Genomic DNA, 56,573 nt, shown 5'->3' with positions numbered 1-56,573 from the left:
GGCCCGGACGCTGGAACGTTGCAACGTGAAGGTCGAAATCCTTGGCTTTACTACGCGCGCTTGGAAAGGCGGCCAGGCACGTGAGGCATGGCTGAATGACGGTCGCCCGCAACAGCCGGGGCGTCTGAACGACTTGCGTCACATCATCTATAAAGGTGCGGATGCCCCGTGGCGTCGCGCGCGACCCAATCTGGGGTTGATGATGAAAGAAGGCCTGCTGAAAGAGAACATTGATGGCGAAGCACTGGAATGGGCGCATCGCCGGATGCTTGCACGACGCGAGCAGCGCAAGATCCTGATGGTGATCTCAGACGGTGCGCCTGTTGATGATTCAACTCTCAGCGTTAACCCTGCCAATTATCTGGAAAAACACCTACGCGACGTGATCGGGATGGTCGAAAAACGCAAGATGGTTGAGCTTTTGGCCATCGGCATCGGCCACGATGTAACCCGATACTACGACCGCGCGGTAACGATCACGGATGTCGAACAGCTGGCAGGCGCAATGACTGAGCAACTGGCGGCCTTGTTCGACAGCGACCCTCGGGCACGTGCACGTGTGATGGGGATGAAAAGGGCCAGCTAACGCTGGCCCTGCCTCCGGCAGCAGTATTTTCAAAAGATAAGGGGACTGCCCCCGTTTGCGAGAGGTGCCACATGTTTCAGTCCTTTGCAGTCACTGCGCGTCCGGAACAGGGACCGCCCAGACTGGCCGCTTTGCGATCCCAGATGGCGCAGGATGGGTTGGACGGTTTTCTGATCCCACGCGCAGATGCGCATCAGGGCGAGTATGTGGCCCCACGCGATGAACGTCTGGCATGGCTGACGGGTTTCACCGGGTCGGCCGGTTTCTGTGCAGTGCTGACCGATATTGCAGGCGTTTTCATCGATGGCCGATATCGCACGCAGGTCAAAGTACAGGTTGTGGCGGATTTCACTCCCGTGCCGTGGCCCGAAACCAGCCTGAGCGCTTGGCTCAAAGACCAGTTGCCGAACGGCGGAAAGGTTGGTTTTGATCCTTGGCTGCATGCAGCTGGGCAAATTTCCAGCCTGAAGAAAGAGTTGAACGCGAGCGGCATCGAGCTGGTTCGGTGTGACAATCTGGTGGATCGGGTGTGGCCGGATCAGCCGGATGCCCCGAAGAACCCGGTTAAGACGCATCCGATTGTGTTTGCCGGGGAAACAGCCATAAGCAAAATTGCGCGGATGGCGGAGGATCTAAAGCAGAACGGGTGCGATGCGGCCATCATTACATTGCCGGATTCGATCATGTGGCTGCTTAACATTCGCGGATCAGATATCGGATACAACCCGGTGGCACATGGGTTTGCCATTCTGAAAACCGATGGCCGGGTTGATCTGTTCATGGCAGCGCAAAAGCTAGTCGGGTTGGACGATCATCTTGGCAACCATGTTCAGGTTCACGACCCTCGGTCTTTTTTGGATGCGGCCGCGGATTTGGACGGCGCGGTTCAAGTCGATTTGGGAACCCTGCCGCAGGCAGTTGCGGATGTGCTGGGTGACAGAATGATGGATGCAGGTGATCCCTGTGCCCTGCCCAAAGCTCGCAAGAACCCCGCCGAAATCGCAGGCAGTGCTGAGGCGCATCTTCGTGACGCGGTGGCCGTTATTGAAACCTTGTGCTGGTTGGACGCACAGGCCGCAGGCACAGTGACGGAAACTCGGGTGGTGACGCAGCTTGAGGAAAACCGCCGCCGGGATAACGCGCTACAGGATATCTCGTTCGACACGATTGCGGGCACCGGGCCCAACGGCGCAATCATGCATTACCGGGTGACCGAAGAAACCGACAGCCGACTGGAAAATGGGCACCTGTTGGTTTTGGATAGCGGTGGCCAGTATCTGGATGGCACAACCGACATCACCCGCACCATTGCGATAGGGGAGGTAGGCGATCAGGAAAAAGCCTGCTTTACTCGCGTGCTGAAAGGGATGATCGATATGTCCATGCTGCGCTGGCCCGCCGGGTTGGCCGGACGAGATATCGAATGCATCGCACGCGCCCCCTTATGGGCCGCGGGCCAGGATTTCAATCACGGGGTCGGCCATGGCGTCGGTGCGTATCTGAGCGTCCATGAAGGGCCGCAGCGCTTGTCAAAGGTCAGCCATGTACCGCTGCAGCCGGGCATGATCCTGTCCAACGAGCCCGGATATTATCGCGAAGGCGCGTTCGGCATTCGGATCGAGAACCTTGTTGTGGTTCAAGATGCCCCGCCGCTGCCCACCGCTGACACCGAGCGTGCGATGCTGAACTGGCGGACGCTCACATACGTTCCAATTGACCGGCGGCTGATTGTAGTCGAAATGCTTACGACAGAAGAACGCGCGTGGCTGAACTCATATCACCGCGACGTTGCGGAAAAAGTCCGGCCAAGGCTGGGCGATGACGCTCAACTGTGGTTGGATGCCGCAACTGCGCCGATCTGACACCGGACTGTCACATAAACCGGGCAGAGGAGTGATCCGTACTGAAGACGAGGGAAGAAGCAGAGATGACAGACATAACGATCCGCAAAGCAGCTGGTAAATGGAGCGTTCGTTCCGGGGGCGCCGTTCTCGGAGAGAGCATGAATGCGCTGGAGCTGCTGGAAGGTGATCTGGAGCCGGTGATCTATTTCCCTCGCGCCGATATCGGAATGGCATTTCTGGACCGTACAGAAAAGGTTACGCACTGCCCGCACAAAGGCGATGCGACGCATTTCTCAATCGTCAATAAATCATCGGTGACCGAAAACGCAGCGTGGAGCTATGAGGATCCGGTCGCCGCAATGGCCGAGATCAAGGGTTATGTCGCGTTTTACCGCGTCGATTCCGTTAAGGTCGAACAGATTTAAATCCCTCAGATGGCCTCTCTGACCCGCTCGGTCGCGGCCATGTCGTGACGCACACGCCCATAGGCCTGTGCCATGGATGTCAATGATCTGAGGCGGGCTGCTTCCGTTCGTACGCGACAAAGAAATACCTGGCCGGGCCGCCTTGGCATGGCCAGGTATTCGAACCCATAGCAAGAATTATCGTTTCTTGGCATCGTGACAAAAAAACCTGTGACAATTTTTGGATGAGACTAACCAGAAAAATTCACGAAAACATACAAGCAGATAGTCTTCGTTGGTAGTTCAACAGCGCGCTCGCAACTGACAGGGCTTGATCACGATCCAATCACGGGGCTGTTGCATGCATGTGAGGCATCAAGAGTGCACAATGCCACCAAACACCGTCCAGAGGATGCCATGTCACTTACCCGTCGCAGTTTCGCAGGATCATTGGGGACCGTGCTCTTGTTGCCTGGCGCATTGTCCGCGCAACATGACCCCGTGCTGGATGCTGTGCGTTCCACCTTGTTCAGAAGCAACGCGGAGTTTGAGCAAGGCATGGCCTTTCTCGTGCAACGCGGCAACCCAGATGTGGTGCCTGCTTTGCTGACGGGGATGCGATACGCCAGACGTCGCAGCGGTGACATCGCGCAGGTTATGCAGACGCTGACCGGCGAGAGTATCGGCCAAGACTGGTTTGACTGGATGTTGTGGCAGGAAAAGAACCCGCAAATCGTGCCGCACCCCTCGCTCATCCCGTTCAAACGCGAGGTTCTCCTGGGGATAGATACGAATTTCGATGCCTTCCTGAAGCCAAAGTACTTGCAGCGCGACAAAATGAAGATCCGTCTTGAAGAGATCGCGTGGGGTGGTGTGAACAAGGACGGTATTCCATCGCTGGACAATCCGGCGCTGATCCCCGCCGCGCGCGCAGATTACCTTAAGGACGATGACCTGGTCTTTGGCGTTTCGATCAACGGGGACGAACGGGCTTACCCGCTGTGGATCATGGGCTGGCATGAAATGTTCAATGAGGTGATTGGCGGGGTTCCGGTTGCCTTGGCCTACTGCACACTGTGTGGTTCAGGCATACTGTTTGAAACGCAAGTGCCGGATCGCAGCAAACCGCTTATCTTCGGCTCATCCGGGTTTCTGTACAGATCCAACAAACTGATGTTCGATCGTCAGACGCATTCCCTGTGGAACCAATACACCGGCAAGCCTGTTGTTGGCGCGCTTGTCGGCAGCGGTATCGAACTGAAACAACGCCCGGTGGTCATCACCACTTGGCAAAGCTGGAAAACATCTCACCCCAAGACGAAGGTCCTTTCAATGAACACCGGTCACCGGCGGAATTATGGATCGGGTGTCGTGTATCGGGAGTATTTCGCTTCTTCCGAATTGATGTTCCCGGCGCTGGTCGATCAGTCCAGCCACAGGCAGAAAGACTATGTTTTCGCCATCCGTCAATTTGGTGCGGCGCGAGCATGGCCGCTGGATGCGTTCGGCAGGAGCCGGGTAATCAATGACGCCATCGCCAACCGGCCGCTGGTGCTTATCGGAAACGACGAGAAGCGCGCAGTGCGGGCCTATGAACGCGCATCCCACAAGTTCGCTGCGTCGGGCAGCGATTTGGTGGATGAAACGGGTCAAAAGTGGACCATGACCGAAGAGGCGCTGATTGGACCAGGAGGCGCGGAATTGCCCCGGGTCGCAGGCCATATTTCGTACTGGTTTGCTTGGGACAACTACCTTGGCGATACCGCAACAGTGTATAAACGCTAAGAGTGCTCTTCAGCCGCAGTGGCAGCCAAGGCGCGGTTATACGCCTTCAGTGCATCGACGTGGTAAAGCGCTCCGACCGGGTTTTCACTGCCGTCTTCTTCGACAATCACCACCGGAATACAGGGGATGTCATCCCTGTCGAAATAGGGCATCGCGGCCTCTAGCGTGGCGCTGGCCTGAACACACAGCCCTTGTTCGATCAATTCGACCGCATGTTCTTTCGTGATCGAACGCGAGTCGCCCAAGGGGCGCATGACCGCCCCGGTTCGCAGCATTGCCAGCAGATAGGCTTGCGGCCCGGCGGCCAGATGCACGTTACGACGTTCCAGTTGGGTCAAGAAGAAGGATCGATCCACAAGACGCGAGGCCAGCGCTGTCGACATCGACACCGAAACCATCACAGCCAGGCCGATTTGCCAGTCTCCGGTCAGTTCAAAGACAATCATCGTGGTCGAAATCGGTGCGCCCAGAACCGCGGCAGCAACGGCCCCCATTCCGGCAAAGGCATAAAGCGTATGGGTGCCAGACACATCTGGCAGTAGCCCGGTTGCGATCAGGCCGAAGGCCAGCCCGGTCAACGCCCCAATCATCAGCGATGGGGAGAACACCCCGCCGCCCATACGCCCGCCCATGGTGATCGCCACGGCAACCGTCTTGATCACGGCAAACAGGATGGCAAAACTCAGGGTCAGGTCACCAGCCAAGGCTCGGATTGTCGTCTCATACCCAACGCCGATGATATGCGGGAACCAGATCGCCAGCAGCCCCAACATCGCGCCTGAAACAGCTGGGCGCAGCCAGCCAGGCAAGGCAAGCCGGTTCTGGATATGGTTGCCGATATCTTCGGCAAAAAAGATCGACCGCATCAGCAGAAGCGAAACCAGCCCGCAGATTAGGCCAAGTAGCAGAAAGGCGGGCAGTTCCACGTAGAATTGCAGGGAACCGGGCGTATCCAGAACAAACTCGGTCACGTCGCCATATTCCAGCCGGTTGATTACCGTCCCCGCAACCGAAGCGATCACGATGGGCGCAAACGCATGCACTGCAAAGTGGCGCAGTACGACCTCAAGCGCGAACAGTGCACCTGCGATCGGTGAGTTAAAGCTGGCCGAGACGGCGGCGGCGACAGCGCATCCCAACAGGTCGCGCCCGGTGATGCCATCAGCATGGATGCGGTTACTGACCCAGGTTGAGATCACACCAGCCATGTGCACGACCGGCCCCTCTCGGCCCGTGGACCCGCCTGTACTGAGCGTGACAAGCGAGGCAAAGAACGACGCGATACCCGCCTTGCTTTCCACGCGACCATCCGTCACCGCGGCCCCTTCGATGACGTCAGCAACGGATCGCACGCGTCCGTCGTCGGTGAACTTGTTCAGGATCACGCCCACGATTAGCCCGCCGATGATGGGAATGATCAGGATCAGAAACCAAGGCAGCTTTTCCGCATGGCTGTGCAGCAGCAAAATGTCATCCGTATCATAGACATAAGCCTGCAGCGACCGGATCGCCTTGCGAAACCCCAATGCCATGAAACCTGCCGCAATCCCGATCGCCAGCGCGATGAACCAGAATTGAATCTGGCTGGGCCCACGCCGTCGCATCACCCGCCAAGCGTCCTTGATCGCGGCCAAAGCCTGATTGAGCTGGTTGCGCAGAACAGTGCGGGTTGATTGGGTCATTGGCCCTCGGGGATCACGTCTTTCCCCTTAGTAAGCCACGGAGCGCCCTTATAAAAGTGGGATCGCGACGGATTGAACACGCGAAAGCGGCAGAATTGCCTCAGGCCTGCAAAAGGGCCCGGGCGGCAGCGCGGGCTTCGTCCGTGATCGTGTCACCTGCGACCATACGGGCAATTTCATCCACGCGGTCGGGTTCGGCCAGCGGAACAACGGTAGAAAGGGTCTGCCCGTCGGTGACGTGTTTTTGCACCCGCCAGTGATGCGCCGCGCGGGCCGCCACCTGCGGTGAGTGCGTCACAACCAGCACCTGCCCGCCCTGCGCCAGCGACGCCAGACGCCGCCCGACCGCATCGGCAGTTGCACCACCAACGCCCCGGTCGATCTCATCAAAAATCATCGTGCGCGTGCTGTCATCCCCGGTCAGGCAGACCTTGAGCGCCAGAAGAAACCGACTGAGTTCGCCGCCCGAGGCGATTTTGTTCAGCGGACCAGAAGGTGCGCCGGGGTTGGTGGCAACTGTGAAAGCTACTGCGTCAATTCCATCGGGACCGGGATCCGCGGCTGTAACTTCGGTTTGGAACACAGCGCGCTCCATCTTCAACGGGGCGAGTTCGGTCATCACGGCGGCATCCAGCTGTCCGGCTGCCTTCTGTCGCGCCGCACTAAGCTTGGCCGCTGCGCCGTCATATGCGGTCTGAGCGGCGTCTACCGCTGCCCGCTGATCGGCCAGATCTGCGTCGCCAGCGTCAAGCCGGCTCAAACGATCACGCAAAGTTTCGGCAAAGGTTCCCAGTTCATCAGGTACAACATCATGTTTACGAGCCAGTGCGCGGATGGCGAACAGGCGTTCTTCGGCCTGTTCCAATTCCGCCGGATTGAAATCCAATTTCTGCAGACAAGCCTCGACACCGTCCTGCGCCTCACCCAATTCGATCAGGGCGCGCCCCAGGGCCGCGATTGGTGCCTCCAATTGGCCGCCGGCATTGTCCGAGACGCCTTCGAGCCAACGCACAGCGTCCGCCATTGCGCTTTCAGCCCCGTCCCCGCCAAGCAGAGAGAAAGCCCGAGCGACATCATCCCGGATACGCTCAGCCGCTTGCATCATGCGACGGCGGGCATCGAGCTCGGCGTCCTCGCCGGGTTGCGGGTCCAGCTGATCAAGCTCGGATACCGAATGCCTCAGGAATTCCTCTTCCGCGCGCATCGCTGCAAGGGTCGATTCCGTTTGAGCAAGAGCTTTGCGCGCACGTGACATCTCGGACCAGGCCGACCGCACCTTTGCCAGTTGGGGTTCTGCGCCGGCGTAATCATCCAGCATTGCCCGGTGACCGCGCGGGTTCAACAGGCCGCGATCATCGTGTTGACCATGCAGTTCGATCAGGGTCTCGGACAATGCGCGCAGTACCTCGCCCGAACAACGGCGATCATTGACCCACGCGGTTTTGCGCCCCTCGGCCGTATTCACCCGCCGCAGGATCAGTTCCTCTCCCCCGGGCAGGCCCGCCTCGGCCAGAATTGCATGTGCAGGATGGTCTTCGTCTAATTCGAACTCTGCCACGACTTCACCCTGGGCGGCACCCTGACGGACCAGTTCAGCCCGGCCACGCCAGCCCAGAACAAACCCTAGCGAATCCAGAAGAATCGACTTGCCCGCACCGGTTTCACCAGTCAACGCATTCAGGCCCGGCTGAAACGTCAGTTCCAGCCGGTCGATGATCAGCATGTCACGGATATCGAGGGCGCGCAGCATCGGGTCTTAGCGTCCCACCCCATTGGCCATGGCGATTACAACCACTCACCTTTGACGGTCTGACGGTAGATCGTGCTGAGCCAGTTGTTGCCACGGCTCTTGAGATCCAACCCGCGTGACGTCAGCAACGAATAGCCCGCATCGTACCATTCGGACGATTGATAGTTGTACCCAAGAATGGCCCCTGCCGACTGTGCCTCATCCGCAAGACCCAGTGCCAGATAGGCTTCAATCAAGCGGTACAGAGCTTCGGCGGTATGAGATGTGGTCTGGAAATCTTCAACCACCACACGGAACCGGTTGATGGCTGCGGTATAATGGTCCTGGCGCAGATAATAGCGTCCAATTTCCATCTCTTTGCCAGCCAGATGGTCAAATGCCAGATCGAATTTCAACACCGCAGAGGTCGCGTATTCGCTATCCGGATAGACCTCGATCACTGTGCGCAGCGATTGCAACGCCTGAAAAGTCAGGCCCTGATCGCGCCCGACCTCGTCAATCTGGTCATAATAGCTGAGCGCCAGAAGATATTGGGCATAAGCCGCATCTTCGTCCGTCGGGTAAAAGTCGATGTACCGTTGTGCGGCGCCTCGGCTCTCTTCGTAGTTTTTGTCCGAGTGGTATGAGAACGCCTGCATGATCAGCGCGCGCTTGGCCCAATCGGAATACGGATACAGACGTTCAACTTCTGAAAAATACCACGCCGCATCGTCCGAACGATTCTGCGACAGCTCATATTCGCCGCGCGTGAAAATCTGTTCAGGAGTGAACCCTTCCAGGTTCTGATTGCGGTCTGCGCCTTTTCCAGCGCACGCCGTCAAAACTGCTGTCAGAAGAATCGCGCCTGCGAACCTGACTGCCGCTTTGCTGCCAACCATTCCGCCTATCCTTGTCGTATTACTTGACGGGGTTAAGCCCCGATTTAGGCCAAGGTCTAGCACATAAAATTCCGGTGCAAAACGTCTTATGCGCCCGTTCGCGGAATTGTCGACAGAGTTGATCCAATCAGGCGACTTCGGGGATTTCGTCCCGGACCAGGCCCTGCCCCGGAAGGCGGGCTGCCTGTTCGGGCGTACACAGGACCGGACGGACGGCACCCGGTGTTTCGAACAGCTTGCGCAGCAGAGTATTGGTCATTGCATGCCCGGATTTGTCACCGGTAAAGTGACCAAAGATCGGACCGCCTGCCAAATACAAGTCACCAAGGGCGTCCAGCATCTTGTGACGCACAGCCTCATCCGCGTGGCGGAAACCACCCGGGGTAAGGACTTCATCACCCTGAACAACGACGGCATTTTCCAGCGTACCGCCCAAAGCCAGCCCGTTTTCGCGCATCGCCTCAACATCAGTACGGCGACAGAACGTCCGGCAGTCACACAGCTCACGTGCGAACGAGCCGTTGCGCATATCAAGTGTCTTGGTCTGGCTGCCGATGGCACCGTCTTCGAAGTCGATATGGAAATCGATGATCAGACCATTTGCAGGCGCAATCGATGCGCTGGCACCTTCGCGCGCAGCGGTCACCGGCTTAAGAACCTCATAGGCCAGAACCGGGCTGGCTTGGCGACGCACGCCCTTCGCCATGATACCGCGAACGAAATCAATCGAAGACCCGTCCATGATCGGAACTTCGGGACCATCAATTTCGATCAGCGCGTTATGTATTCCGCAACCGGCCAACGCGGCCATGATGTGCTCAACCGTAGACACAGACACACCTGCGTCGTTGATCAGGCGGGTGCACAACGGGGTGCGCTCGACCACGTCATAGATCGCAGGGACAAGGGCATTGCCCAGCTCAATATCCGTCCGTTTGAACCAGATGCCGTGACCGGCGGCCGCCGGTTTCAGGACCATCGTCGCAGGCTTACCGCTATGCAGTCCGACGCCTGTAAACGTGACCGGAGATTTGAGCGTATGTTGCAAGGTGAACCTCGAAGAGTGGTGTCCGGCCTCGTTTGGCCGTGTTGGACACTCAGTTAAGGAAGGCGGCGTCAAGGCTCAACTCACTCTTTGCAACCGAATGAAACATGTATGTGACAGATCGGCAAATCCCTGCTCACACTTCCTTAAACATCTGTAAAACAAAAGAAAAGGGTCGCCATTTGGCGACCCTCTGCATTCATTTTGTTACCGCGATCAGTTGGCCTGGCGCCGCAAAAAGGCTGGAATTTCGATCCGGTCCTGTTCGGGGTCGACCTCATCCCGTGCAGGTGCCGTAGCGTCAGATTGGCGCATAACGGGCTGCTGACGCGGTGGTTGCGCCGGAGTATCTGCCGCGTGACCGGTCATCCGGTCGATCAATCGGTTAAAGCCAAACCGGGGACGATCATGCGCTTCTTCCTGCGGTACAGGGGTTGGCTGCGGCGTTGCAGGGCGGGCCATCGAAGGGCTCCGCTCGGACGGCGGAACGTTCTGAACGGCGGCCTGCAAGCGCTGCAGCGCCTCGGGCGACGGTGTTCCCGCTGCCGGTTGAGGCTGCGGCGCGACATAGTTTTCGGACGCAGGCTCAACCGGTTCGGGGGTCGGCTCGAATTCGGCAACGCGCGGCTGATAGGCCGGCGGAGGCAGACCATCATCATCCTGCCGGGCGCGCGACTGGAACTGCGGCTGTGCAGGCTCTTCCGGCGCTTCAAACAGCGAGGGTTCGCGGATCATATCTTGTTGCGGCGCGTGCTCAGCGACTTCCGCAGCAACCGGAGCCTCTTCCTGCACCGACTCTTCTGCCGAAACGGTGCGGGTCAGCGGTGCCGACATTGAACGGCGCGCGACGGGGACATCTTCCTGCTTTTCACTGGCATCGATACCGGTCGCTACAACCGATACGCGCATGCCGCCTTCCATCACGGTATCCAGAGTCGAACCAACGATGATGTTCGCCTCGGGGTCCACTTCTTCGCGGATGCGGTTAGCGGCTTCGTCCAGTTCGAACAGGGTCAGGTCGTGCGAGCCGGTGATGTTGATCAGAACGCCCTTGGCACCCTTGAGGCTGATTTCGTCCAGCAGCGGGTTGGCGATCGCCTTCTCGGCGGCCTGAACCGCGCGATCTTCGCCGGTGGCCTCGCCCGTTCCCATCATCGCTTTGCCCATCTCGTCCATCACGGCGCGAACGTCTGCAAAGTCGAGGTTGATCAGGCCCGGACGGACCATCAGATCGGTCACCCCTTTAACGCCCTGATAGAGAACATCGTCCGCCATCGAGAACGCCTCGGTAAAGGTGGTCTTTTCGTTGGCCAGACGGAACAGGTTCTGGTTCGGGATGATAATCAGAGTGTCGACGACCTTTTGCAGCATCTCAACGCCGTCTTCGGCCTGACGCATCCGCTTGGCACCCTCAAACTGGAAGGGCTTGGTTACAACGCCAACGGTCAGAACGCCTAGTTCCCGCGCAGCTTGCGCGATAATCGGGGCCGCACCCGTCCCGGTGCCGCCGCCCATACCGGCGGTGATGAAGCACATATGCGCGCCAGCCAGGTGATCAACGATCTGTTCAATGCTTTCTTCGGCTGCTGCCGCACCCACGGTCGGACGGGCCCCTGCCCCCAGACCTTCGGTGACTTTCACGCCCAGTTGAACCCGTGCCGAGGACTGGCTTTGTTGCAGTGCCTGCGCATCGGTGTTGGCGACCACAAAATCGACGCCGTCCAGCTGTTTCTCAATCATGTTGTTGACAGCGTTGCCGCCTGCACCACCAACGCCAAATACTGTGATCCGAGGCTTCAGTTCGTCGTGCCCGGGCATCGAAAGATTCAATGTCATGCTCTGTCCGCCTGTTTTTTTGTTCCCGCCAAAGCGGTGTTTTTCTTACCTATCCACTAACAATCCTACCGTTTGAAACGGCAAACGTCACGCCAAAAATCACGCAATTCCACAAAATATGGAGGAAATAAGGCGCTGACCGGCAGTATTTCGCAAATACCGCCAGATGTTGCGTAAAGAACTCAATGTAGCACAAAACAGGCGATTTGCGCGCGGCACTCAACCGACGCATCACCAAAGGGACTCATAAACTGTCAAACTGCGGAAAACTGCTCAGGTCCTGCCGCGGGCCTCTGTCGGGCCTTGTGGATATCTTGCGGGATAAACGAGTCAGCTGCAACCCATTTCTTTAGCTGATCGGGGCACTTGGACAATTCAAACCGTCCTCGGTGATGCTGCGCACCTCCTGGATTTCGCTGTCCGCAAAAGTGGCCAGTCGCACCATCAACTTGCCCTTATATTCGAAAGGCCACCAACACACCGCTGGCCCTTCGACGGCATCATCATAGAAAAAACAGATTTGGCCGTTCGGCGTTGTGATATGCCCATAAACGCACCCTCTTCCTTCACGGCGCCAAACCGAAACGGTGGAGCTGAGAAATTCTTCGGTGCCAACAAGGTCGCCGCTGCGAAAGTCATGAAAGTCGACGGTTTTGCCCAGAACCGCATCCAGAAATGCCTCAGGGGTGATCCGGGTTTGCGCCTGAGCGGTCAGCGGTGTCAGGGCCAGCAGCGCTGCGACCCCTAGCTTACCAATTGTCACGGAACCAACGCACGGCCCGCTTGAACGGGCGCGCGGCATAGGTGTCGACAGGGATTTCAAAGTCCCACCATTCGTCCTGCGGGTGCGCTGCAAACAGGCTGAGCCCCACTGCGGACGAGAACCCCGGCCCGGTCGCCGATTGCGGTAGACCATGCACACGCAGCGGCCGGCCAAGGCGGACACGCTGCCCAAGGATGCGGGTCGCCAGGCCGTCCAGACCCATGATCTGACTGCCACCACCGGTCAGGACAATCTGCTGGCTGGGCATATGCTCGAACCCGGCCGCATCCAGACGAACGCGCACTTCTTCAAGGATTTCCTCGACGCGGGGGCGCATGATCCCGATCAGTTCAGCACGGCTGACGGTGCGGCGATCATGTTCCCAGTCGCCAGTATCCCCGCCGATGTCGATCAGGTCCCGATCATCCGCGCCAGTTGCGTGAACACCGCCGTTAAAGGTTTTGATCCGTTCTGCCACCGAGGCCGGAATACCCAACCCCATCGAAATGTCCGAGGTCACATGATCCCCACCCATGCGCACGCAGTCGGCGTAAATCATGTGCTTTTTCATAAAGATCGACACGCTGGTCGTGCCACCACCCATGTCAATACAGGCCGCGCCCAGCTCCTGTTCATCCTCGACCAAGGCGGAAACACCAGACACATAGGCCGAGTTTGCAATTCCGGCCAATTCCAGATCGCAGCGTTTGATGCAGCGCACAATGTTCTGGATCGCGGTCGCGTCGACCGTCAACATGTGCATGTCGACGGCTAGGCTCTGCCCCATTTGGCCGCGCGGGTCGATCAGTCCTGAGCGGTTGTCCAAGGCGAAGTTTACCGGTTGGGCATGCAACACCTCGCGCCCTGCCCCGTAGTCCGGCACGTCACAGGCGTTCAGTACTCGGCCAACTTCGGCCTCCGTCACGACCTGCCCCTCAAGATCGACCTGCGCATCTAACCCGTAAGAGCGCGGGTTCGCACCCGAGAAACTCGCGATCACGTGATCGACCCGGATATCAGCCATCTTTTGCGCCGCCTGCAGGGCGGTTCGGATCGCCCGTTCGGTTTCCTGCATGGCGGTGACTTCGCCAAATTGAACGCCCCGCGACCGTGTGGTCGCAGCACCAATCACACGAAAGCCGGTCTGCCCGGCCATCGACCCGATGGTGTTGTCCTCGCTCAGGCGGCCGGTCCCGTCAAAGCGAAGTACAAGACAGGCAATCTTGGAGCTGCCAACATCGAGAATGGCGACAACACCGCGCTGCATGGCTTGTCTGCGCATCTGCCGCATGGCGCGCTGGGACTGATAAAGATCGGTCATCATGGTCGTTACTGCTCGCTACCCACTGTCACTTTTGTATTCCACCAGTCTTCGCTGGCAGCTTTGGTCATTCTTATTGTCGGACGTTGCCCAAGGCGCATGTCGACTACCGCCACGTCACGTTCCAAAAGGTCCTGCACCTCATTCACGGCCAGAACACGTTCCAACGCGCGTACGGGGCGCTCGGTCGGCAACATGATGCGCTGGCCGCGGTCCATAACCAGGTCCCAGCGACGCTCACCAATCCGGACCAGCCCTCGCACACGGCCGCCCAGGCTGCGGGCGGTTGTCAGCAATTCAAGCGCCTCACCCACGTGACCGTCTGCACCTTTGCCCGCGATCAGAGGTAAATTAGAGTGATCCTTGCGCGACGCGATGCGTTCCACATGCGCGCCGGTCTCATCCAGCAATTCGATCCCGTTCCGCGTACGCCAGACGATGACGGGCTGACGCTCGACTACATCCACCTGCAGAATGCCGCCCAGGCGCACCCGTACCGTGGCGGATTTGACCGGATTCAGCCCGGTAATCGTGTCGCGGATTTGCTCAACATCCAGATCCCATGAGCTGACAGGGAAATCCAGCGGCACGACCTCACGAATATCCTCGGACAGGTTGGTCCCTGCCCCGTCAATGGCCATCAGATTGACCATGAACTCTGGCCGTTGCTGAATCGAGGTTTTGATGTCGATGACATAGGCCACAACCGCATCGCGACGCTCTTGCGAGCCGAAATAGATGCCAATTGCGGCGCAAACGGCAAACACCGGCAGGCCAATCTTAAGGCTGCGCCGAACGCCCCGCGTCAGCATCCAGCGCTGCAGGCGGTAGCTGAGACGAGACGGGGCTGGGTCGAGGCGATCGCCCTTGCCACCAAACATACCACGCAGCCGCAATTTGGGTTCGGCTCCGGTATGTGCGCCGGATTCGAAATCTGCATCGGGACCGGTCATTTGTTTGGGCCGGTGAACCACAGGCGCTCGGGTGGCTCTTAGCGGTCGCACGATGCGTCCTCCACCATCCAGGCGCAAAGCTGCCCGAAACTCATCCCCAGATGTGCGGCCTGTTCAGGCACCAGGGACGTCGGCGTCATGCCGGGCTGAGTGTTGGTCTCGAGAAGGAAAAGCCCATCGGCACCCATACTGTCATCCCAGCGGAAATCCGTACGGCTTACGCCCTTGCATCCCAGCGCAGAATGAGCGCGCAATGCGTAGTCCATGCACAGGTCAAATATCTCGGTCGGTACGTCAGCGGGCAAAACATGCCACGATCCGCCGGGCTTATACTTGGCGTCATAATCGTACCAACCGCCATCGGTCATGATCTCGGTAACCGTTACGGCCTTGTCGTTCATCACCGTTACAGTCAACTCGCGTCCGGCGATGTATTTCTCGACCATCACCTGATCGGGCATTTCATGCGACAGTTGCGGAGGGCCATTAGACCCTTCATGCACGATGTAGATTCCAACGCTGGAGCCTTCGTTGTTGGGCTTGGCCACGTAAGGGGGCTCCATCACATGAACCTTAACTACCTCAACCTTTGGTACGATCACGCTGGCAACAACGGGTAGGCCCTCGGCCTCAAACACCTCTTTGCTGCGCTGCTTGTCCATCGCCAGCGCCGAGGCCAGAACACCAGAGTGCGTATACGGAATGCGCATCCATTCCAGCAGACCCTGAACGCAGCCATCCTCACCCCAGCGGCCATGCAGGGCGTTAAACACAACGTCCGGTTTGATTTCCAAAAGGCGCGCATAGAGGTCAGGACCTGCGTCCAGCTCAACTACTTCAAAGCCTTCTCCCAAAAGGGCGGCCGCGCATTCGCGCCCAGAGCTGAGAGACACCTCGCGTTCCTTCGAGGGTCCACCCATCAATACCGCCACTTTGGGGTTTGTCCTGCTCGACATACCCAACGTGCGCCTCAATGTCCCCGGACCTTATGTGGTGGTCCGCACTGCGTTTATCTCCTTGATCCGTCGCCTTAATTTGCCTGTTATGGTCTGACGGTCAGGGTTTTATTCTGTCAACGGATCACCGACCCGCATGATTTCCCACTCTAGCGTGACGCCGCTTGTTTCGTAAACCTTTTTTCGCACCTCTTCGCCCAGACCTTCGAGGTCCGCGGCAGAGGCATCACCGGTATTGATCAGGAAATTCGAGTGCTTCTCGCTCATCTGTGCGCCGCCGCGCGTCGCGCCGCGCATGCCCGCATCGTCAATGACCTTCCATGCCTTGAGGTCGTGCACATCATCCGCCCGCCCGGTCGAAGAAAACCCTGCCGGGTTGCGGAAGGTTGACCCGGCGCTTCGGTCTTTGGTCGGCTGGGTTTCGTCGCGTTTTTGCAACTGCGCGGACATCCGGGCGTGCAGCTCTTCCGGATCGCCGGATGGACCTTCGAAAGTGGCCGAGGTTAGTACCGCGCCTTCGGGCAGATCGGACTGGCGATAACGAAAATTCAGGTCTTCCGGAGTCAGTTCCACACGCTCTCCCTGCCGGGTGACAATGGTCGCCTTGCGCAGCACGTCTGCCGTGTAGCTGCCATAACACCCTGCGTTCATCCGCACCGCGCCGCCAATTGAGCCCGGGATGGTACGCAAAAAGGTCAGGTCCACACCCTCATCCGCCGCCTTGCGCGCCACATGCGCATCCAACGCGGCTGCTCCGGCGGTAACGGAGTTGCCTTCGACCGAAATGCCGTTGAAACCGCGCCCCAGACGGATCACCATGGCGCGCAAGCCTCCGTCGCGGACGATCAGGTTTGACCCGACGCCCATCGGAAAAACCGGCACATCATCGGGCAAAGCACGTAGAAAGTCCTGAAGGTCTTTTGTATCTGCAGGCTGGAACAAACAATCAGCCGGGCCGCCAACACGAAGCCAGGTGAGGTCAGCCAACAATCGGTCTGCGCTTAGCTTGCCCCGTGCCTCCGGCACTTCCGTGGCTGTGGTCATGTCCGCCATTTTTCAAATACCCATCTGCTGCACCGCCCCACCACAAAAGCGGCTTTGCCATATAGCAAGAGCGCGGCAGTCAACGCCAGTGCCTTGGTGGTAATTTCCCGCACTCCGATACCGACGAAAAGCCACAGGGATACCGACGAAAAGCCACAGGCCGCACAGAAACATCACTATCATCAGTGATTTTGTGAAAGCCCGCGTCCTGACTGCCCAGCCGATCGAAACGCAGGCGATTATCCAGACTATGACCAAGATATCCAAAAAGATAGCAAACAACGCCAATTTTTATCGCACCAAACGCCGTACCCACCGCCCCAGATAAATGATCGGCCACCGTAACACCGACATACCTGCCGCCAGAACGAGCAAACCGATCCAGGGGCCGTTTTGCAGGGTTACGTAGCCCAGGATCGGGATACCTACGGCGATCAGGATATACGCACGTGTCCAATGGTTGTCCTTACTGGGAATCATTGCCAGCACATTCGCGGAAATTCCCCATAGAGCAGCAAGGGCGATTGACCAGTTCATTCCTCGACCTCCTGCCCGGTCCAGCGACGCCAGTAATACCGGATGGGATTGCGGAACATGGATGCAAAGGCCGCAAAGGCCAGCACCGAAAAAAACCAGCCAAAGTCATGGCCTAACCAGACGATCAGCGCAGGTGCAGAAATGAACAGCGCAACGCCCGGCGGAAATTGAAGGCGCATCGGCAGCATAGCCACGACCGTTGAGGCCAAAACCCACAAGCCAGCAAAAAGCACTGAATATACCAACTGCCCCTCCGAGGACGATCATTGCTGCAACTGCAACATCACACTTTAAAGTTGCAATGCTAGAGAGTCCACTCCATCAAACGGCTTGCTTTTGTCGCAGCCTTTCTGGCAGCCCGTTGGCCCAAGTGCTGATCGTACCAGCGCCGAGACAGACGACCATGTCGCCGGGGCGGGCCTGTTCGCGCACAAGGCGCTCCAGATCGTTTTCGTTCAGCAATGCACGCGCGTGGCGGTGGCCGTGACGGATCAGGCCCTGCACCAGATCATCTCTACTGGCTCCTTCGATCGGGTCCTCTCCGGCAGAGAAAACATCGGCGATGGCGACAACGTCCGCGTCATTGAAGCAGGTGCAGAAATCGTCAAACAGATTGGACAGGCGCGAGTACCGGTGCGGTTGGTGCACGGCGATAACGCGCCCGTCGGTTGCCTGACGCGCGGCTTTTAGAACGGCTGCGATTTCTACCGGGTGGTGGCCGTAATCGTCGATGATGGTAACTCCATCGACCTCTCCGACTTTGGTGAAGCGGCGGTTGACGCCACCGAAATTGGCCAGCGCATCGCGGATTTCAGTGGCCTTCATGCCCAGATGGCGGGCAACGGCCACTGCAGACAGCGCGTTCGAGACATTGTGGTCGCCGGGCATCGGCAATGTGCAACCTTCGATCACCTTGTCTTCGTACTGAAGGTGGATGTCGAAATGCGCAATGCCGCCCTTGTAGGTCAGGTTCAAGGCGCGCACATCGGCCTGCGCGTTGAACCCATAGGTCCGGACACGGCGGTCGGTGATACGTCCAACCAACGTCTGCACTTCGGCGTGGTCCGTGCAGCACACAGACAGACCGTAGAATGGCAGGTTTGATACGAACTCGTAGAACCCGTCGCGCAGTTGGTCGAAGTCACCCCAATGCTCCATATGCTCGGGGTCGATATTCGTAACAATGGCAATGGTCGCCGGCAGTCGGTTGAACGAACCGTCGGATTCGTCGGCCTCGACCACCATCCATTCACCCTGCCCCATCCGTGCGTTCGAACCGTAGGCGTGGATGATGCCGCCATTGATGACGGTCGGATCGAAATCGCCGGCCACCATCAGCTCTGCCATCATGGTGGTCGTGGTGGTCTTGCCGTGGGTTCCGGCAATGGCGATGTTGGATTTCAGGCGCATCAGCTCGGCCAGCATGTCGGCGCGACGAACAACCGGCAGGCCTTGCGCTCGGGCGCCGTCCAGCTCGGGGTTGCCAGGCTTGATCGCGGTCGACACCACGACAACGGCCGCGTTTTCAAGGTTTTCGGCACGCTGGCCGACAAATATCTCAGCCCCAAGGCTCGCAAGACGATCAGTGATCTTGGACGCCTTCAGGTCGGACCCCTGCACGCGGTAACCGAGGTTCAGCAAAACCTCGGCAATGCCCGACATCCCAATCCCGCCGATCCCCACAAAGTGAATCGACCCTACGTCTTGCGGCAGTTTGGTTGCGGGATTCATGTGGTCTCCTTCTGCGCCAGTTGTTCGACAAGGGCCGTCAGACGTTCAGTCGCGTCGGGCGCACCGGTCGAGAGGGCGGCATGGGCCATCTTTTGGGCGGCTTCGGGGTTGGTAAGAACGGCGCTGATTTGCTCTGCAAGGGCGGGAACGTCAAGTGCGTTTTCCGGGATCATGATCGCGCCGCCTGCCTGAACCAATCCTCGCGCATTAGCGGTCTGATGGTCGCCTGCTGCGGCGGCAAACGGGATCAGGATCAATGGACGTCCGATGACCGAGATATCCGCCACACTGGATGCGCCGGACCGGCTGATGACAAGTTGTGCATCCGACATGCGACGCGGAACGTCGTCGAAAAAAGGTTTGACCTCGGCCCGGATGCCATGTTCGGCATAGAACGCCGCAACACGTTCCCCGTCTTCGTCGCGGGCCTGATGTGCGACTCGGATATGGCTGCGCAGGTCGTCAGGCAAGGCAGCAATCGCGCCAGGGACAATATCGCTGAGAATGCGCGCGCCCTGACTGCCGCCCATAACCAGAATAGACATAGGATAGTCGCCCGGCGGGATGTAACCTGCGGCCTCGCGCTCAAGCACGGCGGCGCGGACCGGGTTTCCGGTGTGGATTCCATTGGCCCCTTCGGGCAGATCGGTCGGCCAGACACCACAGGCGACGTTGGCAACACGCGTGGCAAACAATTGGTTCACGCGCCCCAGAACCCCATTCTGTTCGTGGATCATGCGCGGAACTTTCAACATCGTCGCAGCCCCCAAAGCCGGGATCGACGGGTATCCGCCAAAGCCCACGACAACGTCCGGTTTGTCCCGCATCATCTGGAATGCCATGCTGCTGACACCGCCGGCAATCCTAGGGCCGACCATTGCCTTAGCCGCCAGTCCGCCACGCGCGAAGGTGGCAGAGGCGACCTCGACAATCTCGACCGTTTGCGGAAAGGCGCCTGTGTAGCGCGCGCCACGCTCATCCGTGGACAGGCGCACGCGCCAGCCTTTACTCAGCATCGCTTCGGCCAACGCCTGCGCCGGGAACATATGGCCCCCGGTGCCGCCAGCCGCAATCAACAGGTAAGGTTTCCCCATTATCCTCTTCCGCGTAGAATATCGCCAAGTTCGCCCTGTGGGCGGCTTCTGGTGAAGGCCAGCAGCATTCCTACAGCGATGCCGCCCGCAATCAGCGACGACCCACCATAGCTGACAAAGGGCAGCGTCATGCCCTTGGCGGGCAGCAGTCGCACAGCCACACCCATGTTGATCATGGCCTGAACGCCAAACATGCAGGCCAGACCGGTCCCGGCCAGACGGATGAACATATCGCGCTCGCGCATCAGCCGCAGAAGCGAGCGTACAACGATCAGTGAATAAAGCGCGATGATGATCAGCACCAGGATCAGCCCGTATTCCTCGGCCGCCACGGCGATGATGAAATCCGTATGGGCATCTGGCAAGGACCACTTCACCTGTCCCTCACCCACGCCGACACCGAACAGACCGCCTTCACGGATGGCGTTCGTGGCATAGCCAAGCTGGGTGGTAGGGTCGACCTCCTGGTTCAGGAAGCCATCAATACGGCGGGCAAAGTGTTCCGAATTCGAATAGGCGAACATACCCCCCAGGACAACGACGCCCGCCATACCAACCAACAGCAGCATCGGCGCACCGGCCACAAAGTACATCACACCCCATCCAAACAGGATCAGGCAGGCCTGACCGAAGTCCGGTTGCAAAACCAGCATCGCCACAATCGCAATACACAGCGCAAATGACCACAACCGACCTGGAGGGCCGTTGATCTGTTGCGACGCAGCCAGTAGCCACGCGGCCACGACGACAAATCCGGGTTTCAGAAATTCCGACGGCTGCAAAGATGCAAAGCCCAGCGAGTACCAGCGCACCGCCCCTTTTCCGAAATCCGTTCCGAAGACAGGCAGAAAGGCCAGCGCCACAAACGAGGCAAGGAACCCTAGTACTGCCAATCGGCGCACCAGTGTCGGCGACATCATCGACGTCAGCAGCATCGCAATCAGCGCCAGTCCGCCGAACAGCGCCTGCCGTTCGACATAGTGGAACGGATCAAACCCGTTGCGCCCTGCCAGCGGTGGTGATGAGGCCAGCCCCAGCAACAATCCGATGACAAACAGGATCAGAACGCAGGACATCGTCCAGCGATCAATCGTCCGCCACCATTTCGGAAGAATCGGTTCTCCGCGCTGGTCCTGGACCGCGCCATACACCATCTCAGTCATGAGATACCGCCACTATCTGCCTCGTTAACGTCCCGTTTTTCGGGATCTGATTGAGAGTCTACAGGCATTTTTGCGTTTGGGCTAGTAGGATGACATGCCGTTCAGCATTTTGGCGCCCAATTCTGAACAGCAGGGTTTTAATGTCGGTCTTCGATGAGGTCACAGGGCATAAACCACCATTCCTTGATGCCAATAACCTCCAAAGCAGCACGTGCTTCCTCGGTACACATGACTTCACGCGTATAAGCATCGCGCCAGATTGGAGTTTCCAATGTGGCACTCAGTTTCACGGCGCGCCTTGCGCCAGAAGAACTGTGGCTGCCCCTATACCGTTCGGCGACATCAGTGCTGGGCAACAAGTCCGAATGTTGCAAATCAAAGGATGGGCGTAGCGGTAAAAGCGTCGCAATGTAAAATGCCCCATCCCAAGGCGGGCAATCGCGCCCTCTGTCCCAGACTTTCTCGTGCTGGACGAAACTGAACAGCCGATCATCAAATGCGGACATCGCATCGACAAAAATTTGATCGACGACCGTGTCAATCCAAGGTTGCGTGTCCGGCGCACCAATCACGTGGCTGTCGTTCAGCGGCTCATCGCTACCAGTACCGATCCAGAAGTCCTTTAGGCGTTCGACAGTTTCGTCTGTCAGAGGGCCCGCTGCTTGCCAAGTGTTTCCCCCGGTTTGGTACTGCAAATCCTCCATCGGAGCCCATTTGTCCCAGTTCCTGTTGCGCTTGTGGATATACGGCCCGTCTTTTTCAGCCATCCAGCCGACCGTACTGTAGGTCGGCCCGTAACCGTGACAAACTATGTAACATTTCATGTGTTTAGCGGTTTCTTTTCCTGTATTTGGCGTGCAAAGCGCAGGACCAAGCATTCGTCATCGTGGCAGTGTTTCCACGGGCATCCTAGGAATTCAACCCGCGCGTTTACTAGGGATGGATTTGCGGTCACTTCGATTTCTCGGATTTAAACCCACCCCTTGCCATCCCGTCCAAACAACGCCATCCACCCGCGCATGACCTATGACACGATCATCCTTGGTGCCGGCGCAGCCGGTATGATGTGCGCCGCCCATTGCGGCGGGCGCGTTCTGGTGATCGACCACGCGAAGGCTCCGGGTGAGAAAATCCGCATCTCCGGCGGTGGGCGCTGCAACTTCACCAACATGCATGCGAGACCGGGAAATTTCCTGTCGCAGAACCCACATTTCTGCAAATCCGCGCTGGCGCGATACACGCAATGGGATTTCATTGATCTGGTCGGCCGACACGGTATCGCGTGGCATGAGAAAACGCTGGGGCAACTGTTCTGCGGCGGATCGTCAAAGCAGATCATTCAGATGTTGCTGGATGAGATCGAGCGTGCCGGGGCCGAATTGTGGATTCGGACCGACGTAAAAGACCTGCGCAAGACCGATGGCGGATTTGCTGTGGACCTCGAACGTGAAGGGCAGCGGCACAACCTGAGCTGCACCAACCTCGTGCTGGCCACTGGCGGCAAGTCGATCCCAAAGATGGGGGCGACCGGGCTGGCCTATGACATTGCACGCCAGTTCGGACTAACGATAACCGAAACGCGGGCCGCACTCGTGCCGTTTACGTTTTCGGATGGTAAATTCAAGGACCTGTCTGGCGTATCCCTACCCGCGCGGCTGTCGAATGACCGGACCAGCTTTGACGAGGCTCTGCTGTTCACCCATCGCGGGCTTAGTGGACCATCGGTTCTGCAATTGTCTTCCTATTGGCGCGAAGGCGAGGCGGTCCGCGTAAACCTGATCCCGGATCTGCCGCTGTTTGATTTGCTGCGGGATCAGCGGCAAAGCGGCGGACGCAAGGCGCTGACCACGGAACTGGCGCGCCACCTGCCCGGGCGTCTGGTCGAGTACCTGAACCATCATATCCCCATGCCAGGCAATCTGGCCGATCAGTCGGATTCCGCGCTGTCGGACCTGATCGCAGCCCTGTCCGACTGGCAGCTTACCCCCTCGGGCACCGAAGGGTATCGTACAGCCGAGGTGACGCTGGGCGGGATCGACACTGATAGCCTGTCGTCAAAAACGATGGAGGCCAGGGATGTCCCCGGCCTCTATGCGATTGGCGAAGCAGTGGATGTCACCGGATGGCTGGGCGGTTACAACTTCCAATGGGCGTGGTCCTCGGGCCACGCCGCAGGAATTGCAATCGCCGGGCAGAGTTAGCCGACGACGTTGTAGCCACGTCCGCGCATGCAGTTGCGCACGATTACTTCTTTGTTCTGGTTTTTGTTGATCACGTCAGCGCCGGCGCCAACAAGCGCACCGGCAACTGCCGCACGGCCCAGATTGTCGCTGCTGTCCTGAACAATCCCGGTTACAGCCGCCGCACCTGCCGCGCCTATCGCTGCGTTTCCTGCTGTAGAGCCATCAACGCTGGCTTGTGATGCCGCAAGTTGTTGGCACTGCTGAAGGTCTACGTTGTAGTTCGGGCCGATCGGGCCGTCGACGATTGGTTGATAATTGGCACCTGTGTTGGTGCAGGCACCGGCAACGAGAATGGCAGGCAGGATCAGAGAAAACTTACGAAATGGCATAGTCATAACCTCGTGTTGAATTTGCAGGCAAGCAAAACCAATAATGATGGCGCGTCAAGCTGATAGCATCGCAGCTTGGCCCAACCGGCGGTCTATTGCAAATGGCTATTCCGGAAGCCTTTGCCTGACTTCCGCTACGAAGTCCTCTCCGCGCTGCTCGAAATTGTCGTATTGGTCGAAACTGGCCGCGGCTGGCGCAAGCAGAACGGTCTCGCCGGGTTGGGCATCCTTCATGGCTTGCTCAACAGCCTCGGACATAGTGGTGCAAACCAGCGCATCGGCCTTAAGTTGCATGGCGAAATTCGCGGCCTCGCGACCAATGACATAAGCTTTGACCACCTGGTCTGCGGCTGCGTTCAGAGCGGCGACACCGCCTTCCTTCTCAAGCCCCCCACAGACCCAGCGGACCTTCCTGAAGGCGCTCAACGCCTTGAGAGCGCTGTCCACATTGGTGGCTTTTGAGTCATTCACATAAGTAACACCACCCACTTCGGCGATGATCTGGCTGCGATGCGGCAGGCCCGGATAGCTGTGCAGCGCGTCTTCGATCACGCGCGGTGCCAGCCCAAGCGCGCGACAGGCGGCATAAGCCGAACAGGCGTTTTGGTGGTTATGCGCGCCGGGAAGGCCCGTGATTGCGCGCAGGTCAATCGAACCTGCTTGCCGTCCCTTGCGGTATTCCGACAAGAACCCTTTACGGGCAAACACCTGCCATCCGGGTCCCGTCAGTTTGCGCGCAACCGACACCCGGATGACCCGATCGTCCGCGCGGCCCTCCGCCAACTGACCAGCCAGAAACGCGCCCTCTTTTTCATCAAGGCCAATCACGGCGCGATCCGGTCCGCCCTCGGCGAACAACCGACGCTTGGCCGCGAAATAGCCCCCCATCCCGCCGTGGCGGTCAAGATGGTCGGGCGACAGGTTGGTGAAAACGGCCACATCCGGCGTCAGGGCGCGGGCCAGTTCTGTTTGATAGCTGGACAACTCCAACACAACCACCGAACCGTCACCGCCCGGATCAATATCCAGCACACCACGCCCGATATTACCCGCTAGCTGTGCCTCGCGCCCGGCTTCGGTCAGGATATGGTGGATCAAAGCCGCGGTGGTCGATTTCCCGTTCGACCCGGTCACCGCGATCACACGCGGCGGAGAGTCATAATTGTTCCACTCAGGCCCTGCAAAGGATCGGAAAAACAGCCCGATGTCGTTATCGACCGGGACACCGGCCTCAAGCGCCGCAGCCACAATTGGATTGGGGTCAGGATAGAGATGAGGAATACCGGGCGAAACGATCAGCGTGGCGATATCGTCAAACGCTCCATGACGGCGCAGATCGGCACAGACGAACCCTTCAGCCTCAGCCACTTCCCGGGCGGCAGGATTGTCATCCCAACACACAGGCTCAGCTTTACCTGCCTGCAGGGCACGCGCCGTGGCCAGCCCCGACCGGCCAAGCCCCAGAACCGCAACCTTCTGCCCTGAAAACCCTTTGACCGGGATCATACTGCCTACCTTTTATTGACTTAAATTTGGCCGCCACACTGCACCGAAGAAATCACCGATGGCAAGGGTGGCAAAAGGCTCGCGCGTCAGTGCGAGCCGGCCCAACAGGTGACAGGTGGACCGCAGGTCCGCCGAGCCTGACGGGAGCGTTACCGGACTTTCAGCGTTGCCAGACCGATCATTGCCAGGATTAGCGAGATGATCCAGAACCGGATCACGATCGTCGGCTCTGCCCAGCCCTTTTTCTCATAGTGGTGATGGATCGGCGCCATCAGGAACACCCGACGTCCAGTACGTTTGAAATACAGCACCTGGATGATCACGCTCAGCGCTTCGACCACGAACAAACCACCCACGATCGCCAAAACCAGTTCGTGTTTGGTGGCTACCGCGATGGCACCCAATGCACCTCCCAGCGCCAGCGATCCGGTGTCGCCCATGAACACCGCAGCTGGTGGCGCGTTGTACCAAAGGAAGCCAAGACCGGCACCGAACAGGGCCGAGGTAAAGACGAAAATCTCACCTGTTCCGGGCACGTAATGGACATCCAGATATTCGGTAAAGTCGACCCGCCCAACGGCATAGGCAATCACTCCCAGCGTCGAAGCCGCGATCATCGCCGGCATGATGGCCAGACCATCCAGACCATCGGTCAGGTTCACAGCGTTGGCCGCTCCTACGATCACGACGATCGAGAAGGGTATGTAGAACATGCCCAGATTGATCAGTGTATCCTTGAAAATGGGCAGCGCCAGCTGGTTCTGCAGGGCCTCGGGATGGTGCAGCGTGGCCCAGGCCGAGGCCAGAACTGCGATGATAACCCCCAGTGCCATACGCATTTTACCCGAAACGCCCTTGGTGTTCTGTTTCGACACCTTCGCATAGTCATCAGCAAACCCGATCGCCGCATAGGCCAGGGTTACAAACAGAACCATCCAGACATAGGGATTGTCCCACCGTGCCCAGATCAATGTCGATGTCATCAGCGCGCCCACGATCAGCAGCCCGCCCATCGTCGGTGTGCCCGCCTTCGAAAAATGCCCTTCGGGCCCATCATCCCGGATCGGCTGGCCCTTGCCCTGCTTTTTGCGCAGCACGTTGATCAGCGGTTTGCCAAAGAGAAAACCGAAAATCAGCGCGGTCAAAAAGGCGCCGCCTGCGCGGAACGTGATATAGCGGAAGAGGTTGAAAAAATCTCCTCCGTCCGACAGGGCGGTCAACCAATAGAGCATTTCAAAACCTTTCTCACACTGAGGTGGCGGGCGCGATCATCAATCAAGCGCGCCCCCTTGCCCCATTTTACGCAAACCGTCAACAATCTGCGCCAATGCCATGCTCAGCGATCCCTTGGCCAACACAGTGTCACCGGCCCGAACAAGCTCGGGCAGTTGAACCGCCATCTCGGAGCTAGTCTCGAACCAGAGCCCGCGTTTATCCGCCGGAAGTGCATCGTACAGCGCCTTCATCAGCGGGCCGACGCAATGCACTTTGTCCACGCGCCGCATAGCCGAAACCTCCGCCATCGCCGCATGCATAGCAGTTTCCTCCGACCCCAACTCCTTCATATCCCCAAGAAAAGCGATACGACGATGCCCTTGCGCCGCGGCCAAAACATCCAGTGCAGCCTCCATCGACGTCGGGTTGGCGTTATAGCTGTCATCCAGCAGTTCGATCCGACCGCCGTCGGTCAACGCGATTTGTTCGCGCACCCCGCGCCCCTTGACCGGCGACCATCCGCCGAGACCTGCAATCGCCTGATCCAGATCGACGCCCAATTCGACACAGGCCGCCAAAGCCCCCAGTGCGTTCATGGCGAAATGCGTGCCCGCTGATTGTACGTCAAACGCAAACGTCCGCCCTGCGACTGTTGCCTTTGCATGAACCGAGTCAGCCTCTTGGGTTACATCGGTCAATGAGTAGTCAGTGCCATTGCGGCCGAAATCTACCGTTTTCGCGCCTAAATCCCGCGCACAATCGCGCAGGATGTACGCATGGTCGATATCTGCGTTCAGGATGGCCGCACCGTCCTCCGTCAGGCCGTCAAAAATTGCGGCCTTTTCATGAGCAATACCGGCCACCGATTCAAACGCTTCGAGGTGTACTGCCGCCACTGTCGTAACCAGCGCCACATGCGGGCGGGCTTGCTGCGCCAGCGGGGAAATCTCTCCGGGGTGGTTCATACCAATTTCGATCACCGCGAATTCTGTATCACGCGGCATCCGCGCCAAGGTCAGCGGCACGCCCCAGTGATTGTTGTAGCTGGCAACGCTGGCATGAGTTTTTCCCTGCGTTTCCAAAATGGTGGCTAGCATATCCTTGCTCGATGTCTTGCCGACGCTCCCGGTCACCCCGAGCACCCGCGCGTCGCAGCGGTCACGACCCGCGCACCCCAGCGCCTCAAGCCCCAACTGCACGTCTTCGACGATCAGCAAGGGCGCATCTTCGGGTACGCCCTCGGGAATACGCGACACCAAGGCTGCCCCAGCGCCTTTTTCCAAAGCCTGTGCCACAAATTCATGCCCGTCCCGCGCGGCTGTGAGTGCGACGAAAAGGTCACCGGGCTGGATGGTGCGCGTGTCGATCGACACACCATTGACCGCCCAATCCGAAGTGACGCGTCCACCGGTTGCCTCGGCGGCCTCGGCTGCAGCCCACAATGTCATGCCACCCTCCCGTCCAGTGCGGCCACACTGATGCTGGCCTGTTCGACATCATCAAATGGCAGAACCTGATCGCCAACGATCTGACCGGTTTCATGCCCTTTGCCCGCAATCAAAAGCGCGTCCCCGGGTTGCAGCGCGTCTATCCCGCGCAAGATGGCCTCGGCCCGATCGCCGACCTCAGTTGCCTCTGGTGCCCCATCCATAACGGCGGTGCGTATGGTGGCCGGATCTTCGCTGCGCGGGTTGTCGTCGGTGACGAAAACCACATCTGCGTGGTTGGCGGCGGCTTGCCCCATCAGCGGGCGCTTGGTCGCGTCGCGATCACCGCCCGCGCCGACAATGGCGATCAGGCGGCCCATCACATGCGGGCGAAGTGCCTTGAGTGCGGTCGCCACTGCGTCAGGTGTATGAGCGTAATCTACAAAAACCGCTGCCCCATTCTCTCGCGTCGCGGCCAGCTGCATGCGTCCACGAACCGTCGTGAGATGCGGCAGGGTTTCGAAAACGTGTTCAGGCTCTTCCCCTGCAGCAATAACCAAACCGCAGGCCAACAAGATATTTTCAGCCTGAAAACCGCCGATCAGATTCAAACGGGTTTGGAATATCTTGCCCTGCCAAGAGAACCGCAGGTCCTGACCTGTTGCGTCAAACCGCTGATTCATCAGGCACAGGTCTGCTTCCCCAAGCCCAACGGTCAAAACCTTCTGCCCCCGGTCTTTGGCAATTCGGAGGACCTGAGCGCCCTTGGGATCGCTCATGTTGACGACAACAGTGCCGTCTTGCGGCAAGACCCGATCAAACAGACCTGCCTTGGCGTTGAAATACGCCTCAAACGTTTCGTGGTAGTCCAGATGGTCCTGAGTGAAGTTCGAAAACCCCGCCGCAGCCAGCTGTACCCCATCCAAGCGGCGCTGTTCCAACCCGTGCGAGGATGCCTCCATCGCAGCATGAGTCACTCCGTTCTCCGCAACCTGATACAGGCAACGATGCAAAGTGATTGGTTCGGGCGTTGTATGGGCTAGTGGTGCGGTCCACGCCCCCTCAACCCCTGTGGTCCCGAGGTTGACCGCGGCGTGACCAAGTTCGGTCCATATCTGGCGAACAAATGTCGCGACCGAGGTTTTGCCATTGGTGCCAGTAACCGCAACGATGGTTTTAGGCTGCGCTCCGAACCACAGCGCAGCGCACCCGGCCAGCGCCTGACGCGGGTCCTCGAGCACGATCAGCGCCGCATCTGATGCGGCCAGTTCCTCGGCTGCGATCTCTGCCCCTTCAGCATCCGTCAGGATGGCTGCGGCCCCCATACGCAAAGCGTATTGAATGAACTCACCGCCATGAACACGTGTACCGGGAAGTGCCGCAAAGAGGAAACCGTCTTTGACTTCGCGGCTGTCGACCGCCAGCCCTGTGATATCAGGATTGGTGCCACCTCGGGCGGTCAGGGCCAGTTGGCTGAGTTTCTTTGTCCTTGCGCCCATGACCCACCTCGTTTGGACAGCCTAATTTGAGGTCAGCGTTATAGCAGCGCCGGCCTCAGGCTCAACCCGAGGACGCAGGCCCAGCAAAGGTGCGATGCGCCCGATCAATTCTGCGGCCACAGGAACCGCTGTCCAGCCTGCCGTACGGCGCTTTTCGCCATAAGCAAGGATGGATGGTTCGTCCAACGTTACGATCAGGACGTATTTTGGGTCATAGGCGGGAAAGAACGTCGCGAAGGTCGCAATCACCTTGTCGTCGTAATAACCACCACGCGGCTTGGGCTTATCTGCGGTGCCGGTCTTACCGGCCACATCATAGCCTGCCACATCGCCAAAACTGGCGGTGCCATCTGTTACCACCCGGCGCAACATGTTCTGCGCCTGGTTTGCCGCGTTATCAGACATCACCCGAGGACCGTATTGTGGCCCATTTTTGCGCAGGATCGTCGGGCTTACATAGTGCCCGCCATTGGCAATCGCCGCGTACCCCGCCGCCAGGTGCATGGGGCTGGTCGACAGACCATGACCGTATGAGATGGTCACCGTGCTCAGTTCGCCCCATTTTTTGGGCTTCAGCGGTTCACCGCCCTTGGCTTCGACGATTTCAAACGGGGTGGGATCGAACATACCAAGCGATTCCAAGAAATTCTGCTGCCGCTGCGCGCCGATCTGCAACGCCAGCCGCCCGGTGCCTCGGTTCGAGCTGTGGACGATCACATCGGCTACGCTGATCTTGCCATAGTTCTTGCCGTTGAACTCGCCAATCGGGAAACGGCCGATTTTCATTGGCCCTGAGGTATCGATGATCGTATTTGAATTCACCAACCCCAGCTGAACCGCCTGCGCAGCGGTGAAAATCTTAAACACAGACCCCAGTTCATAAACGCCCTGAACATAGCGATTGAACAGCGGGCTGTCTGAGGGATCGAACCCCGAGGTCGGCGGGCGTGGGCGATCATTGGGATCGAAGGACGGCAATGAGGCCGCCGAGATCACCTCGCCCGTATGCGCGTTCATAAGAACCGCCGACGCCCCCTTGGCGTTCATGATCTTCATGCCGCCAATCAGCACCTGCTCAACGGCGGCTTGCACTGTCAGGTCCAGCGAGAGCTGCAGCGGCTTAGTCCCATTCGCGGGATCACGCAGGTAGTCGTCGAATTGCTTTTCAACACCGGCCACACCGATCACTTCGGCAGCACTGACACCTTCGCGCCCAAAGCTTGACCCGCCAAGGATATGCGCCGCCAGACGGCCATTCGGGTACAACCGCATCTCACGCGGGCCGAACAGAATGCCCGGGTCACCGATATCGTGCACGGCTTGTTTCTGTTCGGGCGAGATACGTTTTTTGATCCACAGGAATTTGCGATTCCCAGTGAAATCATTGACCAGGCGTTCTTTTTCCAGATCGGGGAAGATCGCGACAAGCTGATCAGCGACAGCAATCGGGTCGATCATCAGCGGCGGCTGCGCATATACCGAATAAGTGTCCAGATTGGTCGCAAGAATGCGCCCTTCCCGGTCTACGATGTTGGCGCGCTGCATCGCGATGGCGGCACCGGGGGCCGAGGCGACAGGCTCCTGCGCTTCAGACGTGGCCAACATGCCCATCCGAACGCCCACGACCGAAAAGGCGCAGAAAAAGAACAGACCCAGCACCAGCAAGCGGCCCTCAGCGCGGGTGCGGCTGCGGTCTTTCATGTCTTCGTGACGCTTGCGGATATTTTCGCGCTCGATGGCTTTGGGATTCTCGCCCCGCGAGCGCGCGTCAAGGATTCGGGCCAGAGGGCGCAGCGGCGTGCGGGTCATGGGATCTGCACCTCACCCAGCGCCTGAATGTTCGTGATGGCCTGCAGCTCGATCGGGTCGACGATCGGCAGGTCAGGATCTTCCGCATAGGCAATCTGATCGGCGCGACCGAACTGCTCGGCCCGCAAGGGCAAAAGGCCCAGCCGTTCAAAGTTTAGATCTGCAAGCTCACGCAACCTATCGGGGCGGTTCAGATAAGCCCATTCGGCGTTCAAAACCGCCAGCTTCACCTGAGCCATACCAATTTCGCGCTGCAGCTTCTGCGTTTCCTTCACCACCTGCTGCGTGCGATAGTTTTCCTGATACGCCCACAGCGCCAGTCCAAACACGGACAGAGCAGTCAACACATACAAAACACTCTTCATTTTGCTCTTCCCCCTAGTTGCGGCATGCCAACGGCGCGGGCATCAATTTCCCCCGACGGCGCATCCGTTCGAATTGCAACACGCAGCTTTGCCGAGCGTGAACGCGGATTTTCCTGCAGCTCCTGATCATCCGGCCCCACGGCCTTACGAGTCTTAAGCGTGAACTGCGGCAGCTCCTGCTCAATCTCGGGCGCATAGCGATTGGCCCGGCCCGTTTTGCCCGCACGGGACTGAAAGAACCGTTTGACCATCCGGTCTTCGATGGAATGGAACGTCACGACTGCCAGTTGCCCGCCCGGCTTCAAAGCGCGCTCAGCAGCCATAAGGCCCTGATACAGCTCTTCATATTCAGCATTCACTGCGATCCGCAGGCCCTGAAAACTGCGCGTTGCAGGGTGGGACTGCCCCGGCTTGGGACGCGGCAAACAGGATTCGATGATCTGAACCAGGCGCAGAGTTGTTGTTATCGGCTCTTCCGCACGCGCTTTGGCGATGGCCTTGGCAATGCGGCGGCTGGCACGCTCTTCGCCATAATGATACAGGATATCAGCCAGTTGTTCCTCGGTTGCAGTATTGACCAAATCTGCCGCGCTTTCGCCCTCCTGACTCATACGCATATCGAGCGGGCCGTCCTTCATGAAAGAAAATCCGCGTTCCGCCAGGTCGAGCTGCATCGACGACACACCCAGATCCAGAACGACACCATCCAGATCCTGTGCGTATTCGTCCATGCGCGAGAATACACCCGGCTGCATCACAAGCCGGTCGCCATAATCTCCGACCCAATCCACCGCCATTTCAAACGCCAACGGATCACGGTCCACGCCGATGACCTTATCTGCGCCGGCGTCCAGCAGGCCCTTTGTATATCCGCCTGCGCCAAACGTTCCATCCAGCCAGACGCCCGACACGGGCGCAACAGCAGCCAGCAATGGACGCAGCAGAACGGGAATATGAGGTTTATCGGAAGGGGTGTTAGCGCCGGCCATGCCGTTACGCATCCCCGGTGCCGTCAAGGAACTCCAAAGGATCAAAGTCCTCGGGCTGTTCGTCCAACCACTCTTCTGCCGCAGCCAATTCTTCGGAATCGTAAGTTTCCGGCTTCCAAATCTGGAACGTGTCACCCGCGGCGATAAAGAATGCCTCACCTTCAAGATTGATCTTGTTGCGCAGCTTGGCCGGCAGCACCAGACGGCCGGTTTCATCCACTGTGGTCGGGAAAGACTGACCGTGGAACATGCGCTGCAACATCTTCCGCTGCATCGACCCGCGCGGCAGCGCATCGATCTTGGCATCGACCTCTTCGATCGCCTGCATAGTATAGCATTCCAAGAATTTGCGTCGGTGGTCGCCGTAGACAATTACAAGCTCAGGAGTGTCGCCGGGCTGCCAGTTCGGGTCAGAGGATTCAAGCACACGGCGAAACGAGGCCGGGATCGACACCCTGCCCTTCGTATCCACCTTGTGGTGGCTTTCACCTCTAAACCTGCGCGCCAAGACGACTGTCCCTTCCGCTTGCGCCCCACTTAAAATTCACTCCCCCAGATGAAAAACGGCGGGTTGATCTGCTGCCACTGATCAACCCGCCGCATTGACCCGCTGTGCGGGATGTCCAGCTGCGCGCGCCACCTGGGGGGATGTCTGCTCGCCCGCGCGCCGGATCTCTTGATTGATGAAAGCGAGATGCCTGTATGAAACCTGTTTTTATTGGTTCGGGGTCGTTTGGCGCCCCATGTGCCTCGTCCTCATCGGATGAACTAGGGATGACATGGGAATTCATGGAAATCAACAGAAAATTTGCCGACCCCATGTTCAGAATCACAGTTTAGCCAACGCAACTGGGAAAGAAAACCACCCCGCAGACACCAATTGTAGGCGATTTATATTATCAGTATACTAAATAGGCCAATTTCGGAGCCACCCCAAATATTCCCATAATTTCCCAGAAAATTCTCCCAGAGGTGATATTTTATGATGAGCATAGCGAAAATGGGCCACTGGGTTAACGAATCATCCCAATTTTTTAACCTCAGCCACATGTGGATTCTGCGCCGCCCCAGCTGACGCCCATGAATTCCCACGATCAGAAATCATCATGTCAGCCGCCGCGCGCCTGGCCCGTCCAATACACAAAGCGCACAAGAATTGACAAACTACGCTCAAAAGACGCGCAGACACGAAAATTCAGAAAACCTTGTTGAGGCCTTCCCTAGGGGAAACACTCACTGAAGGCCTTATTTTATTGGCTCGACCAAACCCACACTGGCAACCGGTTGATATCTATGCATTTGCTGCATAGCAGCATTGACGTTGTCCGGTATTGTGCAATCGCAGCATTTGATTATTTTCAATCTCAAGCAAGCGTCGGACAACACCGGCAACAACGAATACATCGAGTAAAGCAAATGGCTGTAGCAACACAGAACACCGCGCTCAAAGGCGCACCGGCAGTTAGCCTGGCTTCGCTGTTCGAGGCGGCAAAGACCCGGTTCACCCGATATCGCGTCTATCGCCAGACAGTTCACGAACTGTCTGATCTGTCGAACCGCGAACTGGCTGATCTGGGGCTTCACCGCTCAATGATCCGCCGCCTGGCTCAGCAAGCGGCCGAAGAGCACGTCGCGCGTTAAGCGACACAGAAACATCGAGATCAGGTCCTTCCTCCTCCCTTTTGGACCTGTATTTCAGCGGCGACATCTCTCCTCCTCCCTGATGTCGCCGCCCTTTATACCGGCCTTGAACGCCGGGACGTGACACACCGGGTACTCCTCCCTTTCCCGGTGTTGAAAGCACGCGGCGACGTCTCTCCTCCTCCCTGACGTCGCTGCGTCTTCCTCATACCGGGATCAAACCCGGGTTCGGATACATCAGGGCTCTCCTCCTCCCTGCCCTGATGTTGAAAAGAACGGCGGTTCCCTCTCCTCCTCCCTGGGAACCGCCGTTTTTGTTTTTCGCACCGAGATGTAAACTGAAGCCCTGACCAGTATTTCAGGAGCTTCCGATGGCCGCATATTTCATCGCCCAGATTTCCATTCACGACCCAGACGGGTACCAGAAATACCTTGAAGGCTTCATGCCGATCCTTGACCGGCATGGAGGTCGCCTGCTGACGATATCCTCCAAACCCGTGGAATTGGTCGAGGGCGTATGGCCCGAAGACGGAATTGTGTTGATAGAGTTTCCATCTCTTGCCGCGGCCAAGGCGTGGAAAGACGACCCAGACTATATCAAGCTGGCGGAAATCCGGCACAAAACCGCGACGGCAAACATGGTACTGGTTGAAGGGCTATAGCGTTTAGAACGGCACATCATCCTTGGCGGACAGAAAGCGGGAAACCACTTTTTTCAATCCGGCTTTTTCGAAATCGACCTCAACCTTGTCGCCTTCGATGCCGATCACCGCGCCATAGCCGAATTTCTGATGAAACACGCGCTCGCCAAGGGTGAAACTGGCGACCGCAGTCGCGTCAATCACCGTGTTGCGGCTTTCGCGGGGTTGGGACGTTCCATACTGCCCCTGCCGGGCCTGCAATCGCCGCCAACCGGGGGAGTTATAGACATTGGCCGCGGCCGCACGGGTTTCGATACCGGCAGTCGGCTGACCACCCCCATACAGCCCCGGCGGTGTCAGAACTTCGACATGATCTTCAGGCAACTCGTCAATGAACCGCGACGGCATCGCGTTTTGCCATTGACCAAACACCCGACGATTGGCCGCAAAAGAAATCGTACAGATCTCTTCCGCGCGTGTGATGCCAACATAGGCCAATCGCCGTTCTTCCTCGAGCCCCTTGATTCCGGATTCGTCCATCGACCTTTGTGACGGGAACAACCCGTCTTCCCACCCCGGCAGGAACACGGCCGGGTACTCCAGCCCCTTTGCCGCGTGCAGGGTCATGATCGAGACTTTTGCCCCGTCCGATTCCTTCTCGTTATCCATCACCAGGCTGACATGCTCCAAAAACCCTTGCAGATTCTCAAAATTATCCAGTTGGTTGACCAGCTCCTTGAGGTTTTCCAAACGCCCCGGAGCCTCGGGCGTTTTCTCGTTCTGCCAGTGGGCCGTATAACCGGATTCGTCCAGGATGATCTGCGCCAACTCGATATGTGACACCTCTGGCTCACCAAACCGCATCGGAGCTGTGCCGTCATCAATCACAGAATCATCATCGACTTCGATCTTGGGCCCGCGCGTCATCGCGTTCCAACGCGCCAACCCGTCGATCAACTCGCGCAGTGCTTTGCCGCCTTTGCCTTTGATTAGCCCATTATCGACAGCAATCCGGGCGCCATCGACCAGCGACACGCCATTTTCCCGCGCCGTCATCTGAATCGTCTGCTGCGCCTTGTCACCAAGGCCGCGTTTCGGGGTATTCACGATCCGCTCGAAGGCCAGATCGTCGCCGGGGCTGACCACCAGTCGGAAATAACCCATCGCGTCGCGGATCTCCATCCGTTCATAGAATCGCGGGCCGCCTATGACCTTGTAGGGCAGACCGATGGTCAGAAACCGGTCTTCAAACGCGCGCATCTGATGCGAAGCACGGACCAGAATGGCAATCTCATCCAAATTAAAGGGCCGCGCGCCCCGTGTTCCGCCTTGCATCGCGTCGATCTCTTCACCGATCCAGCGGGCCTCTTCCTCGCCATCCCAGTGGCCGATCAGACGAACTTTTTCGCCCTCTTGTGCGTCGGTCCAAAGTTCCTTGCCCAGGCGGTTTTCATTGCCCCGTATGACATTGGACGCAGCGGCCAGGATATGCGGGGTCGAGCGATAGTTCTGTTCCAACCGCACCACGTAAGCGCCGGGAAAGTCCTTTTCGAACCGCAGGATGTTGCCTATTTCGGCCCCGCGCCAGCCATAGATCGATTGGTCATCATCGCCTACGCAGCAAATGTTCTTGTGCGCCCCGGCCAGCAGCCGCAGCCACAGGTATTGGGCGACGTTGGTATCCTGGTATTCGTCCACGAGAATGTAGCGGAACCAGCGTTGGTATTGCTCCAACACATCCTGATGAGTCTGGAAGATCGTGACCATGTGCAACAGTAGGTCGCCAAAATCTACCGCGTTCAGCTCTCGCAGACGAGTTTGGTACTGCGCGTAGATCTCGAGACCTTTGTGGTTATAAGCCCCCGCATCGGCTGCCGGCACTTTGTCGGGCGTCAGGGCGCGGTTCTTCCAGTCATCAATGATGCCGGCCAACATGCGCGCAGGCCAGCGTTTGTCATCAATATTAGCCGCTTGAATCAGCTGTTTGAGCAGCCGCAACTGATCATCCGTATCCAGAATGGTGAAATTCGATTTCAGATCGACCAGTTCCGCGTGCCGGCGCAGCAGCTTGACGCAGATCGAGTGGAATGTGCCCAGCCAAGGCATCCCCTCGGCTGGTTGCCCCAACAAACGGCCCACGCGGTTCTTCATCTCGCGCGCGGCCTTGTTGGTGAAAGTTACCGACAAGATCTCGTTGGGGCGCGCCCGCCCGGTACTAAGCAGATGCGCGATACGCGCGGTCAGTGCCTTGGTTTTGCCCGTACCTGCGCCTGCCAGCATCAGGACAGGCCCATCCAGTCGCTCGACCGCGTCACGTTGCGCCGGGTTCAGCTCGTCCAGATACGGCATAGGGCGCGCGGCCATGGCGCGCGCGGACAGGGATGCGCCCTCGAAGGCGTCCATTTCGTCAAAACTGCTCATCTTTTCAAACTACGCTGGATGTTGGCCGAGGGAAAGGGTTTGTTCACGCCTTGTTCGCATAGATTTTGTTACTCCATTACGATCAATTCTAATCAAGCGACTTGGACTGAGAACGGCTTCGTTAACCATCTGTAAAACACCCGCCGCGATGATCAGTAAATTGCTGTGGGAGCGCGAAGGTATGACTCAGGATAATCGGGGGGCCGTAAATCACCGGCTGAAATGGATCGGTATCAGCATGTTGCTGATTTCTCTGGCAATTGGAAGCGGCTGGGGAATTTACAAATTGCCTGCGCCGCTGGTCGACAGGATGCTAAAGGTCGACATTCTCAAGCAAGCCGAGCTGTGGAAGCGCCGTGTCGTCTTGCATCTGGAGGACCCCGAGACCGCGCTTAAGACCGGCGTGATTGATGCGCATGACGCCGAATTTCTGGCCGCGATGCCCGAAGCTTCTGATGTTTGCCGCTTCAAATTGCTCGACTCGAACGGGCGTGTCATCTGGTCGACTCGTCCGACTGAGGTAGGCAGTGTTGAAAACCGTGATTTCTTTCGCAGCGACGTTGCCAGAGGAATGATTCACTATATTCAGGAAGTTGTTCCACTGTCCGAGATCGACGGGCTTGATCTGCATACCGACAATATCCTGAACGCAACGCAGCACCATGTTGCCGAAGTCTTTATGCCGGTGGCCAAGAATGGGCGTTTCATCGGCGCCATTGAATTCTTTACTGATATCTCCGACTTGCGCACCACGTTCATCTCGCGGCTTAGGATTTCATTGACCATTCTAAGCGGCATCGCCTTGCTTGCGCTTGTTGCCGTGTCCTTTGCCAGCTACAGGGCGAACCGCTTGCAATTGCGGGCGCTGCAAAAACAATCCGCCAAAGAGCGTGATCTGATGGAAGATCAGCTGCGCCTGGCCCGCGAAGTCCGATTGCTGGGCGAATTGAACGAGTGGTTACAATCCAGCCGGTCCTTGGACGAGCCGTTCGATATGGTCTCGCGCTTCATGACCCATATCCTACCCGAGGCTGAGGGCAGCGTTTACGTGTATTCCAACTCGCGCGACGTCCTGGATGGCTCTGCCAGTTGGAATGGCGGGACCCATAAGGCGCACATCCATCCCGAAGGGTGTTGGGGGCTTCGGCGTGGCCGAACCTATGAATACGGCGCGTCCGAGATCGACTTTGCCTGTGAACACGCCGAACCACATGACGGACGGCCCTATTTCTGCTTTCCAATTCTAGCGCATGGGGAGACGGTCGGCCTTCTACACCTCCGCGCCCTTGAGGGGACAGATGAGGCCTTTCATACAAGTAAAAAGCTGGCACAGCTCAGCGCCGAACAGATCAGTATGGCGATTGCCAATGTACGGATGCGCGATCAGTTGCATGACCAGTCCGTCCGGGACCCTTTGACCGGGCTGTTCAACCGGCGGCATATGCTTGAAACCCTGCGTAAATCAATCAACCGCAGTCAGCAAACCGGCGCACCGCTCAGCCTGATTGCCGTGGATGTGGATCATTTTAAGAAGTTCAACGACACTCATGGGCATGATGCCGGTAACATGGTGTTGCGCGCCGTTGGGGCTGCTTTGGAACAGGGCTGCGACCGGGACGAGGTTGCCTGTCGCATTGGTGGCGAAGAATTCATGCTGATCCTACCCGACAATACATCGGACGACGCAATCACCCGCGCCGAACAGTTGCGGCAAGCGGTCGAGGCCGTCTCGGTGCGCTACGGTGAGAAATCCCTGCCCCGTATCACGATCTCGGTTGGGGTTTCGCATTATCCGGCGCATGGCACGATGCCGCAGGATCTGATGCGCGCTGCGGATGATGCGCTGTATGCGGCAAAGGACAAAGGTCGCAATCAAGTGCAGGTCGCCGGCAGCGGAAGTGACTCACAGCAGATTTCCCAGCTCAAAAAGCCGGTAAAAGCCACTGGTGGGAAATCAACGGCTTAAAATCCTTGCCGAATCGCGCCTTAGGTCCGATCAATCCCCATGGACCTTCATAGTCGCTTTCCCGGCATCGCCGATCTGAAACACCGCGCCCAGCGCAGGATTCCTCACTTTGTCTGGGAGTATCTGGACAGCGGAACCGGGGTTGAAGCCACGCTGCGCCGCAATCGCGAGGGATTGGACCGCGTCGGTTTCCTGCCGTCTATCCTGCACGGACCATTGGAATTTGACACTTCGACCGAGTTCCTGGGTCAGACCTACCCATTACCGTTCGGCGTTGCCCCGATCGGTATGGCCGGCCTGATTTGGCCTGACGCCGAAGCTCATCTTGCCCGCGCTGCCGCAAGCGTCGGTCTGCCATTTACCCTATCCAACGTTGCCTGCCAAAGCCCCGAGGACGTCGCGCCGCATCTGGGTGACAACGCATGGTTTCAGCTTTATCCGCCAAAGGACCCGGACATTCGTAAGGATCTTCTGAATCGGGTCCGGGATGCTGGCTTTACGACGCTTGTGATGACCGCAGACGTTCCGGTTGCATCCCGGCGCGAACGGCAGACACGCTCGGGCCTGACCAATCCACCAAGATTGACGCCGCGCCTGCTAGCCCAAATCGCGATGCGGCCGGAATGGGCGCTTGGAATAGCGCGCAGCGGGCCGCCGCGGATGCGGACACTGGACAAGTATACGGACAACTCCAGCAACTTGCCCCCGACGGCCCATGTTGGGTATCTGCTCCGCACGTCTCCGGACATGGACTATGTTCACTGGCTGCGCGATGCCTGGGATGGCCCGCTGCTCGTGAAAGGCGTGCAGCGCCCTGAAGATGCCGAGCCATTGCAGCGGGCTGGCGTCGACGCCATCTGGATATCGAATCACGGCGGACGACAATTCGATGGTGCCCCTGCCGGAATCGACGCCTTGCCTGCAATCCGCGCGGCCACAGACCTGCCCCTGATCTTCGACAGTGGTATCGAAGGTGGTCTGGACATCTTGCGTGCCAAGGCCCTTGGGGCCGATTTTGTGATGCTGGGCCGTGGCTTCATGTATGGGCTGGCCGCCCTCGGCGCCAAAGGCCCTGCCCATGTCATCGACATTTTGCGGCAGGATATGCACGCGAATATGGGTCAAATGGGGGCTGTGTCGCTGAATCACCTGCCCCCAGTCGTGCCGCTTGCCGATGCTGCGGTGCAGCGTTATTAGATAAATAGCGCTAATAGGGGGCGTTTGCGAGCGTTAACATGCCGGTTCTACCCAGAACGACTGATATACGTGCGCGTATTGTCCGCCTATCAACACGGCCAAACAAGTAGGACCGGGACTCGACATGACTGAATTCACCAAGATCCTGATCGCCAACCGAGGCGAGATTGCCATTCGCGTTATGCGCGCCGCCAATGAGATGGGCAAACGCACCGTTGCCGTCTTTGCCGAAGAGGACAAGCTGGGCTTGCATCGGTTCAAAGCGGACGAAGCCTATCGCATTGGCGAAGGGATGGGGCCTGTTGCGGCCTACCTGAGCATCGATGAGATCATCCGCGTCGCTAAAGAATGTGGGGCAGATGCGATCCATCCCGGCTATGGCCTGCTGTCCGAGAACCCGGACTTTGTCGATGCCTGCGTGCAGAACGGCATCACCTTTATTGGCCCGAAGGCGGAAACCATGCGCGCCTTGGGTGACAAGGCCAGCGCGCGCCGCGTGGCCGTCGCGGCGGGTGTGCCTGTGATTCCGGCGACTGAGGTTCTGGGCGATGACATGGATGCGATCCGGGCCGAGGCAAAAGAAATCGGTTATCCCCTGATGCTCAAGGCGTCGTGGGGCGGTGGCGGGCGCGGTATGCGCCCGATCCTATCCGAGGATGAACTGGAAGAGATGGTTCTGGAAGGCCGTCGCGAGGCCGAGGCCGCATTCGGCAATGGCGAGGGTTATCTGGAAAAGATGATCATCCGCGCCCGCCATGTCGAGGTGCAGATCCTGGGCGACAAGCATGGTGAGATCTATCACCTGTATGAACGCGACTGCTCGGTCCAGAGACGGAACCAGAAGGTGGTAGAGCGCGCGCCTGCGCCATATCTGTCCGAAGAGCAGCGAACCGAGATCTGCGAACTGGGTCGCAAGATTTGCGCCCATGTGAATTATGAATGTGCTGGCACTGTTGAATTCCTGATGGATATGGAAACCGGCAAGTTCTACTTCATCGAGGTCAACCCACGTGTTCAGGTGGAACACACCGTCACCGAAGAAGTCACCGGTATCGACATCGTTCAGGCGCAAATCCTGATTGCCGAAGGCAAAACTCTGGCCGAGGCCACCGGCGCAAACAGCCAGTCGGATGTGCACCTGACCGGCCACGCGCTGCAAACCCGGATCACCACCGAGGACCCGCAAAACAACTTCATTCCCGACTACGGTCGTATCACCGCCTATCGCTCGGCCACCGGAATGGGCATCCGTCTGGATGGCGGCACCGCTTATGCGGGGGGTGTGATCACGCGCTATTACGACTCGCTGTTGACCAAAGTGACCGCCAAGGCGCCGACACCCGAGGCTGCGATTGCCCGGATGGACCGCGCTTTGCGTGAATTCCGAATTCGCGGCGTCAGCACCAATATCGACTTTGTCATCAACCTGCTCAAACACCCGACTTTCTTGTCGAATGAATATACGACCAAATTCATCGACACGACGCCGGATCTGTTCTCCTTTAAACGCCGCCGCGACCGGGGCACCAAGGTTCTGACCTACATCGCCGACATCACGGTGAACGGGCATCCCGAGACCAAGGACCGCCCCGAACCTCGCGCTGATCTGAAAGACGCAAAGCCCCCGGCACCGAACTCCGAGCCGCAGATGGGCGCTCGCAACCTGCTGGAACAAAAAGGTCCGCAAGCCGTTGCTGATTGGATGAAGGCGCAGCGCCAGCTTCTGATCACCGACACAACCATGCGTGACGGGCATCAGTCTCTGCTGGCGACCCGGATGCGTTCGATCGACATGATAAAAGTGGCACCGACCTATGCAGCGAACCTGCCCCAGCTCTTCTCGATCGAGTGCTGGGGGGGCGCGACCTTTGACGTGGCCTATCGTTTCTTGCAGGAATGCCCGTGGCAGCGCCTGCGCGACCTGCGCGAGGCGATGCCGAAGCTGATGACCCAGATGCTGCTGCGCGGCGCGAACGGGGTCGGCTACACCAATTACCCTGACAACGTTGTGCAAGAGTTCGTGCGTCAGGCATCGCAGAACATCGACGTGTTCCGTGTGTTCGACTCGTTAAACTGGGTCGAGAATATGCGCGTGGCCATGGACGCCGTGGTTGAGAACGGCAAAATCTGTGAGGGCACCGTCTGTTACACCGGAGATATTCTGGACCCGGACCGCGCCAAGTATGACCTGAAATACTATGTCGGCATGGCGAAAGAACTGCGCGATGCAGGTGCACACGTTCTGGGTCTGAAGGATATGGCGGGGCTTTTGAAACCGGCCTCGGCCAAAATCCTGATCCGTGCGCTGAAGGAAGAGGTCGGCCTGCCAATCCACTTCCACACACACGATACTGCCGGTATCGCCAGCGCCACCATTCTCGCTGCATCCGAGGCGGGCGTGGACGCGGTGGATTGCGCGATGGACAGCTTCTCGGGCAACACTTCGCAGGCGACGCTGGGCACCGTGGTCGAAGCACTGCGCCATACCGAGCGCGACACCGGGTTGGACATCAAGGCCATCCGTGAGATCAGCGATTATTTCGAGGCGGTTCGGGAGCAATATGCGGCCTTTGAATCCAGCCTGCAGGCCCCGGCTTCTGAAGTTTACTTACACGAGATGCCCGGCGGTCAGTTCACCAACCTCAAGGCGCAGGCGCGGTCTCTGGGACTTGAGGAGCGTTGGCACGAAGTGGCTCAGATGTACGCGGACGTAAACCAAATGTTCGGCGACATCGTGAAAGTTACACCTTCGTCGAAAGTGGTCGGTGACATGGCGTTGATGATGGTCAGCCAGAACATGACCCGTGAACAGGTCGAAAACCCGGATACCGATGTGGCCTTCCCCGACTCGGTTGTGGACATGATGCGCGGCAATTTGGGTCAACCTCCGGGCGGGTTCCCCGACACTATCGTCACGAAGGTCCTCAAGGATGAAACACCCAACACAGATCGCCCGGGCAAGGATGTCCCACCGGTTGACCTTGAAGGCACACGCGCCGAGCTGTCCCAACTTTTGGAAGGCAAAGAGGTCGATGACGAGGATCTGAACGGCTATCTGATGTATCCAAAGGTGTTCCTGGACTACATGGGGCGTCACCGGGCTTACGGACCTGTGCGCACTCTTCCCACGCGCACCTTCTTCTACGGCATGGAACCCGGCGAAGAGATCACGGCCGAGATCGACCCCGGCAAAACACTGGAAATCCGCTGTCAGGCCATCGGTGAGACCGATGAAAAGGGCGAGGTCAAAGTGTTCTTTGAACTCAACGGCCAACCGCGCGTGATCCGGGTTCCAAACCGACTGGTGACCTCAACCACGCAGTCCCGTCCTAAAGCCGAGGCAGGCAACCCCAACCACATCGGCGCGCCGATGCCAGGTGTGGTGGCCACCGTCGCCGTGGCTGCGGGTCAGGAGGTCAAGGAAGGCGACATGCTGCTGACCATCGAAGCGATGAAGATGGAAACCGGCATCCACGCCGAGCGCGATGCGACGGTCAAGGCTGTGCATGTTCAGCCGGGCAGCCAGATTGACGCAAAGGACCTACTGGTCGAACTGGAATAAACGACCTAACCTTTTCGGGAACAAGGGCCGTTCGGGGAACCGGGCGGCCCTTTTTTGATCCTGAAAGGAGCAGACCATGCTGTCCATCACCCCAGTCTATGCCGCATTGCTGGCACTTCTCTATGTCGCGCTCAGTGTGCGGGTCATCATGCAGCGCCGCGGCGACAAGATTTCTTACGGCGATGGTGGCAACACCGACATGCTCAAAGTGATGCGCACGCATTCCAACTTTGCCGAATATGCACCGTTTGCCCTGTTGCTGATCGCCATGGTCGAGCTGCAGGGCGCCGGTGGCTGGTTGGTCAATCTGTTGGGCCTTGGCATTCTGGCCGGGCGCGTGCTGCATGCCTATGGGTTCGGCCGCAAACCGCAGATCGTGATTCTGCGCCAGATCGGCATGTTGCTGACCTTCGCCGTGATTGTGGTAGCAGCCATAGCCAGCCTTTTGATGGCGCTGTGAACCGGATGGCGGGGATTACCCCGCCAAAATCTGCGTTTCGATTCGAGGGGATTCCGTAAAAATTGATTCGACATCGCCCATTCGATTCTCGCCTTTGCCAGACACCGCCGTAGCCAGCAAAATCATCGCCGCCAGGGCCGCCATCTTCAGATCCTTAGTATACGTCATTTTCGTCACCTCCACCGTTCTTATTCTTGGATGCTCTGGTTCTTGAACGGTTAAGAGGCGCGTTTCCGTCGCAAAGAATTTTCCTCTTTTTTGTTTTTTCCGCTTGAAGCCCTGCTTGGGAATTAATACACCCCTCCTCACTCAACGGCGCGGGCGTAGCTCAGGGGTAGAGCATAACCTTGCCAAGGTTAGGGTCGGGCGTTCGAATCGCCTCGCCCGCTCCATTGAGAGACCGAATGGTCGAAAATATGTATCTGATGCGGGCGTAGCTCAGGGGTAGAGCATAACCTTGCCAAGGTTAGGGTCGGGCGTTCGAATCGCCTCGCCCGCTCCAGATACAAACCTCTCTAAACATGCTGGTTCTTTGTCTGGTGTTGCGGCATTCTCGAATGGCACGCAATCACAACAGAGGTGCGCTGATGCCAGAATACGCTGTTCGCGCTTTGACTGAAGACGAATTACAAACGGCCGTCGATTGGGCCGGCCAGGAAGGCTGGAACCCAGGGCTACACGACGCGGTCTGCTTTCGCGGTTCCGACCCCGAAGGGTTTAAGGGCGGTTTCCTGGATGGGCAGATGATCGCATCGGCCTCTGCTGTGAATTATGACAATAACTACTCGTTTTTAGGCTTTTATATCGTGCAACCCGAGTATCGCGGATCGGGATATGGGCTGCAGGTTGCCGAGGCGGTCAAGGCGCATTGCCAGCACCGGAACATGGGCATGGACGGTGTCGTCGAACAGCAGGACAATTATCGAAAATTCGGGTTCGAGCTGGCCTATGACAATTACCGCTTCTCGGGCACGGTGGGTAAAATCCTAGGTCAACTGGGCCGGTCCCTTCACGATCAGATCACACCCCTCAGCGCCCTGTCAGATGATCTGAGGTCGTATGATCGGGGCCTGTTCCCTGCCCCGCGCGACACATTCCTTCACGCCTGGCTCGGTGCGCCCAGCCACGTCTCTCGCGTGTTCGAAGAAGATGGTCAGGTCAAGGGCTATGCAACCCTGCGGCGATGTTTGAGCGGGTACAAGGTCGGCCCCCTATTTGCGAACAATCCCGAGATCGCACAAGCCCTTTTAATGTCACTGCTGGCTACACTTCCCGCCGATCAGATGGATGCGGAGGTCTTCATCGACATGCCCAACCCCAACGCGCATGCTATGGCAATGGCGCAACAGTTGGGTTTGACCAAAGTCTTCGAAACAGGTCGCATGTATTCCAGCCACGCACCAAGTATTGATCTGGACCGGATTTACGGCATCACAACATTCGAACTGGGGTAATTTTACCCCACACTCGACATTCCAAAAGCGCATTTACAAAAAGGAAATCTATAGAATGCCCAGCGAAACCCAAAAGCGGTTGCTGCTTGAGATGTTTGAGAATCTGCCGGGCGTGGTTTTCATGCTTTTGTTTCGGGCCACGGATGATATGCGATTGGCCGGGTGGATCGGCACGGTTCTGGCCGCCTCGGTTTGCGTTACCTATGTCAGGAAAACGCTGCGTCCACAGCCCATTTTACTTGGTATCAATCTCTTCATGGTGGCTATCACGCCACTGATCGAATGCCTGATCTTGCTTGGCTATCGCGACACGGCGACGATTTTGACCGGGAACATCGCGACACTCGTTCTTATGAGTGTATTCTTAACGGGTGTCGTTTTGACCTTGTTCAGAACGAACGGGTTCCTGAACTATCAGACCAACGGGACAAAACAGAGAAACACGCACTCGGCCGTTTTGCTTTTTGTTTGCACAATCGGTGTCGTTTGGTCGCGATTTGCCGGAGACAATTATCTGGTCTCGCTTGGCATTCCGCTGATGGTATTGTTCGGTGTGCATCAGTTGCTCCGGGCAGGAATAACTGATCAGCAGGCGCGCAATGGCGCGATTTTGGCATGTGCCGCGCCACAAGGTTCCGTATCCGACGCTTCGGCCTGACTCAGAACGCCTTGAAGGTCATAGTAGTCAGCGAACGCTCGATATTCGGGATCACAAGCAGGTTTTCATTGATGAAATGACCGACATCGTCGGTTTCGGGGATATAGAGCTTGAGCAGCAGGTCATATTCGCCGCTGGTCGAGTAAAGCTCGGAGTGAATCTCGCGCAGCGCGATCTCTTCGGCGACCTTATAGGTGGTGCCGGGTGTGCAGCGGATCTGAATGAAAACGCAGGTGGACATGTTTTGGACCTGTTGATTGAGTTTCCGGCAGGCTGGCATGGCACGTCACCGGGCGCAATCCCCTGCAACAGATTGTAGTGAAAGCAACGCTTGGTCTGGATAAGCCGACCAATCCCCGTCTATAAGCGCGCCTGTAGCAAAAGGAATTCGCCCATGCGCAGCGCAAAGATCAGCCGTCAAACCGCCGAGACCGAGATTTCGGTCGAGGTCAATCTTGACGGAACCGGCACCTATGACAACCAAACCTGTGTTGGGTTCTTCGATCACATGCTGGACCAACTTGCGCGCCATTCGCTGATCGACATGACGATCCGCGCCAAGGGTGATTACCACATCGACGACCACCACACGGTTGAGGATACCGGCATCGCGCTGGGTCAGGCGCTGACGCAGGCGTTGGGCGACAAGAAGGGCATCCGTCGTTACGGCGAGTGCCACCTGCCCATGGATGACGCGCAAGTACGCTGCGCTCTGGACCTGTCCGCGCGCCCGTTTCTGATTTGGAACGTGGACCTGCCGACCCCCAAGATCGGCACGTTCGACACCGAACTGGTGCGCGAGTTCTTTCAGGCACTCAGCACGCATGGCGGCATCACGTTGCACATCGACCAGTTGCACGGGTTCAATAGCCACCACATTGCCGAGGCCGCGTTTAAGGCCGTCGCGCGTGCGTTGCGTTTGGCGGTCGAAACCGACCCGCGCAAGGCGGATGCGATTCCGTCGACCAAGGGCGCGCTGTAAATGCTGACCGCTATTATCGACTACGAAAGCGGCAACCTGCACTCGGCCGAAAAGGCGTTTCAGCGCATGGCGCGCGAGATGGACGCGGGTGAGGTTGTCGTGACCTCGGACGCGGACGTCGTTGCGCAGGCCGACCGGCTGGTTTTGCCCGGTGACGGCGCTTTTCCCGCCTGCGCGACTGAGCTGCGCGGGCACAAAGGCATCTACGACGCGATGGTTGAGGCAGTCGAGCAGAAAGGCCGTCCTTTTCTGGGCATCTGCGTTGGCATGCAACTGATGGCCTCGAAGGGTCACGAATATCGCGAGACCGACGGTCTTGGCTGGATTGCAGGTGATGTGGTGCGGATCGAGCCTTCAGATAGTGCTCTGAAAGTACCGCATATGGGCTGGAACGATCTGGTTCTGGAAAGCGAGCACCCGGTCTTTGCCGGAGTGCAATCAGGCGATCACGCCTATTTCGTGCACTCCTACCACTTCCGGGTCAGCGACCCGGCGCAGCGTTTGGCTTATGTGGAGTATGGGCAGGAGGTCACGGCCGTGATCGGCCGCGACACTATGGTTGGTATGCAGTTTCACCCTGAGAAAAGTCAGGACGTGGGCCTGCGCATGATCGGGAACTTCCTGACCTGGACGCCCTGAGCGGTTACTGAACCCGGGTCCAATCCTGCCCGCGACACACCAGACCGCCCACAGCGCAGCCTTTGACAGTCAGCTTGTTCTGGCTGTCCAGTGTCATTTTCGAGCTGTAGGTCTTGTCCCGGTCTGGGGCCCAGATCTTACCGCCGCCATAGCTTCCGCCGCCATCAGGCACCATATCCCAGATGATCTGCTTGCCGAGGTTTTCATACGCCAGCTGCTCATTACCGTCTTTGTCAAAGGCGGTGTCGATGGTGCCACAAATCGCGCTGCCGCATTCCGAAATCGAAACGTGTAGATACCCACCGGTATCCCCGGGCTGAGTCTTCCAAAGACCGTCAACCGGATCGGCTGCAAAAGCAGCGCTGGCCAATACCGCAAACCCGGCTGCAAGTGTGAATGTTTTCATGATTTCCTCCCTTATTTCTGCTCAGTCTGGCCCGGCTGGGCAATTCCGGCAAGATTGACTTGGCGTCGCGTTGCATCCCCTGCCCCGCATGTGCGATATCCCGCGCGAACAAATCAGATATAGGGCCGCCTGACATGATCCTCTACCCCGCCATCGACCTCAAAGACGGAGAGGCCGTGCGCCTGCTGCGTGGTGAAATGGATAAGGCAACGGTGTTCAACGAAAACCCGGCGGCACAGGCCCGTGCTTTTGTCGAGGCAGGCTGTGAATGGCTGCACCTCGTGGATCTGAACGGCGCTTTCGCGGGTGAGCCGGTCAACGCCGCCCCGGTTGAAGCGATCCTGAGAGAATGCAACGTGCCCGCGCAGTTGGGCGGTGGCATTCGCGACATGTCCACGATCGAGACATGGATCGACAAAGGTCTGGCGCGCGTGATTCTGGGCACCGTGGCGGTCGAAAACCCCAATCTGGTGCGTGAGGCTGCCAAGGAATTTCCTGGCAAAGTTGCTGTTGGCATCGATGCGCGCGACGGCATGGTGGCCACCAAGGGCTGGGCCGAAGAGACCAACGTGAAGGTCACCGATCTGGCCCGCAGTTTCGAGGACGCAGGCGTTGCGGCCATCATCTATACCGACATTAATCGCGACGGGGCGATGCAGGGGCCGAACATCCGGGCTACGGCAGATTTGGCCCGCGCGGTTTCAATCCCGGTCATCGCCTCTGGTGGGGTCAGTTCGCTGGATGATCTGATCGCCCTGCGTGATTGTGGCGTGGCATTGGACGGCGCGATCTCGGGCCGGGCGCTTTATGATGGCGCGATTGACCTTTCCGAGGCCATTCGCGCCTTAAGCTGATCACTCGGCCGCAACCGAAGTCAGCTTGGCAAGCGCACCGCGCATCTTTTCGATGACAGGTGATTTCGCGACTTCGTCGAGCTCATCCATCGTCTCTTTTGGGTCCTCATAGGCCAGCCAGACTTGCCCAGTCTCGTCTTCGTATGCCTGCACTTTGAGCGGCAGGAAAAGCCCGGCGCGCGGATCAATCTGCATCGCGGGTGTACCCAGTGCCGGGTTGCCAAAGATCAGAACCTGATTGGCGGGGATGGTCAGACCGACCTTTTCCGCACCAGCTGCATGATCGACGCGTGCAAAGACGGTCGCGCCCGCATTGCCAACGGCAGCTTCTAGCGCGTCCAACGCCTCTTGCACCGATTTGTTCGTGTTTACCTTGATGATGTCGTCAGCCATGGCGGACATCGCCCCTCCAAAAGTCAAAATTATTGCCAATATCAGATTTCGCATATCGGGTTTCCTTCTGTAAATTTCATCCAAATTGTCTCAGCTTTTCGCGAACTTGCAATCACATCCTCGGCATCGGCGAAGCCTTGCCGCGCACCTGATTTTTACGGTGTCACACACGCTGCGGACCATCCCACACTTGAGAGTAATAACGCCATTTGACATGTGTTTTACCCTGCTCAACCCAAGCTCGCTTTAAATTTGTCAATAGTTCGAAAACGAACTCGAGCAGGAAACTCGACTGTGCCACGGTCCCTTAAGTTGCTTCCTCAGTGCATTGGACTAAAAATTGCCCTTCCTCCTGGGTATGCGCCGGTGCTTCACCCATGGTTTTGTGGTCCTGTGGTCCTGCGGAAGACGCTCCCCATTTCCTCAACAGCGCTGTTAAAGTGGGATCATTACTTACTCTTCTGGTGTTTCCTATGCTGGAAGCCTCCTTCTGCGTAACCAATGCGACCAACAACCTGTGGTCCATCTGGATTGTCATCATTGGTAGAATGATCGCGAAAAGCGGCCTCCTTGCGTTGTGCAATTTTGGCCCGCAAAAAACCCACGCGGTGATTCTCAGCCCCGATCAGTACAGGGTCGATGGCTTTGTCCACAGCAATAAAATGGCAGCCCGTGGTCTCAAATGAGAATGAGCCGTGGACGAACGACAAGGCTAATCTACTGTCCACGCTCAAGTTATCTAAAGATTATGCCCAAATACCTAGCTTACGTTTACTTCCAATCGGCAGACATTCTGCTTCAAAGGGCCAATTGACCCCGCCATTTTCCGCAACGCGCCCCAACGGTACTGGAAAAGGCGGGGTTTTGCCGATACAGGTGCGCCAACAAAGGACGCCGGTATGCTGAAAACCCGTATCATTCCCTGTCTGGATGTCGCCGATGGCCGTGTTGTCAAAGGTGTCAATTTCGTTAGCCTGCGTGACGCGGGCGATCCTGTAGAGTCGGCCAAAGCCTATGACGCAGCAGGCGCGGATGAGATCTGTTTCCTGGACATTCATGCCACCCATGAAAATCGTGGCACCATGTTCGATGTGGTTCAGCGCACGGCAAAACAATGCTTTGTTCCGCTGACGGTCGGCGGAGGTGTCCGCACCAAGGACGACGTGCGTGCGCTGTTGCTGGCAGGCGCCGACAAGGTCAGCTTCAATTCGGCCGCAGTCGCCAATCCGGATGTCATCGCAGAAGCTGCCGATCAGTTCGGCAGCCAGTGTATTGTGTGTGCCATCGACGCAAAAACAACAAGCCCAGGCAAATGGGAGATCTTCACCCACGGTGGCCGCAAGCCGACCGGTATCAACGCGGTTGAGTTCGCCAAAACCGTTGTCGCCAAAGGGGCTGGCGAAATCCTTTTGACCTCAATGGATCGCGACGGCACCAAGGCAGGTTTCAATCTGCCGCTGACCCGCGCGATCTCGGACGCGGTGGACGTGCCGGTGATTGCTTCTGGCGGCGTAGGCAACTTGGATCATCTGGTCGAGGGTGTGACAGAAGGCGGAGCCAGTGCCGTGCTGGCGGCCTCGATCTTCCATTTCGGCGAATACACTATCCGCGAGGCCAAAGAACACATGTCTGCGGCTGGCATCCCCATGAGGCTGACATGAACATCCTGCACCATCTGGCCGCGACAATTGAGACCCGCAAAGGTGCCGAGCCCGACTCTAGCTGGACCGCAAAACTGTTGGCCAAGGGGCCAGAGAAATGTGCCGAGAAGTTCGGGGAAGAGGCTGTTGAGGCCATCATCGAAGCCGTCAAAGGCGACAAAGACAAGCTGACCGCCGAGGCTGCGGATGTCCTCTATCACCTGTTGGTCATGCTGGCCGCGCGGGACGTGGCGCTGGATGACGTTTTGACCGAGTTGGCCCAACGCCAGGGCACAAGCGGAATCGCAGAAAAGGCATCACGCCCAAAGACCTAAGCGCGGGTTCCGTCCTGCCGCTCTGCCCTATATAGTCAGGGATCAGTGTGGGACCGACCGAGGAACGCAGGAATGACCAGGGCTCTTGCCAGTGTAATGGCTTTGCTTTCGCTTGTGATGATTACCGCGTGTTCGGCACCGCCGCGCTCGACCGGTGATGAAGTTCACAGACTGGCAACGGAAATCCGCAGCCTTGGTCCCGACATCGACCCCGAAGAAGCCGACCGCGCGGCCCGCATCGCCTATTCCTATACTGCGCAGCTGGTTCAGGAATACGAAATTACTGACCCTCCGCTGATCCACAATGCCAAGGTCAACAAGGGTCTACGCCCGCGTGGGCTGTGTTGGCATTGGGCCGAGGATATCGAACGTCGGCTGAAGCAAGAGAACTTCCGGACGCTGGACTTGCACCGTGCGATAGCAAATGCGGACAACCAGTTCAGAATCGACCACAGCACAGCCATCATCAGCCGCAAGGGTGAGACGATGTATGACGGCGTGGTGCTGGACCCATGGCGATACGGCGGTGTTCTGTTCTGGTCGTCCTTGGTGGAAGACACCAAGTATGAGTGGGTGCCCCGAAGCGTTGTTCTGGAAAAGCGCCGCCAGGAACAATACGGGGAATTGCTGCCGTATGTCGGCGGCTAACCTTCACAGTCTGGAAGAAATCACTCCGGTCGCGAATCCACCCATGCGCAGCTCGCCAAACAGGCGCTGATACTCGATTTTAGGGCAACGGTTCATCACCACATCCACGCCGCGCGCCTGTGCTTTGATTGCAGCTTCGAGGTGTTCCACGCCGATCTGCATCCAGATCGTGCGTAGGTCGGGAAAAGAAGACAGCGTTTCGTTGACTATTGGCGGAACAGCTTCGGAACGGCGAAAGATGTCAACCATATCGACCGGCTGAGTAATCTCAGACAAAGACGCGCGAACGGTCTGCCCGAAAAGTACTTTCCCGGCATGACCTGGGTTCACCGGGATCACCGCGTATCCCTTAAGTGAAAGATGCCGGGCGACATAATAGCTGGGCCGCACCGGGTTCATCGAAACGCCCACCACGGCAATCACCTTGGTGCGACGCAGGATGTCTTTCAGGAATGGGTCTGTGTAATTCGCCATGCGGCCACCCTAGATTTGGCGCAGCAAAGAAAAAAGCGCTCAGGTCAAACCTGAGCGCCAGTTGTTGGAACGAGGGACAGTGAAATGACCCGCGGCAGTTCCGTTCCGCGGTCACTGTGGCATTTAGGCATAAGTTCAGAGAAAAAAAGAGGGGCGTCGCATTTTTGTGATGACAGCCCGAAGAAAGCGGAAATTCGCCTAGTCTTGATACAGCACCACAGGCCAGTTTTCCTCGGCCATGTGAATGTATTCTGCACGATCTCCGCGCCAGAGCTGCTCAATCTCAGGCGAGTGGGTCAGGTACAGCCGGCCTTCCACCATGTCCCAAAGCATCGGATCGGTGCTTTTTAAGATACCTTGCGCCATGGCATAGGCGCAGTAGCCCCCGAACTGAGGGGAAAAGGCGCGAGGATTGCTTTCAAACAGATCGCGATTCTCGGCCGAGGCGAAATGCCACTCGGCCCCTTTCCAGATCACAGAATATTCTGGCAATCCGCGGACCGGCGTTTCCTCAAGAAAATATGAGACGGGGTCATAGCCGGCCATGACGGCACCGTCCGCCTCATAGAAGACGGGCATGTCCTGTGCATGAGCGGCAGGAAGAAGGGCAACGGCGGCTATCGCGCCAAGTATGAAATGTTTGATTGGCATCACATGCTCAGGATTACAAATTCAGGTTATCAAAATGCAATCTTTTGTCGCGCGAAACACCCCTATTAACGCGGTTGTGAACGCTCGTGTCGCATTATCCCACGTCAGTCAAAGATATCCTCGACCACATCCCATGCTTCATCAATGACGCGCGCAAAAATCCCCTTTTTCTTCTTTTTCTTTTTGGACTTGTATGCGGCAGCGGTTTTGTAGCCGTCGCGCTTTGGCTTGTCATTGCTCAGCTTGCGCTTGGGAACCATCTTGAGGTCATGCAAAGGGGCACCGCAGCTAGAGCAGCTGAGTTCGTGGCGTTGCTTCCCCTTCAGAACCAACGCAGCGCGCGTTCCGCAGTAACAGCAAGTAGCGATTTTGGTCGGGCTGGTAATGGCTCTCTCCTGTCTATCGATGCCTTGAAGCATATAAGGCAATTGCGGCAGCATTTGAGACGTTGAGAGAACCAAACCCACCGGCTGCGTCGATTTTCACCAGTTGATTGACAGTTTCCTTGGTCTTTTGCCGCAGGCCGGGTCCTTCGGCCCCCAGCACCAACGCGACAGGTTGATCAAGTTTGCCGCCCAACGCCGTCTCGATGGTTTGTTCGGCCTCACCGTCCAGACCCAATACCAGAAAGCCCATGTTCTGCAGCTCGACAATGGTATCCGCCAGATTGCGCACGCGCAGATAGGGCTGACGCTCCAGTGCTCCACTCGCGGTTTTGGCCAGCGCTCCGGTTTCCGGGGCCGAATGGTGTCGCGTACCGATCACGGCACTGGCTCCAAGCACTTCGGCCGAGCGAAGAATCGCCCCAACATTGTGCGGGTCGGTAACGCGGTCCAATAAAATGACCCTGGGATGCTCACGCCCAATGCAATTTTCAGCCAGCCCGCCCCAATCCAGCGGCTTGACCTCAAGTGCAGCCCCCTGATGGACTGAACCGGGATCAATGGGCGCGGTGAATTTTCGCGGATCGACCATTTCGGCCTCAATCCCTGCAAATTCAATCGCTTCTGCCAGTTTATCCCGTGCGTTCCGCGTCACAATCAGTTTCAGTTTCTGTCGGTTCGGGTTCATCAAAGCATCCCGAACGGCATGGAAACCGAACAGCCAAACGGTTTCAGACGCCGCAGCTTTGCGTGCTTGTTCCTTTTCAACGACCCACTTGGGTTTCTTCATTTCTTGGGCCTCCGGGCCGGGAATTCGGTTTCCTGCGTCAAAGCCAAATTTTCCTGTTGACGCTTCTTCAAGGCGCTAGTAATCACGCCTCCACGTCAGGTGCAACGCCTGACAGTGGGCGACAGGCCGCAAGGTGTGGCAGGGGACTGTAACTCCCTCGCGGAGACGCACGCCTGGTTCGATTCCAGGGTCGCCCACCACTCAGTCTCCACAAAACCATACCAGACACACCTTCCCTGGATAGTTTTTAATTTTCCGTGAGTTACGAGGGGCGGTGACGGCCGAGACCTCACGTATTGTCTCTGATCTGGGCCATTTCGGCGCGATTTCGTCCGAAGTCTCAGCGGAGCATTCGCGCGTGAGGTCTTGGGGCAGGCCTAGATGCTCTATTGATGCGGAAAGCCCAGAATCTTCCGCTGTTCATGCCAGTCCAGCGGCAGTTCCGGAAGGCTACGCAACTTCTTTGCTGTGAGATGTTGTGGCTGACGGCCTTCGAGAATGGCCGTTGAGATATCCGGTGCCAGCCAGGCAAGCGGCAGGATGCGACTAACCGATCCACTTCGGAGCCCTTCGCCGTCTTCAATCTGGCGGACGGTGCTGGACTTGCCTTCCAGCAACTCGCCGCCCCATCTCCTCGCATCAGCGACAAGGTTGATGAGGTCTTGGTCTGGCTGCGGTGCATCGGGCGGGGCAATGACGATCGGCTTCGCCCGTCCAGCCTGACGCTTCTGGAATGGGACCTCGAAGGCGGCATGGATTGGTAGCTTTGTTTTCTCAAGGGGCAGTAACGCGCCCAGATTCAACCGAACGCAAAACTGTCCATTTGATAAATCAATGCGATCAACCAAGCCGTTGAGACGCTGTGCATCTGGGTGTTCACCCTCATCGACAATCTGGTTTCTCAGAGAATCCGCTGCACGGAGAATCTTTGTGATCGAAGACGGATCCAAATCGACTACCGATCTGATCTGGTGGGTCAGCCATGACTGATCGTCCAGGTGGTTCTTGAGCCCACTCAGAACCAACCGCTCGACTTCTCCGGCGGGAAGTTGTTCGATACTGCCTTGGTCGTCTGAGCAGGATGATTTTGACGTATAATACCAGTACCGCCGTGATTGGGCTATTCCGCCCAAACGGGTCGACTTGATGGCGTAGGTCGTGCGCATTGGACGACCTACGGAATCAAAGAGCAGCCCGTCCAGCAGGCGCCGAGCCGACCGTCGGGACGTTGCTGAGCCTCCCCATTTGAATGGGCCCACCGTTAAGATTAGGAAACGGAGGACCAAGAATGGCAAACAAGCGACCGAAGCCGGAAGAAATTGTCTCGAAGTTGCGGCAGGTTGAAGTTCTGATGGGGCAAGGGATGCCGCGTCTGGATGCGATCAGACAGATCGGCGTTGTGGAGCAAACCTATTACCGCTGGCGCAAGCAATATGGCGGAATGGGTGTAGACCAATTGAAGGAACTTAGGCGGCTTCAGAAGGAAAATGAGCGGCTCAGGCGTGCGGTATCAGACCTGACGCTCGACAACATAGCAATCATGTCTGGAGCTATGACTTCGTGCATTGTCGCACCGATGATGGGAAACCTTTCCGGACGTTGAACATCATCGACGAGTTCAGCC

55 protein-coding genes, 3 tRNA genes and 1 pseudogene (1 of these 59 running past the window's edge) are annotated in these 56,573 nt (G+C 57.9%); 24 read left to right on the top strand and 35 right to left on the bottom strand.

The genetic code is table 11. From position 1 onward, the window contains the following. The 4 genes from cobT to RUA4292_RS22250 all read left to right on the top strand — a co-directional run. Window positions 1–586 carry the 3' end of a cobaltochelatase subunit CobT gene (cobT, locus tag RUA4292_RS22265; RefSeq protein WP_058274349.1) on the top strand. Its footprint begins 1,292 nt before the window's first position, so the window shows 586 of its 1,878 coding nt (coding positions 1,293–1,878); the start codon falls outside the window, past its left edge; its stop codon occupies window positions 584–586. A 71-nt stretch (window positions 587–657) separates the two neighbouring features. Beyond that, complete coding sequence (locus RUA4292_RS22260) at window positions 658–2,448, top strand: aminopeptidase P family protein (RefSeq protein ID WP_058279589.1); 1,791 nt, start codon at window positions 658–660, stop codon at window positions 2,446–2,448. A gap of 65 nt (window positions 2,449–2,513) precedes the next feature. Next, window positions 2,514–2,855: a DUF427 domain-containing protein gene (locus RUA4292_RS22255; RefSeq protein WP_058274347.1), complete on the top strand. Its 342-nt coding sequence runs from the start codon at window positions 2,514–2,516 to the stop codon at window positions 2,853–2,855. 396 nt (window positions 2,856–3,251) lie between these two features. After that, the gene (locus RUA4292_RS22250) at window positions 3,252–4,619 is read left to right on the top strand and encodes a DUF3179 domain-containing protein (protein WP_058279664.1); all 1,368 of its coding nucleotides are present in this window, start codon (window positions 3,252–3,254) and stop codon (window positions 4,617–4,619) included. Here the strand turns inward: RUA4292_RS22250 and RUA4292_RS22245 are convergent. The 16 genes from RUA4292_RS22245 to RUA4292_RS22165 form a co-directional block, all read right to left on the bottom strand. Then, a complete protein-coding gene (locus RUA4292_RS22245) occupies window positions 4,616–6,301 on the bottom strand; it encodes a chloride channel protein (protein ID WP_058279588.1) in 1,686 nt (561 codons plus the stop codon). The two genes, RUA4292_RS22250 and RUA4292_RS22245, sit on opposite strands and share 4 nt — an antisense overlap. Window positions 6,302–6,401: 100 nt before the next feature. Next, window positions 6,402–8,051, bottom strand: a complete 1,650-nt coding sequence (recN, locus tag RUA4292_RS22240; RefSeq protein WP_058279587.1) for a DNA repair protein RecN — start codon at window positions 8,049–8,051, stop codon at window positions 6,402–6,404. Between the two features lie 35 nt (window positions 8,052–8,086). After that, on the bottom strand, window positions 8,087–8,929 hold the full coding sequence (locus tag RUA4292_RS22235; protein WP_058279586.1) for an outer membrane protein assembly factor BamD: 843 nt from the start codon (window positions 8,927–8,929) through the stop codon (window positions 8,087–8,089). Window positions 8,930–9,056: 127 nt separating this feature from the next. After that, window positions 9,057–9,977 carry a UDP-3-O-acyl-N-acetylglucosamine deacetylase gene (lpxC, locus tag RUA4292_RS22230; RefSeq protein ID WP_058279585.1) on the bottom strand — a complete coding sequence of 307 codons (921 nt, stop codon included), beginning with the start codon at window positions 9,975–9,977 and terminating at the stop codon, window positions 9,057–9,059. Between the two features lie 213 nt (window positions 9,978–10,190). Continuing rightward, the gene (gene ftsZ, locus RUA4292_RS22225) at window positions 10,191–11,810 is read right to left on the bottom strand and encodes a cell division protein FtsZ (protein ID WP_058279584.1); all 1,620 of its coding nucleotides are present in this window, start codon (window positions 11,808–11,810) and stop codon (window positions 10,191–10,193) included. A 349-nt stretch (window positions 11,811–12,159) separates the two neighbouring features. Then, complete coding sequence (locus tag RUA4292_RS22220; protein WP_058279583.1) at window positions 12,160–12,573, bottom strand: hypothetical protein; 414 nt, start codon at window positions 12,571–12,573, stop codon at window positions 12,160–12,162. Continuing rightward, on the bottom strand, window positions 12,560–13,894 hold the full coding sequence (gene ftsA, locus RUA4292_RS22215; RefSeq protein ID WP_058279582.1) for a cell division protein FtsA: 1,335 nt from the start codon (window positions 13,892–13,894) through the stop codon (window positions 12,560–12,562). Before ftsA ends, RUA4292_RS22220 begins: the two co-directional genes overlap by 14 nt. Window positions 13,895–13,902: 8 nt before the next feature. Next, window positions 13,903–14,898, bottom strand: a complete 996-nt coding sequence (locus RUA4292_RS22210) for a cell division protein FtsQ/DivIB (RefSeq protein ID WP_233493525.1) — start codon at window positions 14,896–14,898, stop codon at window positions 13,903–13,905. Next, on the bottom strand, window positions 14,886–15,809 hold the full coding sequence (locus RUA4292_RS22205; RefSeq protein WP_145975046.1) for a D-alanine--D-alanine ligase: 924 nt from the start codon (window positions 15,807–15,809) through the stop codon (window positions 14,886–14,888). Before RUA4292_RS22205 ends, RUA4292_RS22210 begins: the two co-directional genes overlap by 13 nt. 102 nt (window positions 15,810–15,911) lie before the next feature. Then, window positions 15,912–16,847 carry a UDP-N-acetylmuramate dehydrogenase gene (gene murB, locus RUA4292_RS22200; RefSeq protein ID WP_058279662.1) on the bottom strand — a complete coding sequence of 312 codons (936 nt, stop codon included), beginning with the start codon at window positions 16,845–16,847 and terminating at the stop codon, window positions 15,912–15,914. A 291-nt stretch (window positions 16,848–17,138) separates the two neighbouring features. After that, window positions 17,139–17,384 (bottom strand): DUF2484 family protein, encoded by a 246-nt coding sequence (locus RUA4292_RS22190; RefSeq protein WP_058279579.1) that lies wholly within the window; start codon window positions 17,382–17,384, stop codon window positions 17,139–17,141. Beyond that, entirely contained in the window at window positions 17,381–17,617 is a 237-nt protein-coding gene (locus RUA4292_RS22185) for a DUF2484 family protein (protein ID WP_306346079.1), read from the bottom strand. Before RUA4292_RS22185 ends, RUA4292_RS22190 begins: the two co-directional genes overlap by 4 nt. Window positions 17,618–17,705: 88 nt before the next feature. Next, entirely contained in the window at window positions 17,706–19,115 is a 1,410-nt protein-coding gene (gene murC, locus RUA4292_RS22180) for a UDP-N-acetylmuramate--L-alanine ligase (RefSeq protein ID WP_058279577.1), read from the bottom strand. Further along, a complete protein-coding gene (locus RUA4292_RS22175; RefSeq protein WP_058279576.1) occupies window positions 19,112–20,209 on the bottom strand; it encodes a UDP-N-acetylglucosamine--N-acetylmuramyl-(pentapeptide) pyrophosphoryl-undecaprenol N-acetylglucosamine transferase in 1,098 nt (365 codons plus the stop codon). Before RUA4292_RS22175 ends, murC begins: the two co-directional genes overlap by 4 nt. Then, window positions 20,209–21,372, bottom strand: a complete 1,164-nt coding sequence (gene ftsW / locus RUA4292_RS22170; RefSeq protein ID WP_058279575.1) for a putative lipid II flippase FtsW — start codon at window positions 21,370–21,372, stop codon at window positions 20,209–20,211. Before ftsW ends, RUA4292_RS22175 begins: the two co-directional genes overlap by 1 nt. A gap of 137 nt (window positions 21,373–21,509) precedes the next feature. Continuing rightward, complete coding sequence (locus RUA4292_RS22165) at window positions 21,510–22,139, bottom strand: hypothetical protein (protein WP_058279574.1); 630 nt, start codon at window positions 22,137–22,139, stop codon at window positions 21,510–21,512. Between the two features lie 252 nt (window positions 22,140–22,391). Here RUA4292_RS22165 and RUA4292_RS22160 point away from each other — a divergent pair, with 252 nt between their 5' ends. Beyond that, the gene (locus tag RUA4292_RS22160) at window positions 22,392–23,573 is read left to right on the top strand and encodes a BaiN/RdsA family NAD(P)/FAD-dependent oxidoreductase (protein WP_058279573.1); all 1,182 of its coding nucleotides are present in this window, start codon (window positions 22,392–22,394) and stop codon (window positions 23,571–23,573) included. Here RUA4292_RS22160 and RUA4292_RS22155 read toward each other — a convergent pair. From RUA4292_RS22155 to mraZ, 9 genes are all read right to left on the bottom strand, one after another. Then, window positions 23,570–23,944: a glycine zipper family protein gene (locus RUA4292_RS22155; protein ID WP_233493524.1), complete on the bottom strand. Its 375-nt coding sequence runs from the start codon at window positions 23,942–23,944 to the stop codon at window positions 23,570–23,572. The two genes, RUA4292_RS22160 and RUA4292_RS22155, sit on opposite strands and share 4 nt — an antisense overlap. A gap of 105 nt (window positions 23,945–24,049) precedes the next feature. After that, complete coding sequence (gene murD / locus RUA4292_RS22150; RefSeq protein WP_058279572.1) at window positions 24,050–25,450, bottom strand: UDP-N-acetylmuramoyl-L-alanine--D-glutamate ligase; 1,401 nt, start codon at window positions 25,448–25,450, stop codon at window positions 24,050–24,052. Between the two features lie 149 nt (window positions 25,451–25,599). After that, complete coding sequence (mraY, locus tag RUA4292_RS22145) at window positions 25,600–26,682, bottom strand: phospho-N-acetylmuramoyl-pentapeptide-transferase (RefSeq protein ID WP_058274330.1); 1,083 nt, start codon at window positions 26,680–26,682, stop codon at window positions 25,600–25,602. Window positions 26,683–26,721: 39 nt separating this feature from the next. Then, a complete protein-coding gene (locus RUA4292_RS22140) occupies window positions 26,722–28,113 on the bottom strand; it encodes a UDP-N-acetylmuramoyl-tripeptide--D-alanyl-D-alanine ligase (RefSeq protein WP_058279571.1) in 1,392 nt (463 codons plus the stop codon). Beyond that, window positions 28,110–29,591, bottom strand: a complete 1,482-nt coding sequence (locus RUA4292_RS22135) for a UDP-N-acetylmuramoyl-L-alanyl-D-glutamate--2,6-diaminopimelate ligase (protein WP_058279570.1) — start codon at window positions 29,589–29,591, stop codon at window positions 28,110–28,112. The genes RUA4292_RS22140 and RUA4292_RS22135 overlap by 4 nt, the downstream gene beginning before the upstream one ends. Window positions 29,592–29,612: 21 nt before the next feature. Beyond that, window positions 29,613–31,400, bottom strand: a complete 1,788-nt coding sequence (locus RUA4292_RS22130; protein ID WP_058279569.1) for a peptidoglycan D,D-transpeptidase FtsI family protein — start codon at window positions 31,398–31,400, stop codon at window positions 29,613–29,615. Beyond that, the gene (gene ftsL, locus RUA4292_RS22125) at window positions 31,397–31,765 is read right to left on the bottom strand and encodes a cell division protein FtsL (protein ID WP_058274326.1); all 369 of its coding nucleotides are present in this window, start codon (window positions 31,763–31,765) and stop codon (window positions 31,397–31,399) included. Before ftsL ends, RUA4292_RS22130 begins: the two co-directional genes overlap by 4 nt. Beyond that, the gene (gene rsmH / locus RUA4292_RS22120; protein WP_058279661.1) at window positions 31,762–32,754 is read right to left on the bottom strand and encodes a 16S rRNA (cytosine(1402)-N(4))-methyltransferase RsmH; all 993 of its coding nucleotides are present in this window, start codon (window positions 32,752–32,754) and stop codon (window positions 31,762–31,764) included. Before rsmH ends, ftsL begins: the two co-directional genes overlap by 4 nt. Window positions 32,755–32,758: 4 nt before the next feature. Continuing rightward, window positions 32,759–33,262, bottom strand: a complete 504-nt coding sequence (gene mraZ / locus RUA4292_RS22115; RefSeq protein ID WP_082637227.1) for a division/cell wall cluster transcriptional repressor MraZ — start codon at window positions 33,260–33,262, stop codon at window positions 32,759–32,761. Window positions 33,263–34,170: 908 nt separating this feature from the next. Here mraZ and RUA4292_RS22110 point away from each other — a divergent pair. Together RUA4292_RS22110 and RUA4292_RS22105 are read left to right on the top strand one after the other, a co-directional pair. After that, window positions 34,171–34,395 carry a DUF1127 domain-containing protein gene (locus RUA4292_RS22110; protein WP_058279568.1) on the top strand — a complete coding sequence of 75 codons (225 nt, stop codon included), beginning with the start codon at window positions 34,171–34,173 and terminating at the stop codon, window positions 34,393–34,395. A gap of 371 nt (window positions 34,396–34,766) precedes the next feature. Next, on the top strand, window positions 34,767–35,057 hold the full coding sequence (locus RUA4292_RS22105) for a DUF1330 domain-containing protein (RefSeq protein ID WP_058279567.1): 291 nt from the start codon (window positions 34,767–34,769) through the stop codon (window positions 35,055–35,057). Window positions 35,058–35,060: 3 nt separating this feature from the next. On the opposite strand, the gene RUA4292_RS22100 is transcribed toward RUA4292_RS22105, so the two are convergent. Then, a complete protein-coding gene (locus RUA4292_RS22100) occupies window positions 35,061–37,457 on the bottom strand; it encodes an ATP-dependent helicase (protein ID WP_058279566.1) in 2,397 nt (798 codons plus the stop codon). Between the two features lie 181 nt (window positions 37,458–37,638). Here RUA4292_RS22100 and RUA4292_RS22095 point away from each other — a divergent pair, with 181 nt between their 5' ends. The 4 genes from RUA4292_RS22095 (at window position 37,639) to RUA4292_RS22080 (ending at window position 44,642) form a co-directional block, all read left to right on the top strand. Further along, entirely contained in the window at window positions 37,639–39,423 is a 1,785-nt protein-coding gene (locus tag RUA4292_RS22095; RefSeq protein ID WP_058279659.1) for a sensor domain-containing diguanylate cyclase, read from the top strand. Window positions 39,424–39,462: 39 nt separating this feature from the next. Further along, the gene (locus RUA4292_RS22090; protein WP_058279565.1) at window positions 39,463–40,620 is read left to right on the top strand and encodes an alpha-hydroxy acid oxidase; all 1,158 of its coding nucleotides are present in this window, start codon (window positions 39,463–39,465) and stop codon (window positions 40,618–40,620) included. A 124-nt stretch (window positions 40,621–40,744) separates the two neighbouring features. Next, the gene (locus tag RUA4292_RS22085; RefSeq protein ID WP_058279564.1) at window positions 40,745–44,182 is read left to right on the top strand and encodes a pyruvate carboxylase; all 3,438 of its coding nucleotides are present in this window, start codon (window positions 40,745–40,747) and stop codon (window positions 44,180–44,182) included. A 76-nt stretch (window positions 44,183–44,258) separates the two neighbouring features. Continuing rightward, window positions 44,259–44,642, top strand: coding sequence for an MAPEG family protein (locus RUA4292_RS22080; RefSeq protein ID WP_082637226.1), 384 nt, complete (start codon window positions 44,259–44,261; stop codon window positions 44,640–44,642). A gap of 15 nt (window positions 44,643–44,657) precedes the next feature. On the opposite strand, the gene RUA4292_RS24880 is transcribed toward RUA4292_RS22080, so the two are convergent. Next, window positions 44,658–44,810, bottom strand: a complete 153-nt coding sequence (locus tag RUA4292_RS24880; protein WP_158507079.1) for a hypothetical protein — start codon at window positions 44,808–44,810, stop codon at window positions 44,658–44,660. A gap of 149 nt (window positions 44,811–44,959) precedes the next feature. Here RUA4292_RS24880 and RUA4292_RS22070 point away from each other — a divergent pair. From RUA4292_RS22070 to RUA4292_RS22055, 4 genes are all read left to right on the top strand, one after another. Further along, window positions 44,960–45,034, top strand: a tRNA-Gly gene (locus tag RUA4292_RS22070). 35 nt (window positions 45,035–45,069) lie between these two features. After that, a tRNA-Gly gene (locus tag RUA4292_RS22065) sits at window positions 45,070–45,144 on the top strand. Window positions 45,145–45,229: 85 nt separating this feature from the next. Further along, complete coding sequence (locus tag RUA4292_RS22060; protein WP_058279658.1) at window positions 45,230–46,096, top strand: GNAT family N-acetyltransferase; 867 nt, start codon at window positions 45,230–45,232, stop codon at window positions 46,094–46,096. Between the two features lie 55 nt (window positions 46,097–46,151). Beyond that, entirely contained in the window at window positions 46,152–46,754 is a 603-nt protein-coding gene (locus tag RUA4292_RS22055) for a hypothetical protein (protein ID WP_058279562.1), read from the top strand. 1 nt (window position 46,755) lies between these two features. On the opposite strand, the gene RUA4292_RS22050 is transcribed toward RUA4292_RS22055, so the two are convergent. Beyond that, on the bottom strand, window positions 46,756–46,995 hold the full coding sequence (locus tag RUA4292_RS22050; protein ID WP_058274459.1) for an Lrp/AsnC family transcriptional regulator: 240 nt from the start codon (window positions 46,993–46,995) through the stop codon (window positions 46,756–46,758). 153 nt (window positions 46,996–47,148) lie between these two features. Between RUA4292_RS22050 and hisB the strand changes: the two genes are divergently transcribed. After that, on the top strand, window positions 47,149–47,736 hold the full coding sequence (gene hisB, locus RUA4292_RS22045) for an imidazoleglycerol-phosphate dehydratase HisB (RefSeq protein WP_058279561.1): 588 nt from the start codon (window positions 47,149–47,151) through the stop codon (window positions 47,734–47,736). After that, window positions 47,737–48,375, top strand: a complete 639-nt coding sequence (hisH, locus tag RUA4292_RS22040; protein ID WP_058279560.1) for an imidazole glycerol phosphate synthase subunit HisH — start codon at window positions 47,737–47,739, stop codon at window positions 48,373–48,375. 4 nt (window positions 48,376–48,379) lie between these two features. Here hisH and RUA4292_RS22035 read toward each other — a convergent pair whose 3' ends face one another. Continuing rightward, on the bottom strand, window positions 48,380–48,781 hold the full coding sequence (locus RUA4292_RS22035) for a DUF2147 domain-containing protein (protein ID WP_058279559.1): 402 nt from the start codon (window positions 48,779–48,781) through the stop codon (window positions 48,380–48,382). 134 nt (window positions 48,782–48,915) lie between these two features. On the opposite strand from RUA4292_RS22035, the gene hisA reads away from it, so the two are divergent. Next, window positions 48,916–49,635 (top strand): 1-(5-phosphoribosyl)-5-[(5-phosphoribosylamino)methylideneamino]imidazole-4-carboxamide isomerase, encoded by a 720-nt coding sequence (gene hisA, locus RUA4292_RS22030; protein WP_058279558.1) that lies wholly within the window; start codon window positions 48,916–48,918, stop codon window positions 49,633–49,635. On the opposite strand, the gene RUA4292_RS22025 is transcribed toward hisA, so the two are convergent. After that, a complete protein-coding gene (locus tag RUA4292_RS22025) occupies window positions 49,636–50,082 on the bottom strand; it encodes a DUF302 domain-containing protein (protein ID WP_058279557.1) in 447 nt (148 codons plus the stop codon). Between the two features lie 323 nt (window positions 50,083–50,405). Here RUA4292_RS22025 and RUA4292_RS22020 point away from each other — a divergent pair, with 323 nt between their 5' ends. The 4 genes from RUA4292_RS22020 (at window position 50,406) to RUA4292_RS22005 (ending at window position 52,651) form a co-directional block, all read left to right on the top strand. Then, window positions 50,406–50,714: a hypothetical protein gene (locus tag RUA4292_RS22020; RefSeq protein WP_158507078.1), complete on the top strand. Its 309-nt coding sequence runs from the start codon at window positions 50,406–50,408 to the stop codon at window positions 50,712–50,714. 213 nt (window positions 50,715–50,927) lie between these two features. Next, window positions 50,928–51,689, top strand: a complete 762-nt coding sequence (hisF, locus tag RUA4292_RS22015) for an imidazole glycerol phosphate synthase subunit HisF (protein WP_058279555.1) — start codon at window positions 50,928–50,930, stop codon at window positions 51,687–51,689. Then, window positions 51,686–52,003, top strand: a complete 318-nt coding sequence (locus tag RUA4292_RS22010; protein WP_058279554.1) for a phosphoribosyl-ATP diphosphatase — start codon at window positions 51,686–51,688, stop codon at window positions 52,001–52,003. Before hisF ends, RUA4292_RS22010 begins: the two co-directional genes overlap by 4 nt. A 72-nt stretch (window positions 52,004–52,075) precedes the next feature. Continuing rightward, window positions 52,076–52,651 (top strand): hypothetical protein, encoded by a 576-nt coding sequence (locus tag RUA4292_RS22005; RefSeq protein WP_058279553.1) that lies wholly within the window; start codon window positions 52,076–52,078, stop codon window positions 52,649–52,651. A gap of 3 nt (window positions 52,652–52,654) precedes the next feature. Here RUA4292_RS22005 and RUA4292_RS22000 read toward each other — a convergent pair whose 3' ends face one another. The 4 genes from RUA4292_RS22000 to rlmB all read right to left on the bottom strand — a co-directional run bounded on the left by RUA4292_RS22000 (window position 52,655) and on the right by rlmB (window position 54,949). Further along, on the bottom strand, window positions 52,655–53,125 hold the full coding sequence (locus RUA4292_RS22000) for a CoA-binding protein (RefSeq protein WP_058279552.1): 471 nt from the start codon (window positions 53,123–53,125) through the stop codon (window positions 52,655–52,657). Between the two features lie 198 nt (window positions 53,126–53,323). After that, window positions 53,324–53,776 (bottom strand): YHS domain-containing (seleno)protein, encoded by a 453-nt coding sequence (locus tag RUA4292_RS21995; protein ID WP_058279551.1) that lies wholly within the window; start codon window positions 53,774–53,776, stop codon window positions 53,324–53,326. A gap of 104 nt (window positions 53,777–53,880) precedes the next feature. Then, window positions 53,881–54,195, bottom strand: a complete 315-nt coding sequence (locus RUA4292_RS24275; protein ID WP_082637225.1) for a hypothetical protein — start codon at window positions 54,193–54,195, stop codon at window positions 53,881–53,883. Then, window positions 54,176–54,949, bottom strand: coding sequence for a 23S rRNA (guanosine(2251)-2'-O)-methyltransferase RlmB (gene rlmB, locus RUA4292_RS21990; RefSeq protein ID WP_058279550.1), 774 nt, complete (start codon window positions 54,947–54,949; stop codon window positions 54,176–54,178). The genes RUA4292_RS24275 and rlmB overlap by 20 nt, the downstream gene beginning before the upstream one ends. A 116-nt stretch (window positions 54,950–55,065) precedes the next feature. Between rlmB and RUA4292_RS24875 the strand changes: the two genes are divergently transcribed. Then, a tRNA-Tyr gene (locus RUA4292_RS24875) sits at window positions 55,066–55,149 on the top strand. Window positions 55,150–55,335: 186 nt separating this feature from the next. Here RUA4292_RS24875 and RUA4292_RS21985 read toward each other — a convergent pair. Further along, on the bottom strand, window positions 55,336–56,115 hold the full coding sequence (locus RUA4292_RS21985; protein WP_058279549.1) for a hypothetical protein: 780 nt from the start codon (window positions 56,113–56,115) through the stop codon (window positions 55,336–55,338). Between the two features lie 122 nt (window positions 56,116–56,237). On the opposite strand from RUA4292_RS21985, the pseudogene RUA4292_RS21980 reads away from it, so the two are divergent. Beyond that, window positions 56,238–56,525: pseudogene (locus RUA4292_RS21980) on the top strand (transposase); the annotation flags it as partial. Window positions 56,526–56,573: the final 48 nt, after the last annotated feature.

Origin of the sequence: Ruegeria atlantica (assembly GCF_001458195.1) — a bacterium.
Lineage (GTDB): Bacteria > Pseudomonadota > Alphaproteobacteria > Rhodobacterales > Rhodobacteraceae > Ruegeria > Ruegeria atlantica.
Note: the sequence above shows the minus strand (reverse complement) of the source record. Positions and strands in the feature narration are given on the sequence as shown.

Bases quoted from the DNA above. Each gene is read 5' to 3' on its own strand.
- RUA4292_RS22260 (WP_058279589.1), top strand. From the start codon at position 658: ATGTTTCAGTCCTTTGCAGTCACTGCGCGTCCGGAACAGGGACCGCCC.
- RUA4292_RS22255 (WP_058274347.1), top strand. From the start codon at position 2,514: ATGACAGACATAACGATCCGCAAAGCAGCTGGTAAATGGAGCGTTCGT.
- RUA4292_RS22250 (WP_058279664.1), top strand. From the start codon at position 3,252: ATGTCACTTACCCGTCGCAGTTTCGCAGGATCATTGGGGACCGTGCTC.
- RUA4292_RS22245 (WP_058279588.1), bottom strand. From the start codon at position 6,301: ATGACCCAATCAACCCGCACTGTTCTGCGCAACCAGCTCAATCAGGCT.
- recN (WP_058279587.1), bottom strand. From the start codon at position 8,051: ATGCTGCGCGCCCTCGATATCCGTGACATGCTGATCATCGACCGGCTG.
- RUA4292_RS22235 (WP_058279586.1), bottom strand. From the start codon at position 8,929: ATGGTTGGCAGCAAAGCGGCAGTCAGGTTCGCAGGCGCGATTCTTCTG.
- ftsZ (WP_058279584.1), bottom strand. From the start codon at position 11,810: ATGACATTGAATCTTTCGATGCCCGGGCACGACGAACTGAAGCCTCGG.
- ftsA (WP_058279582.1), bottom strand. From the start codon at position 13,894: ATGACCGATCTTTATCAGTCCCAGCGCGCCATGCGGCAGATGCGCAGA.
- murB (WP_058279662.1), bottom strand. From the start codon at position 16,847: ATGACCACAGCCACGGAAGTGCCGGAGGCACGGGGCAAGCTAAGCGCA.
- RUA4292_RS22190 (WP_058279579.1), bottom strand. From the start codon at position 17,384: ATGAACTGGTCAATCGCCCTTGCTGCTCTATGGGGAATTTCCGCGAAT.
- murC (WP_058279577.1), bottom strand. From the start codon at position 19,115: ATGAATCCCGCAACCAAACTGCCGCAAGACGTAGGGTCGATTCACTTT.
- RUA4292_RS22175 (WP_058279576.1), bottom strand. From the start codon at position 20,209: ATGGGGAAACCTTACCTGTTGATTGCGGCTGGCGGCACCGGGGGCCAT.
- ftsW (WP_058279575.1), bottom strand. From the start codon at position 21,372: ATGACTGAGATGGTGTATGGCGCGGTCCAGGACCAGCGCGGAGAACCG.
- RUA4292_RS22165 (WP_058279574.1), bottom strand. From the start codon at position 22,139: ATGGCTGAAAAAGACGGGCCGTATATCCACAAGCGCAACAGGAACTGG.
- RUA4292_RS22160 (WP_058279573.1), top strand. From the start codon at position 22,392: ATGACCTATGACACGATCATCCTTGGTGCCGGCGCAGCCGGTATGATG.
- RUA4292_RS22155 (WP_233493524.1), bottom strand. From the start codon at position 23,944: ATGCCATTTCGTAAGTTTTCTCTGATCCTGCCTGCCATTCTCGTTGCC.
- murD (WP_058279572.1), bottom strand. From the start codon at position 25,450: ATGATCCCGGTCAAAGGGTTTTCAGGGCAGAAGGTTGCGGTTCTGGGG.
- mraY (WP_058274330.1), bottom strand. From the start codon at position 26,682: ATGCTCTATTGGTTGACCGCCCTGTCGGACGGAGGAGATTTTTTCAAC.
- RUA4292_RS22140 (WP_058279571.1), bottom strand. From the start codon at position 28,113: ATGACATTGTGGGCTGCAGCCGAGGCCGCCGAGGCAACCGGTGGACGC.
- RUA4292_RS22135 (WP_058279570.1), bottom strand. From the start codon at position 29,591: ATGGGCGCAAGGACAAAGAAACTCAGCCAACTGGCCCTGACCGCCCGA.
- RUA4292_RS22130 (WP_058279569.1), bottom strand. From the start codon at position 31,400: ATGACCCGCACGCCGCTGCGCCCTCTGGCCCGAATCCTTGACGCGCGC.
- ftsL (WP_058274326.1), bottom strand. From the start codon at position 31,765: ATGAAGAGTGTTTTGTATGTGTTGACTGCTCTGTCCGTGTTTGGACTG.
- rsmH (WP_058279661.1), bottom strand. From the start codon at position 32,754: ATGGCCGGCGCTAACACCCCTTCCGATAAACCTCATATTCCCGTTCTG.
- RUA4292_RS22110 (WP_058279568.1), top strand. From the start codon at position 34,171: ATGGCTGTAGCAACACAGAACACCGCGCTCAAAGGCGCACCGGCAGTT.
- RUA4292_RS22105 (WP_058279567.1), top strand. From the start codon at position 34,767: ATGGCCGCATATTTCATCGCCCAGATTTCCATTCACGACCCAGACGGG.
- RUA4292_RS22100 (WP_058279566.1), bottom strand. From the start codon at position 37,457: ATGAGCAGTTTTGACGAAATGGACGCCTTCGAGGGCGCATCCCTGTCC.
- RUA4292_RS22095 (WP_058279659.1), top strand. From the start codon at position 37,639: ATGACTCAGGATAATCGGGGGGCCGTAAATCACCGGCTGAAATGGATC.
- RUA4292_RS22090 (WP_058279565.1), top strand. From the start codon at position 39,463: ATGGACCTTCATAGTCGCTTTCCCGGCATCGCCGATCTGAAACACCGC.
- RUA4292_RS22085 (WP_058279564.1), top strand. From the start codon at position 40,745: ATGACTGAATTCACCAAGATCCTGATCGCCAACCGAGGCGAGATTGCC.
- RUA4292_RS22080 (WP_082637226.1), top strand. From the start codon at position 44,259: ATGCTGTCCATCACCCCAGTCTATGCCGCATTGCTGGCACTTCTCTAT.
- RUA4292_RS24880 (WP_158507079.1), bottom strand. From the start codon at position 44,810: ATGACGTATACTAAGGATCTGAAGATGGCGGCCCTGGCGGCGATGATT.
- RUA4292_RS22060 (WP_058279658.1), top strand. From the start codon at position 45,230: ATGCCAGAATACGCTGTTCGCGCTTTGACTGAAGACGAATTACAAACG.
- RUA4292_RS22055 (WP_058279562.1), top strand. From the start codon at position 46,152: ATGCCCAGCGAAACCCAAAAGCGGTTGCTGCTTGAGATGTTTGAGAAT.
- RUA4292_RS22050 (WP_058274459.1), bottom strand. From the start codon at position 46,995: ATGTCCACCTGCGTTTTCATTCAGATCCGCTGCACACCCGGCACCACC.
- hisB (WP_058279561.1), top strand. From the start codon at position 47,149: ATGCGCAGCGCAAAGATCAGCCGTCAAACCGCCGAGACCGAGATTTCG.
- hisH (WP_058279560.1), top strand. From the start codon at position 47,737: ATGCTGACCGCTATTATCGACTACGAAAGCGGCAACCTGCACTCGGCC.
- RUA4292_RS22035 (WP_058279559.1), bottom strand. From the start codon at position 48,781: ATGAAAACATTCACACTTGCAGCCGGGTTTGCGGTATTGGCCAGCGCT.
- hisA (WP_058279558.1), top strand. From the start codon at position 48,916: ATGATCCTCTACCCCGCCATCGACCTCAAAGACGGAGAGGCCGTGCGC.
- RUA4292_RS22025 (WP_058279557.1), bottom strand. From the start codon at position 50,082: ATGCGAAATCTGATATTGGCAATAATTTTGACTTTTGGAGGGGCGATG.
- RUA4292_RS22020 (WP_158507078.1), top strand. From the start codon at position 50,406: ATGGTTTTGTGGTCCTGTGGTCCTGCGGAAGACGCTCCCCATTTCCTC.
- hisF (WP_058279555.1), top strand. From the start codon at position 50,928: ATGCTGAAAACCCGTATCATTCCCTGTCTGGATGTCGCCGATGGCCGT.
- RUA4292_RS22010 (WP_058279554.1), top strand. From the start codon at position 51,686: ATGAACATCCTGCACCATCTGGCCGCGACAATTGAGACCCGCAAAGGT.
- RUA4292_RS22005 (WP_058279553.1), top strand. From the start codon at position 52,076: ATGACCAGGGCTCTTGCCAGTGTAATGGCTTTGCTTTCGCTTGTGATG.
- RUA4292_RS22000 (WP_058279552.1), bottom strand. From the start codon at position 53,125: ATGGCGAATTACACAGACCCATTCCTGAAAGACATCCTGCGTCGCACC.
- RUA4292_RS21995 (WP_058279551.1), bottom strand. From the start codon at position 53,776: ATGCCAATCAAACATTTCATACTTGGCGCGATAGCCGCCGTTGCCCTT.
- RUA4292_RS24275 (WP_082637225.1), bottom strand. From the start codon at position 54,195: ATGCTTCAAGGCATCGATAGACAGGAGAGAGCCATTACCAGCCCGACC.
- rlmB (WP_058279550.1), bottom strand. From the start codon at position 54,949: ATGAAGAAACCCAAGTGGGTCGTTGAAAAGGAACAAGCACGCAAAGCT.
- RUA4292_RS21985 (WP_058279549.1), bottom strand. From the start codon at position 56,115: ATGCGCACGACCTACGCCATCAAGTCGACCCGTTTGGGCGGAATAGCC.